The organism is Scytonema sp. HK-05 (assembly GCF_963872035.1).
Classification (GTDB): domain Bacteria; phylum Cyanobacteriota; class Cyanobacteriia; order Cyanobacteriales; family Nostocaceae; genus Kalymmatonema.
In genome coordinates this window covers 1-57,671 of the sequence record NZ_CAWMYC010000096.1, presented here as the reverse complement: position 1 = coordinate 57,671, position 57,671 = coordinate 1, and the positions used below count along the sequence as shown (strand labels likewise).

49 protein-coding genes and 3 pseudogenes (1 of these 52 running past the window's edge) are annotated in these 57,671 nt (G+C 43.0%); 34 read left to right on the top strand and 18 right to left on the bottom strand.

What is annotated here, in order from left to right; genetic code table 11:
* The 8 genes and pseudogenes from AACT52_RS15190 to AACT52_RS15155 form a co-directional block, all read right to left on the bottom strand.
* A protein-coding gene (locus tag AACT52_RS15190) for an efflux RND transporter periplasmic adaptor subunit (protein WP_083630334.1) crosses the window boundary here: on the bottom strand, positions 1 to 574 show its 5' end (the start). It extends 851 nt beyond the left edge of the window; only the first 574 of its 1,425 coding nucleotides appear in the window; it begins with the start codon at positions 572 to 574; the stop codon falls past the left edge of the window.
* A 596-nt stretch (positions 575 to 1,170) separates the two neighbouring features.
* A complete protein-coding gene (locus AACT52_RS15185; protein WP_073631872.1) occupies positions 1,171 to 2,871 on the bottom strand; it encodes an ABC transporter ATP-binding protein/permease in 1,701 nt (566 codons plus the stop codon).
* Positions 2,872 to 3,155: 284 nt separating this feature from the next.
* Entirely contained in the window at positions 3,156 to 3,287 is a 132-nt protein-coding gene (locus tag AACT52_RS15180) for a WD40 repeat domain-containing protein (RefSeq protein WP_233153954.1), read from the bottom strand.
* Positions 3,288 to 3,341, bottom strand: a pseudogene (locus AACT52_RS15175) (hypothetical protein); the annotation flags it as partial. It abuts the gene before it with no gap.
* Positions 3,342 to 3,363: 22 nt separating this feature from the next.
* A complete protein-coding gene (locus AACT52_RS15170) occupies positions 3,364 to 3,504 on the bottom strand; it encodes a hypothetical protein (RefSeq protein ID WP_233153951.1) in 141 nt (46 codons plus the stop codon).
* Between the two features lie 290 nt (positions 3,505 to 3,794).
* Positions 3,795 to 4,373 carry a FaeA/PapI family transcriptional regulator gene (locus tag AACT52_RS15165; RefSeq protein WP_073631870.1) on the bottom strand — a complete coding sequence of 193 codons (579 nt, stop codon included), beginning with the start codon at positions 4,371 to 4,373 and terminating at the stop codon, positions 3,795 to 3,797.
* Between the two features lie 14 nt (positions 4,374 to 4,387).
* The gene (locus AACT52_RS15160) at positions 4,388 to 6,091 is read right to left on the bottom strand and encodes a hypothetical protein (protein WP_073631867.1); all 1,704 of its coding nucleotides are present in this window, start codon (positions 6,089 to 6,091) and stop codon (positions 4,388 to 4,390) included.
* 240 nt (positions 6,092 to 6,331) lie between these two features.
* Positions 6,332 to 6,826 (bottom strand): transposase, encoded by a 495-nt coding sequence (locus AACT52_RS15155; RefSeq protein ID WP_143172797.1) that lies wholly within the window; start codon positions 6,824 to 6,826, stop codon positions 6,332 to 6,334.
* 900 nt (positions 6,827 to 7,726) lie between these two features.
* Here AACT52_RS15155 and AACT52_RS15150 point away from each other — a divergent pair.
* Positions 7,727 to 7,885 carry a hypothetical protein gene (locus AACT52_RS15150; protein WP_158054647.1) on the top strand — a complete coding sequence of 53 codons (159 nt, stop codon included), beginning with the start codon at positions 7,727 to 7,729 and terminating at the stop codon, positions 7,883 to 7,885.
* A gap of 321 nt (positions 7,886 to 8,206) precedes the next feature.
* Here the strand turns inward: AACT52_RS15150 and AACT52_RS15145 are convergent, their stop codons facing one another.
* Entirely contained in the window at positions 8,207 to 8,386 is a 180-nt protein-coding gene (locus AACT52_RS15145; RefSeq protein WP_073631861.1) for a hypothetical protein, read from the bottom strand.
* A gap of 100 nt (positions 8,387 to 8,486) precedes the next feature.
* Here AACT52_RS15145 and AACT52_RS15140 point away from each other — a divergent pair, with 100 nt between their 5' ends.
* Positions 8,487 to 8,828, top strand: coding sequence for a helix-turn-helix domain-containing protein (locus tag AACT52_RS15140; protein WP_073631859.1), 342 nt, complete (start codon positions 8,487 to 8,489; stop codon positions 8,826 to 8,828).
* Here AACT52_RS15140 and AACT52_RS15135 read toward each other — a convergent pair.
* Complete coding sequence (locus AACT52_RS15135) at positions 8,825 to 9,067, bottom strand: hypothetical protein (RefSeq protein WP_073631857.1); 243 nt, start codon at positions 9,065 to 9,067, stop codon at positions 8,825 to 8,827. The genes AACT52_RS15140 and AACT52_RS15135 overlap by 4 nt on opposite strands.
* 1,369 nt (positions 9,068 to 10,436) lie before the next feature.
* Between AACT52_RS15135 and AACT52_RS15130 the strand changes: the two are divergent.
* The 26 genes and pseudogenes from AACT52_RS15130 to AACT52_RS15005 form a co-directional block, all read left to right on the top strand.
* Positions 10,437 to 10,631: pseudogene (locus tag AACT52_RS15130) on the top strand (response regulator transcription factor); the annotation flags it as partial.
* Between the two features lie 68 nt (positions 10,632 to 10,699).
* Entirely contained in the window at positions 10,700 to 11,239 is a 540-nt protein-coding gene (locus AACT52_RS15125; RefSeq protein ID WP_073631853.1) for a general stress protein, read from the top strand.
* A 217-nt stretch (positions 11,240 to 11,456) separates the two neighbouring features.
* Entirely contained in the window at positions 11,457 to 12,419 is a 963-nt protein-coding gene (locus tag AACT52_RS15120) for a heme o synthase (RefSeq protein WP_073631850.1), read from the top strand.
* Between the two features lie 263 nt (positions 12,420 to 12,682).
* Positions 12,683 to 14,140, top strand: coding sequence for an NAD(P)/FAD-dependent oxidoreductase (locus AACT52_RS15115; protein WP_073631848.1), 1,458 nt, complete (start codon positions 12,683 to 12,685; stop codon positions 14,138 to 14,140).
* 21 nt (positions 14,141 to 14,161) lie between these two features.
* Positions 14,162 to 14,656: a DUF2231 domain-containing protein gene (locus AACT52_RS15110; protein WP_073631846.1), complete on the top strand. Its 495-nt coding sequence runs from the start codon at positions 14,162 to 14,164 to the stop codon at positions 14,654 to 14,656.
* On the top strand, positions 14,653 to 15,270 hold the full coding sequence (locus AACT52_RS15105) for a DUF2231 domain-containing protein (protein WP_073631844.1): 618 nt from the start codon (positions 14,653 to 14,655) through the stop codon (positions 15,268 to 15,270). Before AACT52_RS15110 ends, AACT52_RS15105 begins: the two co-directional genes overlap by 4 nt.
* Before the next feature lie 10 nt (positions 15,271 to 15,280).
* Positions 15,281 to 16,180 (top strand): cytochrome c oxidase subunit II, encoded by a 900-nt coding sequence (locus AACT52_RS15100; RefSeq protein ID WP_073631842.1) that lies wholly within the window; start codon positions 15,281 to 15,283, stop codon positions 16,178 to 16,180.
* Between the two features lie 400 nt (positions 16,181 to 16,580).
* Entirely contained in the window at positions 16,581 to 18,233 is a 1,653-nt protein-coding gene (locus AACT52_RS15095; RefSeq protein ID WP_073631840.1) for a cytochrome c oxidase subunit I, read from the top strand.
* Between the two features lie 12 nt (positions 18,234 to 18,245).
* Positions 18,246 to 18,713 carry a hypothetical protein gene (locus AACT52_RS15090; RefSeq protein ID WP_073631838.1) on the top strand — a complete coding sequence of 156 codons (468 nt, stop codon included), beginning with the start codon at positions 18,246 to 18,248 and terminating at the stop codon, positions 18,711 to 18,713.
* Entirely contained in the window at positions 18,710 to 18,907 is a 198-nt protein-coding gene (locus AACT52_RS15085; RefSeq protein ID WP_073631836.1) for a hypothetical protein, read from the top strand. The genes AACT52_RS15090 and AACT52_RS15085 overlap by 4 nt, the downstream gene beginning before the upstream one ends.
* Positions 18,908 to 19,231: 324 nt before the next feature.
* A complete protein-coding gene (locus AACT52_RS15080) occupies positions 19,232 to 21,112 on the top strand; it encodes a protease pro-enzyme activation domain-containing protein (protein WP_073631834.1) in 1,881 nt (626 codons plus the stop codon).
* A gap of 379 nt (positions 21,113 to 21,491) precedes the next feature.
* Entirely contained in the window at positions 21,492 to 22,088 is a 597-nt protein-coding gene (locus tag AACT52_RS15075) for a cytochrome c oxidase subunit 3 (RefSeq protein WP_073631832.1), read from the top strand.
* Positions 22,089 to 22,521: 433 nt separating this feature from the next.
* Positions 22,522 to 23,574, top strand: coding sequence for a quinone oxidoreductase family protein (locus tag AACT52_RS15070; RefSeq protein WP_198940924.1), 1,053 nt, complete (start codon positions 22,522 to 22,524; stop codon positions 23,572 to 23,574).
* A gap of 169 nt (positions 23,575 to 23,743) precedes the next feature.
* Positions 23,744 to 24,007, top strand: a complete 264-nt coding sequence (locus tag AACT52_RS15065) for an SDR family oxidoreductase (protein WP_337251595.1) — start codon at positions 23,744 to 23,746, stop codon at positions 24,005 to 24,007.
* A gap of 45 nt (positions 24,008 to 24,052) precedes the next feature.
* Positions 24,053 to 25,327: an HlyD family secretion protein gene (locus AACT52_RS15060; protein ID WP_073631828.1), complete on the top strand. Its 1,275-nt coding sequence runs from the start codon at positions 24,053 to 24,055 to the stop codon at positions 25,325 to 25,327.
* 341 nt (positions 25,328 to 25,668) lie between these two features.
* The gene (locus AACT52_RS15055; RefSeq protein ID WP_073631827.1) at positions 25,669 to 26,202 is read left to right on the top strand and encodes a VIT1/CCC1 transporter family protein; all 534 of its coding nucleotides are present in this window, start codon (positions 25,669 to 25,671) and stop codon (positions 26,200 to 26,202) included.
* Positions 26,203 to 26,227: 25 nt separating this feature from the next.
* Complete coding sequence (locus tag AACT52_RS15050) at positions 26,228 to 27,814, top strand: DHA2 family efflux MFS transporter permease subunit (protein WP_073631826.1); 1,587 nt, start codon at positions 26,228 to 26,230, stop codon at positions 27,812 to 27,814.
* Positions 27,815 to 28,221: 407 nt separating this feature from the next.
* On the top strand, positions 28,222 to 28,413 hold the full coding sequence (locus AACT52_RS15045) for a hypothetical protein (protein WP_143172795.1): 192 nt from the start codon (positions 28,222 to 28,224) through the stop codon (positions 28,411 to 28,413).
* 834 nt (positions 28,414 to 29,247) lie between these two features.
* A complete protein-coding gene (locus AACT52_RS15040) occupies positions 29,248 to 29,655 on the top strand; it encodes a hypothetical protein (RefSeq protein ID WP_073631821.1) in 408 nt (135 codons plus the stop codon).
* A gap of 132 nt (positions 29,656 to 29,787) precedes the next feature.
* Positions 29,788 to 30,630, top strand: coding sequence for a Pvc16 family protein (locus AACT52_RS15035; RefSeq protein ID WP_073631819.1), 843 nt, complete (start codon positions 29,788 to 29,790; stop codon positions 30,628 to 30,630).
* 60 nt (positions 30,631 to 30,690) lie between these two features.
* Entirely contained in the window at positions 30,691 to 32,358 is a 1,668-nt protein-coding gene (locus AACT52_RS15030; RefSeq protein ID WP_073631818.1) for a phage tail sheath family protein, read from the top strand.
* Positions 32,359 to 32,433: 75 nt separating this feature from the next.
* Positions 32,434 to 32,901, top strand: coding sequence for a phage tail protein (locus AACT52_RS15025; RefSeq protein ID WP_073631816.1), 468 nt, complete (start codon positions 32,434 to 32,436; stop codon positions 32,899 to 32,901).
* A 284-nt stretch (positions 32,902 to 33,185) separates the two neighbouring features.
* Positions 33,186 to 33,710: a phage tail protein gene (locus tag AACT52_RS15020; protein ID WP_073631814.1), complete on the top strand. Its 525-nt coding sequence runs from the start codon at positions 33,186 to 33,188 to the stop codon at positions 33,708 to 33,710.
* 126 nt (positions 33,711 to 33,836) lie between these two features.
* A complete protein-coding gene (locus AACT52_RS15015; RefSeq protein ID WP_073631812.1) occupies positions 33,837 to 34,184 on the top strand; it encodes a hypothetical protein in 348 nt (115 codons plus the stop codon).
* A gap of 28 nt (positions 34,185 to 34,212) precedes the next feature.
* The gene (locus AACT52_RS15010) at positions 34,213 to 34,593 is read left to right on the top strand and encodes a phage tail assembly protein (protein WP_073631810.1); all 381 of its coding nucleotides are present in this window, start codon (positions 34,213 to 34,215) and stop codon (positions 34,591 to 34,593) included.
* A gap of 17 nt (positions 34,594 to 34,610) precedes the next feature.
* Positions 34,611 to 34,742, top strand: coding sequence for a DUF6760 family protein (locus tag AACT52_RS15005; protein ID WP_337251593.1), 132 nt, complete (start codon positions 34,611 to 34,613; stop codon positions 34,740 to 34,742).
* A 57-nt stretch (positions 34,743 to 34,799) separates the two neighbouring features.
* Here AACT52_RS15005 and AACT52_RS15000 read toward each other — a convergent pair whose 3' ends face one another.
* Complete coding sequence (locus tag AACT52_RS15000) at positions 34,800 to 34,997, bottom strand: hypothetical protein (RefSeq protein ID WP_143172794.1); 198 nt, start codon at positions 34,995 to 34,997, stop codon at positions 34,800 to 34,802.
* Positions 34,998 to 35,031: 34 nt separating this feature from the next.
* Between AACT52_RS15000 and AACT52_RS14995 the strand changes: the two genes are divergently transcribed.
* Positions 35,032 to 37,017, top strand: coding sequence for an FHA domain-containing protein (locus tag AACT52_RS14995; protein ID WP_083630328.1), 1,986 nt, complete (start codon positions 35,032 to 35,034; stop codon positions 37,015 to 37,017).
* Between the two features lie 487 nt (positions 37,018 to 37,504).
* Here the strand turns inward: AACT52_RS14995 and AACT52_RS14990 are convergent, their stop codons facing one another.
* Positions 37,505 to 39,130, bottom strand: coding sequence for a serine/threonine protein kinase (locus AACT52_RS14990; RefSeq protein WP_073631806.1), 1,626 nt, complete (start codon positions 39,128 to 39,130; stop codon positions 37,505 to 37,507).
* Positions 39,131 to 39,884: 754 nt separating this feature from the next.
* Between AACT52_RS14990 and AACT52_RS14985 the strand changes: the two genes are divergently transcribed.
* Positions 39,885 to 41,552 (top strand): serine/threonine protein kinase, encoded by a 1,668-nt coding sequence (locus tag AACT52_RS14985; protein ID WP_073631802.1) that lies wholly within the window; start codon positions 39,885 to 39,887, stop codon positions 41,550 to 41,552.
* A 26-nt stretch (positions 41,553 to 41,578) separates the two neighbouring features.
* Here the strand turns inward: AACT52_RS14985 and AACT52_RS14980 are convergent, their stop codons facing one another.
* Positions 41,579 to 42,523: a c-type heme family protein gene (locus AACT52_RS14980; RefSeq protein ID WP_233153948.1), complete on the bottom strand. Its 945-nt coding sequence runs from the start codon at positions 42,521 to 42,523 to the stop codon at positions 41,579 to 41,581.
* A gap of 51 nt (positions 42,524 to 42,574) precedes the next feature.
* Between AACT52_RS14980 and AACT52_RS14975 the strand changes: the two genes are divergently transcribed.
* A complete protein-coding gene (locus AACT52_RS14975; protein WP_272937100.1) occupies positions 42,575 to 42,706 on the top strand; it encodes a hypothetical protein in 132 nt (43 codons plus the stop codon).
* Between the two features lie 629 nt (positions 42,707 to 43,335).
* Here the strand turns inward: AACT52_RS14975 and AACT52_RS14970 are convergent.
* Together AACT52_RS14970 and AACT52_RS14965 are read right to left on the bottom strand one after the other, a co-directional pair.
* A complete protein-coding gene (locus AACT52_RS14970; protein ID WP_073631800.1) occupies positions 43,336 to 45,573 on the bottom strand; it encodes a COG1470 family protein in 2,238 nt (745 codons plus the stop codon).
* An 82-nt stretch (positions 45,574 to 45,655) separates the two neighbouring features.
* Positions 45,656 to 47,947, bottom strand: a complete 2,292-nt coding sequence (locus AACT52_RS14965) for a hypothetical protein (RefSeq protein WP_073631798.1) — start codon at positions 47,945 to 47,947, stop codon at positions 45,656 to 45,658.
* Between the two features lie 293 nt (positions 47,948 to 48,240).
* Between AACT52_RS14965 and AACT52_RS14960 the strand changes: the two genes are divergently transcribed.
* Positions 48,241 to 48,666 carry a CVNH domain-containing protein gene (locus AACT52_RS14960; protein WP_073631796.1) on the top strand — a complete coding sequence of 142 codons (426 nt, stop codon included), beginning with the start codon at positions 48,241 to 48,243 and terminating at the stop codon, positions 48,664 to 48,666.
* 505 nt (positions 48,667 to 49,171) lie between these two features.
* Entirely contained in the window at positions 49,172 to 49,807 is a 636-nt protein-coding gene (locus tag AACT52_RS14955) for a DUF4255 domain-containing protein (RefSeq protein ID WP_073631794.1), read from the top strand.
* Positions 49,808 to 50,612: 805 nt separating this feature from the next.
* Here the strand turns inward: AACT52_RS14955 and AACT52_RS14950 are convergent.
* A pseudogene (locus tag AACT52_RS14950) lies at positions 50,613 to 51,136 on the bottom strand (helix-turn-helix domain-containing protein); the annotation flags it as partial.
* A gap of 205 nt (positions 51,137 to 51,341) precedes the next feature.
* On the opposite strand from AACT52_RS14950, the gene AACT52_RS14945 reads away from it, so the two are divergent.
* Positions 51,342 to 52,073, top strand: a complete 732-nt coding sequence (locus AACT52_RS14945) for a DUF928 domain-containing protein (protein ID WP_233153947.1) — start codon at positions 51,342 to 51,344, stop codon at positions 52,071 to 52,073.
* Positions 52,074 to 52,204: 131 nt separating this feature from the next.
* On the opposite strand, the gene AACT52_RS14940 is transcribed toward AACT52_RS14945, so the two are convergent.
* Positions 52,205 to 55,078 (bottom strand): CHAT domain-containing protein, encoded by a 2,874-nt coding sequence (locus AACT52_RS14940; protein WP_233153946.1) that lies wholly within the window; start codon positions 55,076 to 55,078, stop codon positions 52,205 to 52,207.
* A 32-nt stretch (positions 55,079 to 55,110) separates the two neighbouring features.
* Positions 55,111 to 57,671, bottom strand: a 2,561-nt coding sequence (locus AACT52_RS14935; RefSeq protein WP_073631788.1) for a beta strand repeat-containing protein, incomplete at its 5' end; no start/stop codon positions are given.

Sequence of the window (57,671 nt, the reverse complement as noted above, 5' to 3'; positions counted from 1 at the left end):
TATTATTAATTTTCGCCAGTTCGTATTGTGCTTGAGCTGAAGCTAGTTGTGACTCAGCCGATTGCAGTTGCTGAGCAGCGGTATTTTGCGCTGCTACAGCTGCTGCAACTGCTGCTTGATTACTCTTGTACTCGGCGATCGTTTGATCAGGATTGAGAATAAAAATTGGCTCCCCCTGTTTCACCTGAACCCCTGGTTTAACAAGGATTTGCTGGATTTGTCCCTGAATTTGGGGTTTGAGTTCAACTGTTTTCTCTGCTTCCAAAGTGCCTACATACTCTGTGTTGTCTTGAAGAGAGGCGCTTTGTAAAGTCTGCAATTGCACAGCCATAGGAGACGGAGCAGCAGCATGATGAGTGTCCATTGAGGCACGCCACCGACGATAGCCGAAAATGCCTGCTGCTATGATTCCTACTCCCAGTAAAATTAAGAGAATAGATTGAGGTAAACGATGTTTGCGAATGGAACTGGTTGAATGTGTTTTTTCCAACACAGGAGATTCACTTTCATCTGTGTGAGAGTTTAATTGGTCTAATTGATTTGCATCACTTGGAGAATTTGCATTTTCTACCATATGATTAAGTTCTATCAAATTATTTTGTTACACAAGCAACTAGAAAAACCTGATAGGGACATTTTTGTGTCCCTACCAAGACAATGAGGTCGCATGACATGTGATCGGCTAGCATCACAGTTAGTTTTATTGTTTCCTTTTATTAAAATTTTGAACAGTCAAGATAGTCCAGTTAAGCCAGCAAATATGCATCGTGCCTATTTAACGGCAAACTCCGGAATAAGTTTGCCCAGCCTGTGTTCGCTGTCATTTAGAGCGTGTTTATAAATTCGGCAAAAACCCCGATTTGTCATGCTGTTAGCGTAGCTCCACTGTAACGAGAAGCCGCTAGGCGTCTACGCAGAGCGAGGCACGTAGCGATAGCGTACTGAACGCGAGTGCCTGCACCAAGGGCGCTCAGCATCTCTCGACTACGATGCAAACCCTAGATTCTGAGTTCCAAGGGGACAGGCTGCGCCTGCGCGTAGGTTGACAGCATATAAGCCTATATGCTGTCAACCTATATGCTCTCAAAGCACTTAGCCGTAGCTACATCTTTAACAAGGATGCAGTTGCTAACAAAGCGCTAAAGTTTTTCTCAAAAATCCGCTAGTCCATCAAGCACTAAAGGTGTAGCTTTGAGCTGGCAATAGCTGCCAAGTCGTATCTCCTGTCAGTGCTAAAACATACTGGTGATATTGTACTAAGCTAGCACGATGCCCGACGCTAATGAATGTTGTAGCCGTCTTATTTAGCTGCCTGTATAGACGATCCTCGTTTTGACTATCCAAGGCGCTTGTCGCTTCATCCAAAATGGCGTAGCGGGGTTGGGTCAATAGCAGGCGGGCGAAGGCAAGACGTTGCTGTTCGCCTAAGGATAAAATATTTGCCCAGTCCAGCTCTGCATCAAGACCACCAACTCTCTCTGGCAGGTCGGTAAGATTCACCTGTTGTAACACCAGGTAGAGTTTATCTTCCAAGATTTCACGATTGGTGTTGGGGTACAACAATTGGCTACGCAAGGAACCCAAAACCATATAAGGTCGTTGAGGTAAAAATAGCATCTCCTCAAGTTTTGGCCGGATAATGCAGCCGGTGCCTGCGTTCCACAAGCCCGCGATCGCCCGAAGCAATGAACTCTTGCCACAGCCGCTCTGCCCCACAATTAGCAAGCCTTCTTTTGGTGACAGCGCCACCGACAAATCCCTAACCAGAATCTTTTGATAGTTGGGGGTATTCAACGTAATGTGTTTCAGCGCTAGTTTAGAATCCACTACTGTATCAATTACAGTCGCTCCTTCTTTCAAGGTTTTACTAGCAGTGTCTAGAGTCCAGTCGAACAAAGCTAAACGATTCACTCCAGCAGCAAACGCACTCAGCTGTTCAAACCTACTCACAATTACAGACAGCGCGCTTAATACCTGACTGAAAGCAATACCCGCCTGGATAACCACTCCCAATTGAATTTGACCCGCAAAGTAGGCAGGTGCAAGCACCACAAAAGGCAAAAGTGCGATCGCATAATTATAGCCTGTGGTAAAAAAACTCAAATTCCGCTCCCAAGCAATCACGCGATCAAAGTTCCGATACGCCTCATTGAATCGTTGCTTCACCTCCTCAAATTCCTGTGCTTCTCCCTGATAAAAGGCAATCGATTCGGCATGGTCACGCACATGCACCAGACCATAGCGAAAGTCTGCTTCTTTCCTTAGCTGATTGAAGTTTAGCCCAATCAGTCGTTTGCCAATCAGCACTGTAATTACGGTACCCGCGATCGCGTACACCACCAAGACGATGACGAGGGTCAGAGAAATTGACCCTAGCACTCCAATAAAACCAATCAGAGTTGTCACCGAAGTGAGAACAATTAACAGAAAGTCTAGAGAAACTTTAGTAAAGCTGTTAATATCTTCAGATATTCGCTGATCGGGGTTATCAACATTCGGGTCGGAGTTGATCTGGTAGTAAGCCCGGTTTTGAAAATACTCGTTGAGAAACTGATTAGTCAACCACCGTCGCCAGTATAAACTCAACTTTTTTTGGATGTAGTTAAAGAAGACAACCAAAGGGATCGCCACGACAATGACACCGACAAAAATCCAGACGCTGCGATAGAAGCTCTCAATATTCTTTTGTTCGAGTGCGTTAATCAGGTTTCGATTCATAAAGCTGAGAAGCACGCTCAGACCACTGGCAACTAGCGCCAGCACCAGCAAAATAGCCAGCAGTCCTCTCGCGCTCCATTTTTCATTAGAAAACCAGTAGGGTTTAGCGATCGCCCAAAAACGCTGCCATAGCTGACGGTTAAATCGATTCATTTTTTGTTACCTGCTTATGCTGTGTCATAATCGCTCAGCCGAAAATCTGCCTAGCGTAGTTCGTTTTTGACTTGTTTGAAGCCATAGTTAATACTCTAGGACTTACGCACTGTAGAAATGCACCCGCATATGCATTTACTATCGCCGTCTTTGCAACCACCTTGTAAAAGGCCGTTGGTTTCACTTTAGGCTGCAATTGTCAATAATTTGGAAAGATTTAAACACAACGCTTGAAAATTACCTTGTCTTAAGATTTACTTAAGTCCTAGATTAGTGCTGCTATCCTACAGTCTTACCGTTTGGTCATCACTGGCACTGGCAAGTATATTACCTTGGGGGCTGAAGGTGACTGATGTAACCCGATGACTATGTCCCTGAAAAGTTTTGAGGCATTCATAAGTACTGACATCCCACACCTTCACCGTTTGGTCTTCGCTGCTATTTCCAAGCAGGCTACCATCGAGACTGAAGGCGAGTGACTAGATGCTACCACTATGACCTTGCGATCGCTTCTCCCCAATCCAGGCGTTTGCTGGCAATCTTTGTCTCATCCTTTTCATCTGTGCTTCGAGAGCGAACCGCAGCATCCAGTTCACCTATCTCTTCACAGTCCACTTGTAACGCATTGCCCACGGAAAGACTTCCTCAGTTGCGTCATCAGCTCCCCTGAACAGATACCGAGATGATATTGCTCTAATTCAAATGGAGCAAGCAGGTACTTATGTAACTAATTAAATTGGTATAAAATTAAATTGGTATAATATCAAAACTGTTATCAAAATGACAATGTAGAGACGCGGTGAATGAAAGCGTCTCTACATTCCTAAATCTCACTAAACTCCTTAACCAAGTCGTATTGGTTTATACAGCCATATTGACAAAAGGGACACTATTTTAATCTGTCAGAAATGCCAGTTTATTGGTTAAACTGCTTTAAAATACTGCACATTATCCTTAAGGTATGAGCGTACTTTGCCTGCTTTTTGTAATCGTCTGCCAACGGAAATAATATCTTCGATTCGCTTGCCCAATTTTAATTTCAATTCAAAAGCACTTAGTTCCCGCAAATCGACGAGTTCTAGAAATTGATCCGCAAAGTTTTTGTCAGCCATATTGGGAACTGCGGCATCCAAACTAAGTGCCCACCAACAAGGTTTACCTGCTCCGGCTCCAAATCGAAAAACTTTTCTTCGAGCCTCCAAATAAGTTAGTTTTTTAAGCGCTGTTCCTCTACTGATCCCAATCTGAGATGCAATTTCTGAGGTTGTCTGAGGGTTTCTGAGTAATGATATAATTGTTACTTCTTCTTGTGTAGATAAAGGCAATTCAGTCAATGTGTTAGTTTGGCGTCTTTTATGTGGAAATGGAATTGGATTTAATTCCTTTAAGTTAGTGCATGTTAAACAAACTGGTTTTCCTCGAAGAAAAGTTCTAGGGATAGTTTCCGATTGACAAAATTGACAAACTTGTTTTAAGCAACCAGGGTAGATGTACAACTGCATTTTTATTCTGCTCCTTATGCTGCCATGTTTGTTTTTATTTCCGCTAAAGCAACTTCAACTGCCTTGACAAGTACTTCTGAATCGTTCAATTCCATTGATTGAGCTACAAGTTTAATAAGTCCTTGAACAATGAGTTTTTCGGGAGTCTTATTGTGCTCTTTGGCAACTTTTTCTAGTTTGATACAAACTTCTGTATTAGAGTCTTGAAGGCTATGTTCTACTCCACACAAATTAAGTTTATAATAACGCTCAGTACCAGAAAGATTTTGATGCCAACCGCAAAGACTCTTTTTTTTTGGTTTTGATGGTGGTAATTCAATTCCTTGATCTGCTGCTATTTCTTGAACAGCTTGTTGTACAATTTTGGCTGTTAAGCGTCCATTGCCAGCCAATTTTTGAGCGTTAATATACGCCTTTTGAACCTGTTCTGGCTGAGCTTTTAGTAGAGCTAATTTACGACAATGATCTTCTGGTATGGTTCCTGGTTCTACTCCCAAAGAGTCGCGTTCAATACGCCCAGCTTGCCACTGTTTTTGTAAATTAGAACGGCTTCCTTGAATGAAGTCACTATTTAACAGAGCAGTCATATTTTTAAATCCAAGGTGTTCATACCCTTTCCCTTCATCTAGTAAGACTAAATAGTGACGAATAATGTCGTTACTACGTTTCTGAATTTTAGGCAAAGCTTTCAACTGTCTCAAATGAGAGTTAATAAAAGTGATGATTTTCTCTGCGTCTTTTTTGGAAAGCGGTTTTTCTAGAATCTGGGGACTAAAGGGAATAATTTTTGAGTTCAAATTTGAACTTATTGAAGAGGGTTGTTTGAAATTGTCTGCTAAAGTGTAGGCTTCTGTGTTCTCCAAATGCTCTAACTCAAAAGGCAAGCCAGACAATTCCGGTTCGTTATCCCACTGGACGATAGGAGGAAGAAAATCTTCTCCATCTATTTGAGCTAAATCAACGGTTGTTCTTGGTTGACTACACGAAGTGAGGTAATTGCTTGAAATAGATTTTTCATCTTTATACAAGTTCAAATTTGAACTTGTGTTAAGAACTAAGCTATTATCATCGGAGTTTTCCTGACTTAATTCTAGGGGATTCACTGGTTCAACTATCTGGGAGTCTTCAAAAAAAACCCACGCGCTAGGTGTAGCGCACTCTTGGACTCCTTTGTATATCCCAACTCGTCCTTTATACAAAACACGCTCGCCTTCTATAAGTAACTTAAGAACCTGCCAACGTTTCTCTTTGTCACTTAATGGCTGTAAATTGGTTTCTAACATTGGCTTTTGTACAACTGCTGAATTTTTGACTAAGTTCTCATTGACTATGAGGTGAAATTCACGTCTAGCTTGAAAGTTTGTAAAAGTTTCAGTTTGCTTTTCCCAGGAATCACCACAAGGTGATATAATTTTGATTAATATCCCTCTTCCATTTATTGAAAAGTGTGCTTTATAACCTTTATAATCCTCTTCAAAAGCTTGAAAGCTTTGGATAACTGAAAGTTGGTAAAGGCGCTCCTGTAAAAGCTTGATTCTGCAATCTCTTTCTTGTTTGGAAATTTTCCTTAATTTCTGAATTGCCTTCTCCGATTCTTGTAGTTGAGGGATGTCTTCGATATTTGTTTCGGCAAGAATTTCGGAAATTTTTAAATTTCCTTCTAAAGTTAGTAGCGAAACGATATCAGTAGGGCTTTGTATTAGCGGGAAAGATGTCATAATTTTTGAAAGTTTTTTTTGGTTAGCTTGTCGCTTTATGCGGCATTTTTTTTGACAAGCCGCTAACAAGCAGATCAGACGTAGTTACTTGGTTTGAGCAAAGCATTTTGTGCTTTATGAAGGACATCCTGAAAATTTCAGGTTAGAAGCCCACAAATGAAAGAATGTTTTGCTTGTTTTAAGGAAAACAGTTAAATAAAGAAGTGATTGATTTCTTCTCTCACTAAAGACTAGGGAAATTTAAGCTGTTCGTTTGGGTACAGCTTCAGTCATGTCCCTCCGCTTTTTAACTTTGGTTTCCCAGACATGAAGTTTAGGAGGTACAATCAGTAATGCTCTAGAAGGCTTAGCTAAATTAAGCCCTAGCTGTAACTCTAGCTTTGTTAAAATGTTAGCTGTCTTGTTGACGCCAGTGTTAATAGCTGTACCTGCATTGGTACGGAAAATGCCGCGTTTTACTCGTTTGTCCTTAAATACCAAGCTCTTGGGTTTTTCACCATATTTTGACAGTGGATAAGTGTTTAGGAATGATGGTTGAGATATGTACGTCTTGTCAATTTCTACAAACTGCATCCCGTAGAACTCGCACAGTTGCTTGATATGGTTTTTAAGTCTTGCAGTTAGTAGTTCCATAAACGGTTGATTGATTTTAGTTGCTAAATTCGAGTTTTGCTGACTTCCTCTATTCCATCCAAAAAATTCCGCTTTAATATTATGTTCCAGGCAGTAGTCCATGACTAGCATTGCGGATTTGTTAAGAGTATCTCGCATGTGGTGATTACGCTTCGAGGTTATACGTGCACTTCTAACACTCCACAAACCTTGAAGTCTAGGGTGTTTAATAGTTGCAACCTGTTTGTTGTATGGTTGATTTTGTGATTTCATTTTGCCCTTATCAATAATAAAGCTTGTTCCAACGTTGCTAATACAGATTAGCCAATTAATAATTTGTGCATCAATGCCAAGAGAACTTTTTTAATCTCCGGTCATTAAGTACGGCTTCTAAGAGGATGTCTGAAAAGATTGGATAAGGTATATTTTGTCATTCTGTTCGCGTAGCGTGCGCCAAGGGCGCATACGTAACGAAGTGGAGCGTAAGCGCAAAGCGCAGGCTCCTTCATGTGCGAAGCGTGTCCCCTTGCGACTCAGAATCCCTATTCACCGTGGATTTGTGAGATGCTGAGCGCCCTTGGCGCACGCCCTCGCGTTCACTGCGCTGTCGCTCCGTGCCTCGCTCTGCGAGGAGCTACGCTAACAGCATGACATTTTTGACTTCTCAGACATCCTCTAACTCACCATTGAGGTTTAACAAAGATTGGTGATATTGATACATTGGTTAACCACCTCCTCGCTATTTTAATTTTTTTGTTAGTAAGCTAATATTTCTGACTATCTATGACACTATTAAAACAAAAAAATTGGGCATTATACTATTTGGTAAGAAAGCATGAAATTGCCAAGTTTACCTGTCAAAGTGTCCATTCTTATATAGAAAATAGGTGAGTACATTTCTTCTGAATGTTGCACTTAGATCTAGAAACAGAGGCTAAGTAAAAATCTGCGCCATCAAGTCAGATAATTTTATTGGCTTTTTTCGCTAAATTCAAGGCTTTGAGTTTGATGTTGAGTTATGAAATGGCATCAACTCTTTTTGGTGCAAAAGGTCAGTTTCTTGGCTGGTTTTCTTCGGCTAAGAGCGGAACGATTCACGCTCATACAAAAGTGGCAGACAGGTTGTGTGTCTATGACAATGAATTTTCTCCCCGCTTTCAAGAAACGGGGCTTTCAGGCTAGTTTCTTGTCATGTGTGATCTAAATTGGGTAAGTTCTACCTTTTAGAGTTTGGCAAAGCAAGTGCTTGATTCTAAGGGGGCTTGGAGGCAAGCGCAAAGGGTACACTGGACGAACGAAAGACAATATGTGAAGATGCATAGTGTTGTCTGTTTATCGTTGCTGGATAGTGCTAAAACCTAGCAAAGCCTGTTTGTAGCAACTAGTTACTAAAGCTATTAGTTGGTTAGAAAGAACGAGGGATTACAAGGCTTTTTCTTAGAGAAATCTGTCTTAGGTTGAATGACGATTATGAACCATTTGGTTATCACTCCTTCTATAAGGTTAATTAAAGGTTCTGCTTGCTCGATGCTCTACTTTGTTGAGATATTCAACAATGGCTGCTTCGACAACTCGACCTTTCCACATTGCTTGTTGCTGGGCAAACTGATGTAACCTTTGGGCTACAGTTCTGTCAATGTATACGTTTACATTGATTCTTTCTCTTTCTGTCACTCTAGCCATATACTAATAAAAGAACTTACCACGCTTGATAAGTACATTTATAACTTGAAATCAGAGTAAGTGCAACGTCATTATAGAGATTTATTATTGAAAGATGCTTATGGATGGTGACGCCCGAAATAAGTTAGCAGAAGCTATCAAGAAAACCAGGGGAGATAGAAGCCAGAGAAAGTTTGCTAAGGATTTGGGCGTAAGCTATGTGACTATACAACTCTGGGAACGAGGAGAAGTTATCCCAGATTTGGCAAACTTAGAGGCGATCGCTACTTCTCGTGGACAAACCCTTGAGCAATTGCTCGCTGAAGTCAGAGGACAAGCAACTGAGGTAACCCATAAACCAAAAGTGGCGGAGGATGTACTTCCTACCGCCAGACAGTTATCCAAAAAGGAGCGTGTTCGTTTGATTAAGCTTTTGGTTGATGAGGTAAGTGGAGAATGTTAGTCGTAGCTGCTTTCTACAATTTGTTCAAGGCATTTAACGACTTCTTCAAATTTCTCCTCATCATTTTGAAAAAACCAATCTGTGAAAGCTTCTAGCACCTCTTTTTGTGTGTAGCCTGCTGTAAAAGCAGTATCTACAAAGACGAAAACGCACTCCCTAAGAGTGCGCCTGCGCTCGTTGGTAAATAATTCCTGAAAAGGATTGTAGATTTCGGCACCCTGAAAATTATTACTTTGCATCGTAATCTTAGTCTGCTGTACTGGTAGATTTATAGCCTGTGCATTAATTCTTATTTTGCACAGGCTATTTTTAAGTTACAAAAAGCACAAGTACTGAAACACTCTACCTAAAGATAGATGTGGATTTAAAGTTATTTATTTGTCAAGGTTCAGTTATTTTTGACACTTATCTAAAGTTACGTTCTTGTTATGCTGTAAGTTAGGTTTTCTAAATAAAATATTTTTTATGAAAAAAACCCAAGAATGATTTGCTGTTTTTAATTTCCTTATCAGTTGTTCCTCTACGACTCCTGTTTCTTATTTTGTAGGGGAAAACGCCGCTTTTTAAACTCCCTCTACTATCCTGAGCGGAAGTAGGGAAGTAAAAAGTGCTTTCATGAAATCAAGACGTTATTTAGAAAAGCAAATAATTCAGTATATGCAGTTGTTGGGTGAACGGTATGAGGTATCACACCCTACACTCGGTGCTGACAATTTTGTTTAAGGCGATTCCAGCCAACCAGCTTTCACTGTCAGTAGACTGAAAATTTTTGAAACTTCAGGAGAGAATAAGGGTTTCAGCCGATTGGGGCTGCCGATAAGGCGAAGGCTTGACAGTGAGTCGCAAAGCGGCACGATACGCGTTCGTGTATCGCGACTAGAGACCGATCAAGTAATCTATTGAGGGAAAGTGGTTGGTTGTTGTAAGTGGCTTGACGAAAATAAGTAGGTGGACAAAAGTAAATGCAACTGTGTAAACAAAAATTAAGGGTCGATTTACAAGTTCTCGTCAACAGGTACGAGACTGTGAATTAAAACGAAAGCGTTTGACCTTGAAGAATTTAGCTTTTTTGTCTAGCTCTAACCCTTTAATTTTGGCCAAGGTATTGTACATACCTTTAATTATTTACACCGACCTACTTAGTTAGAAAATCAACTATCACTGTTTCATCACTTTAATAAAGGTTTGAATTTGGATTCAAACTTTAGTTGGAGCCAAATTTCCATTTTAAGATGGACTGATTGATCAATCAGTGTATTGTGCAAAAGTTTCAACTCTTAGTGGACGACAACTTACAGCAGATTACATATATTGAATTCATGCAAAAATTGATAGCAATTTAGTTGTAAGAGCTAAGTTTGCCTCACGGAGGATAGTTTTATGGCATCCATTCCATTACTGATTAAAGATGATTTTGAGTACCTAAGGGTTCCATCTCAGATTGATTTTTTTGGCGATTCCTCTGTTAATCATGCACTCACTGCTGTCGCACAAGAGGTTGTTGAGTTGCTTCAACAAGCTTATGCTTTTCAAACTGACGGCATCAACCACGTCAAGACGAACTCGATTCGCGTAGTCGAGCCAGAGTACACGGATATCATTCCTATTGAACCTTTGACTGCTAGGCAGTTAGAGGTGTTAAAACTGATTGTTGACGGGCATAACAATATTATGATCGCCCGGAAGCTTTATATCGCTGTAGCTACGGTAAAAGCCCATATTCGCAAGATTCTGAAGAAGCTCTATGTGAGCGATCGTACTCAGGCAGCAATTCGGGCACTCCGCTGTGATCTTGTCCACTAAACAGGACGATGATGGGTTTGAAAGCGGTCATGATCTTTACAGTTTGTATTTCTTAAGGAGATAAAGCCATGTCAGACAAGCATGAAGCTGTGAACATTTTTCCATCCCATGTTGAGGCAGAAGCTGCCGTGTTAGAACTTCAAAAAGCTGGCTTCGACATGCAAAAGATTTCGATTATCGGTAAAGACTATCAAACCACTGAGCATATCCGTGGCTTTTTAACTTGGAAAGATATTGCTAAAGCTGGAGCTGGAGAAGGAGGCTACTGGGGTAGCTTTTTTGGTGGACTATTCGGCATTCTCACAGGTGTCGGCTTGCTCTTTATTCCGGGAGTGGGTCCTGTGATTGTTGCTGGGCATGTTGCTGGAGTGCTGGCAGGTTGGCTCGAAGGTATGGTTGTGGGTGGTGTTGGAGCTGCCGTTGCTGGGGGACTGGTAGGTGCCCTTGTAGGATTGGGAATCCCAAAGGAGAAAGCCCTAAAGTACGAGACACAAATCAAAGCAGGCAAGTTTATGGTCATTGTGTCAGGTACAGATGAGGAAATCAATCAAGTGCAACAGATTCTACAAAATGCAGGTCATGAAGTTAATCAAACAGTTGTTGCTTAGTACAGCATTTCATTAATTTGTAGCAGATTAAATTTGGCGATACTCTGCGTCTCTTTGCACGTTCCTCCGCTACCTGGTGCGTTTAAAAAAGTTACGAACTTATGCAATGCCTGTACTTAGTGAGGGCAGCGACCACACAACGATGTCTTGTATAAAGTAGTTGTTGCGTTTTGGATACAACGGAATCGACTGCAAACGTCTCCTTAGAGGAACTCTCATGAAGCTCGACACAGTATTTACTTCAACCCTTACTTTTAATTCCACGACTCCTTACCATCAAAGTACTTGGCAAGTTATTCAAAGTTATGTTCAGCTTACAAAGCCTCGCATCATCTTATTGTTACTGATCACGATGGCTGCCAGTATGGAAATGGCAGCAAAAGGGCACGTCGCTCCCTGGCTTCTATTGATCGCGTTAGTGAGTGGTGCTTGTGCCGCAGGAGCAGCAAATACAATAAACTGTCTTTATGATCGCGATATTGATTTCGCGATGGAACGAACCCGTCATCGTCCGCTTCCGTCGGGTCGGATACAACCTCATCACGCATTACTGTTTGCGATCGCGCTCACACTGATTTCGTTTACGCTGCTGGCTGTCTTTGCTAACTTGTTGAGTGCTAGCTTAGCAATGGTAGGAATTCTCGTTTATGTATTAGTCTACACCCACTGGTTGAAACGGCATCACTCCCAAAACATCGTTATTGGAGGAGCCGCAGGGGCAATTCCGCCTCTGGTTGGGTGGGCAGCAATAACAGGTGATTTGAGTTGGGCAGCGTGGTGCTTGTTTGCGATCGTGTTTCTATGGACACCTCCTCATTTCTGGGCATTGGCAATGATGATTCAAGATGATTATGCCAAAGTTAATGTTCCCATGTTGCCCGTGGTTGCAGGGAATGAAACCACGACTCGACAAATTTTTGCCTATACTTTAATCCTCATTCCAGTAACCTTACTGCTTGCCTATCCGCTCCATGTTATGAATTTGCTGTATCCAATTGTTGCGCTCGTTCTTGGTGGCATTTTTGTTCATAAAGCCTGGTTGTTAATGCAGTTTCCCTCAAATCTGGAGTTAGCACGAGCGCTGTTCAAGTACTCCATTCTTTACATAATGCTGCTATCGATTGGAATCATCATCGATTGTTTACCCATTACTTCTGACATATTTAACACAATTTCTTAACTATCAATTTATTAAATTCAGGTGTGGATAATACAAATCTGAATTTGGGTTCGATAAGATTCTTACATCATTAAGCAGCATACATAAATTTCTGCTTTTTTGATTGAACGCGACAAGAGAGTTACATTGCTAAGCTATTCATGAGACAAGATTGCGGAATGTAACTTCCATCTGTGTCCATCTGTGGTTAATTATTCTTTTTTTTGAATCAATGCAAGAAGTCGATTAAATTACTCGCTGTTGTTTACTTTCCCTTTCGTAAAATGAATTCCTCGACTCACCCTACGATTATTGTCGGAGCTGGTTTTACGGGTCTTTTCACGGCTTTGCATCTGCGTCATCAGCATGATTTTCGTTCAATCACCCTGATTGATCCGCAGGAGCGGTTTGTTTTCAAGCCTATGCTGTATGAGCTACTAACGGGTGAACTGCCAGACGATACAATCTGTCCAACTTATGAAGAATTGCTGCAAGGCAGCGGTATCAACTTTGTCCAGGACAAAGTAGCAGCAATCGACTTACAAGAAAAACGCGTTCATTTAGCCTGTGGCTTAGACTACACCTACAATTACCTTGTATTAGCAGTCGGCAGTATTCAGGGCTATCTGGGAACGGAAGGAGCGCAAGAGAACGCATTCGCATTTCGGACGCGAGAGAATGCGTTAGCTTTAGAACGGCAGTTACGGGATTGCTTGCTGCACGCTAGCCAAACGAAGGACGAACAGCAACGGCGATCGCTCTTGACATTTGCCGTTGTTGGGGCAGGTCCAACAGGTGTAGAAATGGCAGCAACGCTAGCGGATCTGTTGCCTTACTGGTACGCCCAACTCGGCGGTAATATTCATGAGATTCGCATTGTCTTGATTAATCACGGCAAGACCATTCTCTCCGGGGATGTCAACGCCTCCCTAAAGGAGTTAGCGTTACAGGCTTTTAAAACCCGAACTGTACTGGTTGAGCTAGTTTTGGGTGTGGGAGTGAAAGCGGTTCATCCCGATCGTCTGGAGTATCAGCCTGCCAATAGCTCAGAAATAAATACTTTATTAACGCAAACGACCATCTGGACAGCAGGTACGGCAACAAATCCACTGATCCAAAGCCTCAGTACTCAGATAAGCGCAGGTCATTTGGATCAGCATGGTTTACCGCTTGTAACCCCAACCCTGCAACTGCTAGATTTTCCAGAGGTGTTTGCAGCAGGAGATTGTGCAGATGTGCAGCAACAGCGACAACCTGCTCTGGCACAGGTGGCATATCAGCAAGGCGCAAGCATTGCCCACAATCTCATTGCTCTTACCAAAGGTGCATCGCCTAGCCCAGCCCATGTGAATTTGCGGGGAACTCTAATGAAATTGGGTATGAGCAATGGTGTGGCGAATCTGTTTGACAAAGTGCAGATTACTGGCAAACCTGGTGATATCATTCGCAACGTGACGTATTTGGAAATGCTGCCTACCCCGTTACATGACTTTAAGGCAACAACCGAATGGCTTAAGGAAGAAATCTTCCATCGTTACCACCGACCCAACCTGGTTTCGCAAACCGCTGCAAAACAGCCTCCTCTCTCTGCTAGTGAGCAACGAAATCGATCACTAGTGAAAGCGCTGGCGATTCTAGCCCCGATCGCTTTTCTGATTGCTGCCTATTTGGGCTTACGAACTCCACCATCCGAACAGATTAGGCAACCGCAGATGAACTCAACTACGCAACCAACCCCATAGCACTATAACCAGGAGAACGCGATGCCTCTGCCGCCATTGAATGACCAAAATCTCCCTTATCCGGATACGATACATCCGGTCGTTGTTCACTTTGTGATTGCAATGGTATTTTTTGCCTATTTTTGTGACATCGCCGGATATCTTAGCCGCAACCACCGGATGTTTGAAGTGAGTTGGTGGAACCTGGTTGTTGCATCAGTTGCTGTTTTTGTTGCCGTTATTTTTGGTGAATTTGAAGCAGCATTGGCACAACCCTATGCTGCTGCCCAACCCGCATTAAATTGGCACACAGTGAATGGTTGGTCAATTTCAGCCATTCTCGTTGCCATCACGGCTTGGCGCGGCATCGTTCGGGTTCGTGATCCGCTAAAGGTGCCTGTAGTTTACCTGGGTGCAGCCACATTTTTGATGTGTCTCGTCTGTTTGCAAATTTATCTGGGTAATTTAGTGGATTGGGTGTATGGACTCCATACGGTGCCTGTGGTGGAAGCAATAAAACAAGGACTCATAAAATGAATCCACAATTGATTGAACAACTTAAGCAATTGGGAATTGAATTAGGGGCAAACGGATTGCCGTATCGATTTCCACTACATCCCAACTTCGTGCATCTAACGTTGGGTTTGTTCATTATCGCGATCGCGTTTGATTTCGCAGGTACGTTCTTTCCGTTAGAACGACAAATTCTGAAGTTCTTCTCAATGCCAGTTAGTCGGTCTAACTTTTTTGATGTAGCGTGGTACAACGCTGTTGCAGCATCTGTGATTTCGTTTTTTACTGTGGCGGCAGGCTTTTTCGAGATCTTGCTGGCAGAACCCCCCACGGATATGAATAGCGCTTGGGGATTGGGTGCGGGTACAACCATGCTGTTGCATGGCGTAGGTGGAGTGTTATTACTAACCATGATCGTGGGAATGACGATTTGGCGAGGATACCAGCGCTTTCGCTGGCGCAAAACCAATCTTCAGCAAGTGCAGTGGAGTTACCTGCTGGCAGGAATTTTCATTTTGGGATACATGTTCGTTCACGGGACATTGGGGGCGCAATTGGGAGCCGAGTTTGGCGTGCATAATACGGCTGCTTATCTGATTCGGCAACGCGAAAACCCCAATCAAGTCCTCCAACCCTAAACGTTTGATTATGCGAACCTTTAACATTGCACTATTAGCTATTTTTGTTGGCGTGATCATTCTTGCCAGTCATGCAATGGGACAGCAAGCGTATCATTGGCTTCCGATCGCAGCAGCAAAAGAAGCAGAACCAGTTGGTCATTTGTTTAGTTTCCTGGTCAAACTCGGAGCGATCGTCTTCCTGGGTGTATTGGGGATGCTGCTCTATTCTATTCTGTTCTACCGAGCCGCCAGCAGCGATACCAGCGATGCACCTGCCATCCGCGGCAATTTGAAGTTGGAAATTACCTGGACGGTGATTCCAATTCTACTAGTGATATGGATTGCAAGCTACAGCTACAACATTTACCAGCGCATGAACACTCTTGGTGCCTTGCCACTGGTTCATCTGCACCTCCTAGAAGCCCCCGCCTATGCTGAGACGGGCAGTAGCGATATGCAGCCCAGTGAACAGATTGAGGTCATCGCAAAACAGTGGTCTTGGTCGTTCCGCTATCCCAGCCAGAATGTCACTAGTACGGAGTTACATCTTCCAGTCAACCAGCCAGTTCATTTAATGTTGCAGTCTGAGGATGTAGTGCACGGCTTTTTTGTACCCAATTTCCGAATAAAGCAAGACATCATTCCGAACCGGACGATCGAGTTAAAGTTCACCCCCAATCGTGTCGGTCAATATCAACTGCACGACTCTCAATTCAGTGGCACTTATTTTGCTCTGATGGAAGCAAACGTGTATGTCGATTCTCCTGAACGTTACAGCCAATGGCTAGCCCAAGCTGCCACCCGTCCGCCTGTCCCAGCAGTGAATCCAGCAACGTCTGAACATACTCAACCTCCGGGAATACCGCTGCGGAGCAATTGGCGTACTGTTCCGCCTGCTCAGCCTCCCGTTGTGAATTTTGCTCAATAATTCCGCAACATTTTATCATATCATGTTATGTGCGCCAAGTTACCCATAATAAAACTTATATGTAGTAACGATTTGAGTCCTTGTTTTCAAAGGAAGAGGACTTTTGTCCTCACTACAAACTTAGTACTGCATTTCATAAATCCGTATCGCAATAAACGGCTTGTCGTTGCGCTAAGCGCGTTCGCCGCTAGGCGTGCCGCAGGCATAGACAGCGCAACAACGAATTATAACGCTACGAACTTGTGCGATCTTGTACTTAGTAGGTTATTTAATTGGACATGATATCAGTCAGGATTTGACAACCCTCTTGCAGTCTCACAAAATCTCTTGCTCAACCTGCCCCGATTCAATTTTTACAATCCAAAATTCAAAACTCAACACTATACTAAGAAGGTAATTAATGACAAACATTTCTGTTGCAGGTGCTGAAGACCCGCTCAAGCTTGGACAGACTGGTTGGAAGCGCTACTTCAGCTTTAGCACCGACCATAAGGTGATTGGTGTTCAGTATTTAGTCACAGCATTTATCTTCTTCCTGATTGGCGGCTTATTCGCCATGATTGTTCGTGCAGAACTGCTCACCCCGCAATTAGATGTCGTCGATCGCTCGCTTTACAACGGACTGTTCACGATGCACGGCACAATTATGATCTTTCTGTGGATCATTCCGGCAAATGTGGGATTGGCGAACTATTTGGTGCCACTGATGATTGGGGCGCGAGAGACTGCCTTTCCGGTACTGAATGCGATCGCCTTTTGGCTGATCCCGGTTGTGGGGGTCTTGCTGTTGTTCAGCTTTTTCTTACCCAGTGGCACGGCTCAGGCTGGTTGGTGGTCTTATCCTCCTGTTAGCATCCAAAATCCCTCTGGTCACTTGATCAACGGGGAATTCATCTGGTTACTAGCAATCGCAATCTCTGGGGTATCCTCCATCATGGGCGGTGTGAACTTGATCACGACGATTGTTCAAATGCGAGCACCAGGGATGACCTTCCTTCGGATGCCGGTTTATGTTTGGACGACTTTCAGTGCTCAACTGTTGCAATTGTTTTGCCTGCCAGCCCTCACGGGTGCAGCTATTATGTTGCTGTTCGACCTCTCCTTTGGCACAAACTTTTTCACCCCCTTCAAGCAGGGTGATCCGGTGATCTACCAGCACTTGTTCTGGTTTTACTCTCATCCTGCTGTGTACGTTATGGCGTTGCCTGCGTTTGGAGTCTTCTCAGAAGTTCTTCCTGCCTTTGCCCGCAAACCACTGTTTGGTTATAAGACCGTCGCTATTTCCTCGCTGCTTATCGCTTTTGTCAGCACTCTCGTTTGGGTGCATCATATGTTTGCCAGCGCCACACCCGGCTGGATGCGAATGTTGTTTATGGCAACGTCAATGCTCGTGTCAGTACCGACGGGAATCAAAGTGTTTGCCTGGACTGCGACAATTTGGCGAGGCAAACTGCATTTCAAGACCCCAATGCTATTTGCTTTAGGCGGTGTCGCCATGTTTCTGTTTGCAGGCATTACTGGGGTAATGCTGGCTGCAGTACCCTTTGATATTCACGTCAACAATACTTACTTTGTAGTGGGGCACTTTCACTATGTAGTTTTCAATACCGTAACGATGGCGTTATACGCTGGAATCTACTTCTGGTTCCCAAAAATTACCGGACGCATGTATTCCGAGGGGTGGGGCAAGCTCCACTTCTGGCTCACCTTTATTGGAGCGAACCTCAACTTCTTTCCAATGCACCCAGTCGGCTTACAGGGAATGGTGCGCCGCATTTCTTCCTACGACCCGCAGTACACGGGATGGAATGTAGTTGCCAGCTTGGGAGCTTTCTTATTAGGCATGTCTACCTTACCCTTTATTGCCAATATAGTAAGTTCTTGGTTGCAGGGACGCAAATCGCCTAATAATCCTTGGAATGCCACTGGATTAGAGTGGACAACCTCCTCACCGCCGCCGAGCGAAAATTTTGAAGAAATTCCAACCGTGACCTCGGAGCCTTATGGTTACGGAGAACCTCACCGCTTGACTGTCGAGCAATCGTCTATTTAGAGAGAAGCAGTCATGAAGACAGGAACAATAAAACGATTGATTGCTGGAACGTTAACAATTGGCATGATTGGACGGTTGCGATCACAGCCCCTCTTCGCGCTTCCAGTTAGCCAAGCTCAACGAAATCCCTCTCAAGACTATGTACTTCCCTATCGGGGCAGTTGGACAGGAACCTTCCGTACTGTCGGTTCTCAGGGGCAGATACTCGTATTTATTGATCCTTCCGGCAAACTGTACGGAAGTTTGAAGTCCAACGATGGTGAGAACTTTGCTCAAATTAGCGGCTACCATCGCGGAAGTACGTTTCATATGGTTTTCACCCCTCCACCCAGCAGCCTTAACCAGTTTGGAACTGCTAGTCCTTACACCGTTGATGGAACCGCAGAGTGGGAGCAAGGGGTGAGGCGATTTGTCATCTCAGCCCCAACTAGAACGGGTCACTCACAGTTATATACATTTGAGCGACTATCCAATCGATGAAACAATACATCGAAGTGATAGCAATTTCCTCAATGCTTGCTACAGATACTTTTCTGGCTCCCCCCTTGACAAGCTATGCCTTAGTCGCATCTTTCTTAACAATCCACAACGGCTACGCTGTGTGGGTTGTGGGTTCGAGCTTCAAATTACTTAACTTTTTTGACGATTGCCTTCTCTTCTCTTTACCTTATTGAAAAAGCTAATTGGTATAACAATTGGCAAAAGTCTATGCCACTGTTTAATAGCGATTCCGAGAAAGAAAGTAACACATTGGCGATCGCATAACGTGCCGCAGGCATTCCCCCTAAATCTCCTCACTCTCATCTCCGGCTTAAAAAGGGGGACTTTGGCTGAATTCTCCCCCTTTTTTAAGGGGGGCTGGGGGGATCTGACTCTGACGGAGAAGTTTGAAAACACGCCCTAGCCGTCCTCCGGTTTCGCTACTGCAACTGAGAGGAAGGTTGAACTTACTGCGGTAGCAATTATTCACTCATAAGAAAGATACCTTGGAGAATCATATGTCAACCCTTTCCAACTCTGTTCCACTTACTGGCAGCAAACTCACTATACGACCTGATTCACGCCAGATTGCTCCAGTTGACCCAAACGAGCGCATTGAAGTGAGCCTCTATTTGCGACAACCCTCTCCACTGGATTTATCGAATGCGATCGGTGCTCCTCACCAACGGCAACTGCTCAGTCGGGAGGAGTACGAGCAGAAGCACGGAGCTGATCCCGAAGATATCGCTAAAGTCAAGGAGTTTGCACAACAGCATGATTTGACTGTCGTTAAAATCAGTGTTGTCCGCCAACTGGTTAAACTGGCTGGTACAGCGGCAGCGATGAGTGCTGCATTTGGGGTCGAGCTGAACCACTACGAACATCCTGAGGGCAACTACCGAGGTCGCGAAGGTGAAATCCATATCCCAACTGAACTGGCTCCCATTGTTCAGGCTGTAATGGGCCTAGATAATCGTCCCGTCGCTCAGCCCCGCTTTCGCCTGCGTGAGGCTGCCGCGAGCCCACAAGATTTGGAAACTTATACGCCGCCACAGGTTGCTCAGCTATACAACTTCCCAACCAATCTCAATGGAAGCGGTCAGTGCATCGCCATTATTGAACTGGGTGGTGGTTACGATGATAACGCTATGGCACAGTATTTCACTCAGCTGGGTATCCAGCCGCCAACCCTAGTAAACGTGTCAGTTGATGGTGGACAAAATAGTCCTGGTAACGACGCTGACAGCGAGGTTTGTCTCGACATTCAAGTCGCTGGTGCAGTTGCGCCCGGTGCAAAACTTGCTGTCTACTTCGCCCCAAATAATAGTCAGGGATTTATTAATGCCATCACAAAGGCTATCCACGACACCGATAACCAGCCCTCGATCATTTCAATTAGTTGGGGTGGGGCAGAACCGCCTGAACTTACGCAGTACGAGCAGACTCTCAATCAAGCGTGCCAAGCGGCTGCCCTGCTGGGTGTAACTATCTGCGTTGCTTCCGGTGATGACGGCTCTAACGATCGCGTTAATGACGGTAAAGCGCATGTTGACTTCCCAGCATCCAGCCCCTATGTCCTGGCTTGTGGTGGCACCACGCTTCAATCTTCTGAAAACGCGATCGCCAGTGAAGTGGTTTGGCACAATCCAGATGGAGGAGCTACCGGGGGCGGTGTGAGCGATCTTTTCGACCTGCCCTCCTGGCAAGCTGGAGCCAATATACCGCCATCAGCCAATCCGGGGGGTCGGGTAGGACGGGGCGTTCCCGATGTGGCAGGAGATGCCGATCCCCGCAGTGGTTTTAAAATTTCAGTTAACGGACAACCACAAAGGATTGGTGGTACCAGTGGAGTTGCACCTCTGTGGGCAGGGCTAATTGCCTTGATTAACCAGAGACTGGGCAAACCCGTCGGCTATCTCAACCCTATCCTTTATCAGCAACTCGCCCAACAAAACCTGCTCAATAACATCACCAGTGGCAACAATGGAGCCTACCAAGCTCGTCCTGGTTGGGATGCCTGCACGGGATGGGGTTCGCCTAACGGTACGCAGTTGTTACAGGCACTCTTAGCACTGGGGCAATCGTCGGACGACAGTAGGTTTCAGAACAGTTGTACCAACATCTCAATTAATGGAGATGTCTTATCCGCTGCTTGTGCCGATAAAAATGGTAAGAGTAATTCCACGCAACTCACCTTGATGGGAATCAGCAACGAAAATGGACAGCTAGTACAAGCCAACCTGAATAGTCCCAGTACCTTTCAGAACAGTTGCACCAACATCTCGATTAATGGAGATGTCCTGTCTGCTCAGTGTGCCGATATCAAGGGCAATGTTCACCAAACTTCGATTACCTTGAAAAGAATTAGCAACAACAATGGACAGCTTACCTATGAGTAAATGAGTTCTGATGTTCCAAGGCTCAGGACTTTCTCAAGAAGCAGGAATTGACGCCTAACTAATAAAACCCCCTTCTTTGCGAGCTATGCATTAGTCGCATCTTTCTTAACATTTGGGAGAGCGATCGCTCTCCCAGTAGCAAACCCCATTCCTTCACGATTAATTGTCAATAAACTCTAGGTTTTATCAAGAAGGATGAGTAGTATTTTGTCAAGAGGCTTGGCAGTTATGCTTCTTGAAAGCTTGGCAAGCCCTGTTGGGGGGGTCAAAGTATAGCGTTTGAAAAGGAAATTGGTATGAGTCGCGATCGCCCTCGTTTTCCCTAAAAGTGGACAAGAACCTTTAGATGTCTCGATCAACTTCATCTCAGGAGTTAGTGATGCAAAGCCCGCTCAATCCAGGGAATTCATCCCCAGAAAACATTCGCTCAATCTCCGAACGGGATAATCTTGCATTTGGATTTCCCGTATTCCTCCTATCGGAGAGCATCATCTTTATCAGCTTTTTTGTCACTTATGCGCTGCTTCGCTGGCAAAACCCAACTTGGTTTCCACCAGGAGTTTCTGGATTAGACATTCCTAGAGCAGCAATTAACACCGTCATTCTAGTGTCCAGTAGTATCGTGATCTATTTTGCAGAGCAATCGCTCGCTCGTTACAAGCTGGTTAAATTTCGTCGTCTGTGGTTAGTGACTGCTGCATTGGGTGTAATTTTTCTGATTGGACAGGTGATTGAATGGCGCAACATGCCCTTTGGACTGGATGAAGGGCTGGCAGGTGCAACCTTCTATCTGCTGAGTGGTTTTCATGGGCTGCACGTCTTCATTGGCGTAGTTTTGCTGCTGTATATGTATGGACGCTCCCTCGTTCCCGGCAATTACAACGCGGGTCATCAAGGTGTCAGTGCAGTCTCCCTGTTCTGGCACTTTGTTGATGTTATTTGGATTATCTTGTTTCTGTTGCTTTACATCTGGTAGTACCAATTCTCTATGAAGTTGAGCTTAATTCGACCCCCCTGTAGTCCCCCCAAGGCATCGGGGGGACGCTAAAGGCGGGGGTAATTATTAAGCGCTTTGTTACAGAGAATTAGTATAGCTATCTTCAGCAGTATCTTATATTACTCACAATGAGCTTAAATTCAGTAGACCGAAAACTTTTCCAGAAGGCTTATCAACCATTGATTTGAGCGAGTGTACACCATTCGCGCTTAATCCCCTTAGAATCTGCTTTTTGAGCAACAGGCGTTGTGGATTGACTCTGTGCACTCGCAGGAAGATTGCACAGAGTCAACTTCAAAAGCATCGCCTGAAACCCTTATGACAGCAGAATCTAGGAATCAGGACTCAGGAGTCAGAAGTAAACTTTGCTCTATGTCTGGCTTTTAAGTTTAAAAACTGTACCTCAAGAAAAATGCAATCTGCTGTAAGCCTGGCGATCGCATTCTCGGCTTCACAAAATCACCCATCACAAGGAACAACCATGTTAGCTGTTCGCATTGACCATTTTGGATCTCCCTCTGAACTTTTAATTCAAGAATTACCAAAACCTAATCTGGCATCAGACGAGGTTCTGGTCGAGGTTTACGCGGCGGGAATTAATCCCAGTGATGTCAAGAATGTTTCAGGTAATATGCCAGACACCACTCTGCCTCGTACGCCAGGTCGAGACTTTGCTGGAATTGTCGTAGAGGGTTCAGAAAGTCTAATTGGTACTGAAGTTTGGGGTACAGGTGGCGATATTGGCTTTACTCGCGATGGTACCCATGCCCAATACATCGTGTTGCCGAAGCAGGCAGTCACCCCCAAGCCTCAAAATCTCTCTATGGATGAGGCGGGGTCAATTGGAGTAACTTACGTGACGGCTTGGTTGTGTCTTAATGCTGCACAACTTACCGCAGGAGAAACGGTTTTGGTAATTGGAGCAACGGGCGGGGTTGGTAGTGCCGCGATGCAAATTGCCAAATGGAAGAGAGCACATGTGTTGGGAACTGTGCGGCGAGAAAGCGATCGTGAACTAGCGCAGCAATCTGGTGGAGATATCGTCATCAATCTTGCAGACAAGGAGCTTCCGGAAGCGATTCTAGCAGCAACCGACGGCAAAGGCGCTTCGGTCATTATAGATACGGTTGGTGGAGCAATGTTTGAGCTGTGCTTGCAATCACTCGCTGATAAGGGTCGCCTGACTGAGATTAGCTCTCCTGCCAAGGAGCGGCGAGTTTGCTTTGATTTAATCGATTTTTATCGTCAAGAGTCAAGATTATTTGGTGTCAATAGTTTGGCACTAGATGCTCGTGCTTGTGCAGAAATTCTGGGAACGCTTACTCCCGGTTTTGAAGCAGGTGCCCTCCGTCCTCCCGTCGCCGGAATCAACCGTTATTCGCTTCAGGACGCGATAACGGCATATGAGCAAGTTCTTAATCGAAGTGCAATTGGCAGAGTAATGCTTGCACCCAAATCTATATGAGGTAACAGACATAGGCTGAAACCCCTCTTTTCTCGTAAGTTTTCGATCTAGTGTTAAGTAGTTGTTTAATTTAGCAATCTTGAGTGGTCAGAAATTGGAGCGTGTTGCATACTGCAATAAGTTGCTGCTCTTGGATAGCTCCAACATAAATAATGAGCAACGTATTTAGATAATAGAATTTTTCATTTCCTACTGCGCAAGTAAGGGTGGAGTGAAGATGATGCGAAATCTAGCCCTAGAACTGGAACCTTTGGGAATCAGCATTAACAACATTGTTCCTGGAGCGATCGCAACTTCCATCAATACCAAATTTTTCCATGAACCTGTGAAGTTGAATCTAGTTAAACAAAACATTCCTCTCGGACGGTTAGGAACGCCAGAAGACATTGCACCGATAGTAGCGTTTTTTGCATACTCTACTGCTGACTTCTAAAGAACACTCACCTCAATTCTTCCTGATAAACTGGAGCTCAATGTGATGGATGATGTAGGGAATAATTCAAACAAAATAGATTCAGTACCGTTCCAGAAGTTTAGTAAGAAATCAATTTTAGTGATTACGGGGATAGCGATCGCAGCCCTAGCAGGAACGATTGGTTATCGCTGGTGGATTTATAATAAAACCCATGAATCAACTGATGATGCCTATATAACGAGTTATATCCATCCGATTAGCAGCCGTATTGCTGGAACGGTCATTCAGGTCAATGTAGATGATAATCAGGAAGTCAAGCAGGGACAAATACTGGTTGAGCTAGATCCCAAAGATTATCAAGTTGTTGTGCAACAAGCGCAAGCAGCATTGGAAAATGCCAGACGGCAAGCCAGTGCTGCTCAAGCGACTATTAACCTGGCATCTCAAACGGCTCAAGCCAATACAACAGAAGCAAAGGGGGCAGTAGGGGACGCGATCGCCAGCATTGCCAGTTCCCAGTCTGCTGTCAAGCAGGCGCAAGCAGGAATCGCGACTGCACAGGAACAATTCACCAAAGCCCAGGCACAGGAAGCCAATACCAAAATCACTTACGAACGGTATGAACAGCTTTATCAAACGGGGGCAATTCCTAAACAGCAGCGAGATGATGCTTTGACGGCTTATCAAGTTGCCCAGGCACAAACGAAGGCGGCACAGCAAGGTATTTTGGATGCAAAAGCGAAGTATCAATCCGCACTCGATGGTATTGATCAAGCCAGAGCAAACTTAGTGGATTCGCAGGGCAAAGTGCAGCAGGCACAAGCGAGTGGACAGCAGACCGAAGTCAACCGCCGTCAGTATAAAGCTGCCCAGGCGCAAATTGCCAGTGCGGATGCCAATCTCAAACAGGCACAGCTCAATTTGTCCTATACCGTCATCAAAGCGCCTGTTGCAGGCAAAATTGGTAATAAAACAGTTCAAGTGGGTCAACGGATTCAACCCGATCAACCGCTGCTTTCTGTCGTGAGTGATGATAATTGGATCGTTGGCAACTTCAATGAAACACAGGTGGGTAAGATGCAACCCGGAGAAGCGGTTGATATTCGTGTGGATGCATTTCCAGGCAAGACTTTCAAAGGCGCAATCAACAGCGTATCGCCTGCATCGGGTTCAGATTTCTCCTTGCTGCCTCCCGACAATGCCACTGGCAACTTTACCAAAGTGGTGCAGCGGATTCCAGTCAAAATTACCTTTGATCGCAATAGCATTAAAGGCTATGAAAACCGCATCACACCAGGAATGTCGGTTGAAGTGACGGTCAGTACGGGAAGTCATTAAACATGAGCGAAAAACTCTGGTAACCATTCCTCGCACCTTTAGGCGAGAGGCTTTATCCCCCTCCCAACACTACTTGTAATATAGGAACGTACTCATGTTGTTTGCGGAATTTCAGGCGCGGTTACGTTTAACCAGAAGGTGTACTCACCTCCACGCCCCAAGACTCATTTTTCGTTGACACTCGTTGTCTAAGTCGGTTACTAGCGGAGCCTTAGATAAGAGTCAATACTCTGCTATTGCTTATTTCAGCGTAGTTAAATTATACCAAAATTGGCTTCGTTTTGATTTCAAGATTCTGTAAAGCCCTCCTACAAGGATGGGGTTTCAAACCCAAATTTTTGATGAAGAACCAAAACTTATTCCGGAGACGCAAATTATCAAGCTACAGCCTTAAAGAACTGCTTGACAATCGCCGCTCTTTTGTGCTTCAGGTAGTTCAACCAAGTTTGGAAGGATTGATGGATGGCTCTGTTTCTACCCTCGCACCTATCTTTGCAGCCGTGTTTGCGACCCAAAAGCCCCATGTAGGTTTTGTCGTTGGACTTTCGGCGGCGGTTGGTGCGGGAATCAGTATGGCATTCGCGGAAGCCCTTTCAGATACAGGAGTAGAAACTGGACGAGGACATCCGATTTTTCGAGGTGCGATTGTGGGTTTGATGACATTTTTAGGGGGCATTTTGCACACCTTACCATTCTTGATTTCCAACGTGAATACTGCACTCTACCTGGCTTATGGAGTTGTTGTATTTGAGTTAATTGTAATTTCTTACATTCGCTACCGGTTCTTCCAATTGAATTTTATTAAATCTGCCTTTCAAGTCATTGTTGGAGGCGTTCTAGTTTTTCTTTCCGGTGTTCTTATTGGAAATGGATAGCTGAGTATTTACAAAACACACCATCATGACACGATCTAAAATGATCAAACCACAGGTGAAACAATCCAGTGATTCTATTCCCGTATTAACCTGGGTAGCGGTGTTGGGAATGAACCTGGGCGCATTGATGTCATCCCTGGATGTGACTGCTACGAATGCATCGTTGCAAGACATGACTGGCGCGTTAGGAGCCACGCTGGATCAAGGTTCCTGGATTTCTACCGCTTATTTAATTGGTGAAATTATTGTCATTCCGTTAACAGGTTGGTTGGGCAAAGTCTTTTCCACGCGCTGGTACATGACGGCTAGCACGGTCTTATTTCTAATTTTTTCTATCGCCTGTGCCAATGCTACAACATTAGTTGAAATGATTGCCTTTCGAGGCTTGCAGGGATTCTTTGCGGGTGCATTCGTCCCTGTGGCAATGGCATATGTCCTGCGTCACCTACCACCCTCAAAACACACGATTGGGTTAGCAATCTTTGGTCTTACTGTCACCCTTGGACCTGCTATTGGACCGGCATTGGGCGGTTGGTTAACCTACAATTATAGCTGGCAATACATCTTCTACATCAATCTGATTCCGGGTAGTTTGATGCTGGCAACCTGCATTTTCTTAATTGAGCATGAACCGATGCACTTGAACGAATTAAAGCAGGGAGATTGGGCAGGCATATTAACAATGGGGATCGGGCTGGGCTGTCTGCAAACCGTGTTGGAGGAAGGGAACCGCGATCTCTGGTTGAATTCACCATTCATTGTGCGATTGGCGGCGATCGCAGTCGTCTCCCTGACCCTATTTGTGATAATCGAACTGACCAAAAAGCGTCCCTTTATCAATTTGCGTCTCATGCAGCGTCGAAACCTTGGGCTTGCCAGTATCGTCAATCTTGTCGCTGGGTGCGGTATCTTTGGTGCCATGTATGTGATGCCTGTATATCTCGATTCTGTGCAACACTACACTCCCTACCAGGTTGGGCTAACTCTAATGTGGGTTGGATTTGGTTCAGTGCTGGTGATGCCCTTCCTGCCTATAATTCAGTCTAAAGTAGATTCACGGGTAATTGTCGCCGTAGGATGTGCCGTCTTTGCAGTCAGCAATTTCATCAACTCTCACATGAGTGCTCAGTCAGGTACACCTCAGTTAATGCTGCCAGAGCTTATTCAAGGAATCGGGCAAACTTTAATCACGATTCCCCTATCTGCTCTAGCAACTGCTGGAATTCAAGGGGAGCAATTGGGTGATGCTAGTGCGTTGTTCAACCAGGTACGCTACCTGGGGGGTTCCTTCGCCGATGCAATCTTTGCGACTGTGATCCAACATCGTTCCGAATTCCATTATGATCGCCTGCGAGGTGATGTCAGCCTTTACAACGAAACAACTCAGCAGCGACTTCAAGAGATGATGCAGTATTTCATGAGTAAAGGAGCCGATTCAGCTACCGCCACCCAACAGGCGATTGCGGCGATCGCTCAAGTTGTGCAGCAACAGGCAACAATCATGGCAATTGATGACTGTTACTACCTGCTAGGGTTACTAATTCTTATCAGCGGTACTGCCCTACTGTTGATGAAAAAAGCTAAAACAACCGGGAACATCGTCGCCCATTAGAAATCAGTACCTTTAAGTTAAGGGAAAAAACCGAAGGGGAAATCAGATTAAAGGCTTCTTTAACCTTTCCAAAGCTGGTTTGGTCTAAACTGGGGGGCAAAGCTTAAGTTATAACTTTACTGGCACATGTTGCCTGTTCTCGAATTTGTCCAAGCCTAATAATGGATACAGTTCATTATTTTCCTCTTGAAAACGATAGTCGAGAACCTAAATATGCAATCAACAATCCAAACAACAACTAATTTACCTTCCTGTCGCTGGTTTCCAGTGCTGCAACGCAATGGCTCTGTATCTCAGATCGATTTTATCCAAAATTAACAACTCGGCTTTCTTTATCTGGCAAAAACCCTAGTACCGCAGGGGGGAAGTCAAAAGTCAAAAGTCAAAAGACTTATACCGTAACTCTTTTGCTGGTTTGTAATGGTGAAGCAGCGCGGAAGGAGGGTTTCCAACGACAGTTACCTACGGCGGGAGACCCGCCTTCAGTACTGTCTCGTCCGCAGGCGACTGCTGTTCGCCGTCAGGCGTGGCGTGCCTCCTCCAGAGGAGCTGCGCTAACGGCGATATGGCCGTACCCACTGGGCATACCCGAAGGGTAGCTTTATTTCCGCCGTCATGTACTAGCTTTTTGGCAAATACTTTTTCCATGTCACTGATTCTCAATAAAATTCAAAAACTAAAGCTACCGTCTTACCAGCGCAAACGCATCTAAATTAGTATTGACAAAAATCTTTGTTAGTGCATTAACGAAATCATTAAAGTTTATCGTTTGATTGATTTTTTACGACTGTCAGCGCCCGCCTAAAATTTTGTCAATAAGCAGTCATTAACAAGAAAGAATTCAGGAGCCAGGAGCCAGAATTCAGAATTGAATTCTGTGCGGCTGGAGGATGAATAAACGGGTTTAAGTTCCCCACTGATTGATTCTGACTCCTGAATTCTGACGAATGATTCTTTTTCAATGCGATTCTTTTCCCAATTATTGAGATTGAAACGCTCTTATTGACAAGATGCGTTTGCCCTGACCGTCTTACAAGGGTTTCAGTGTCAGCCTTTGGGTTTCGTAAAAATGGATAAAGTCGAGATCAGAATGAAGACGTGCGTTACTTACAGTGATATTTGAATGCTAACGGATATTCTGTAGAGACTGATGGAACATTTGGTTCACAAACTGAAACGGCAGCATTGATTTTCAGGCACAGAATAACCTTGAAAAAGATGGAATTCTTAGTTCTCAAAATTGGGATAAATTAGGAGTTTGTACTAATACATTTTAAGCAGGTTTTAAGTGTAGATAAGAACAAATTCCCATAAATTCATAGGGTAATCGAGGTTTGTAGTTGCAAAGAGCAAGGCTTAGCGCAACTACGGACTAAAACGCTACGTATTTGTGCAATCCTGTACTAAAATATTGACGCCGAAGGAGAATCATTATGAATCGACGACCAATAGGAGTGACTATTCTCGCTTCCTTACAACTGATTAACAGTCTTTCACTGTTACTTCAAGGAGTGGTAGTTTTATTCTTCAAAAAGTCTAATTTACATCAACTACTTCACACACCAGTACTTCCAAACAATATAGCAGATTATATTGGTGGCTTTTTGCTGTTTTGTTCTTTGATAAGTTTTCTTCTAGCTTATGGGTTATTTGGTCTCAAATTTTGGGCTTGGTTAATCAGTTTAATCTTTCAGATTTTAGCCTTAGTGGCGTTTTTCTTTGTGTTTTCTCAAGTGCGAACAACTGCTGGATTAACTGTGATAAGCGCCGTCATCCATGTGGTAATTATTTATTACTTATTTCAACCAAATGTCAGACGTTCGTTTGCTCCAGCCAGTTAATTTGGCAATGTCAAAAATTGAAAATGGCTACACTGCCGTTAAATAAAGAAGAAACTTTTCTCGACAAAAGTCTAATTCACGTTTTTGGTTTTTGCTTTTAATCTAAAAATATACAGATTATCTGCTTCCGCTATGCTTATCGCTCTTCTCCAAACTTTGGCTGAAATTCTGGCTGGAGGAACCTCCCTCACCAGTATGGAGCAAATTGACTTTAATGTTCCTGGTAGTAGACGGGATGAGAGTGCAGGTCCTTTTTTAAATCTTTACCTGTACGATATTCGAGAGAGTGCACAAGTACAATCAACAGGAAGGCAGATAGACCGCAGAATTTCAGAAGGAGGTTTATCAGCAGCTAATGTAAGTTCTTTGCCTGCTTGGTTTGATGTATCGCTGGTACTAACAGCTTGGAATCGCACGGCTTTGGGCGAGTATCATCTTTTAAATGAAGCATTGAGCTTGCTACTGCGCCACCGATCCCTACGGGAGGAGTTTTTGGCTCCTGAACTACGGGGTTTTGGCAATTTATTTATACATGTTGCTGTAACCCCACTTGTGGACGTAGGTTCTTTGTGGAGCGCTCTAAGTGTCCCTTTGCGTCCAGCCTTATACCTGACAATCACGGTACCCTTTGAGCCCGAAAAAACTTCAATACCTTTGGTTTGGCAACGAATTATTGGTCTTAACACGGAGCTGGAAAAAAATGGTAGCAGTCGTGTGATGACTAAACGGGTATCGATCGCAGGTGTTGTCAAAAGTGCAGCTACAGATTTGCCACTTGTCGAAGCACAAGCGACTTTGATGGGAACAGAAAAGTCAGCGACAAGTAATCAAGAAGGGTTGTTCTTTTTTGAGAATTTGCGATTGGGCAATTATATTATCAGGTTGGATTGTTCTGGGTATGTATCTCAAAACTGCAACATTTTGGTAGAAGGCAGCACTTTCACTTTTAAAGAAGTGTTCCTTACCCCTGTTTAAGAGAACATACAACTTGGATATTTAGCAATTTAAGACTTATTTTGATACGGAGGTATTTTCATGGCAAGACTTGATTACTTTGCTCCTGGTGTATATATCGAAGAAGTTGACCGAGGTGCCCGCCCAATTGAAGGTGTTAGCACTGCGGTTGCTGGATTTGTTGGTTTTACAGAGGATGTGCGCAATGGGGCAGAAGTATTTAAGCCCATGCTCGTAACCAATTGGACGCAATATCTGAATTATTTTGCCCGTCCAAACTCTGATGGTTTTACCGACTTCAATGCTTATTTACCTTTCGCAGTTTATGGCTTTTTTCTTAATGGTGGTGGTCGTTGCTGGATCGCGAGCATTGGTACACAATTACCTAATGCAACTAAATTAACAGCCCCAGAACCTGCTGTTGTGCAAATCAATGGTCGAGGGAATCGTCCATCCCTGATTCTAACCTTGCGTCCGGAGCAAGCAGCCGGAGGATTAGTTAACATCTTAATTACTGATAGTTCGCCTCGTCCCCTGCCTGAAGGTGTTGAAGGAGAAGCACCTCCAAATACAGGTGAGTATTTTACACTTCAGGTTCGTCGCGGTGAGGAAATCCTGGAGCAGTATGAGAACTTGACTATGAATTCGGAGGTTCCTCCTCAATTTGGAACCTACGCAGTCACAGCATTACGCAACTCCATGTATATCACTGTGACTGAAGCGGCTTCGACTGGACGACCATTAGCTCGACGCCCAGGTAATGGTCAGTACGAACTAGCTCCTCCCATTGTTCCATCTTCTCCTGATCGATTTGCGCGAGATGTAGAGGGGGTACGAGATGACCGCACGGGGGTACGCGGGCTTTTTGAAATTGATGAAATCACTATGATCTCCTGCCCCGATCTCATGCGGGTTTATGAAGCAGGGCTGATGAACTTGGAGCAAGTCCACGGCATTATGGAACTCATGATAAGTATGTGTGAGGGTTCCGCAAGTGGAGATATTCCTAACCCACCCAATCGCATGGTTGTACTTGACGCACCACCAGATCGTGTCAAACCTCAAGAGGTCGTGGATTGGCTACACAATTTTAACCGTCGTTCCATGTTTGGTGCACTTTACTATCCTTGGGTCAAAGTACCTAACCCGCGCAACGGTGGTAGACCAATTCTTGTACCTCCTTCTGGTCACGTAATGGGCGTGTGGGGTCGTGTTGATGAAGCTCGAGGAGTTTATAAAGCACCTGCAAATGAAATTCCCAGAGGTGTCATTGGTCTGGGCTATGACACTAATTTCCGCGAGCAAGAGCTTTTGAACCCTATTGGTATCAATTGTATTCGCAACTTCCCGAATCGAGGAATCCGCATTTGGGGAGCACGAACTTTAGTTGAGCCTGACAAGACCGAGTGGCGTTATATCAGCGTCCGGAGGCTGATAAGTTATATTGAAAAATCACTTGAACTTGGTACACAGTGGGTGGTTTTTGAACCCAATGATTTTGACCTATGGGCTCGCGTTACTCGCAATGTCAGCAACTTTTTAGAGCGTATATGGCGTGAAGGCGCTTTGTTTGGAGCTACACCACAACAAGCCTTTTATGTTAAATGTGACGAGGAACTAAATCCCCCAGAAACTAGACTTTTAGGTCGTTTATATATTGAAGTAGGTATTTGCCCTGTAAGACCTGCTGAGTTTGTTGTTTTCCGGATCAGCCAATGGAATGGTTATGAGGCGGAAGCTGAAAGCTAAAACGTTAAAAGTTGCATATTTTTGACATTGTTCATGAACTGTTTGTAGTTTATTTTCTTTAAAAGGAGTTGAAATATGGCTGCTGGTCAAGCTGAACCTTTACGTGCGAATACTTGGTATCTAACTATAGATCCCCATGTTCCTAATAGTAAAATGATCCATACAATTACTAATCTATCGAGAACAGTAGAAGCTGCCGGAGAGCAAATTACTGGTAGAAACAACAAGGGTGTAAACCGTAATTCTCTACCTGGTTTACAAAATAACCCAGAGCCCGTTGAAGTTAAGGTTATCGCAGATGGCGATAAGAGCCTTAAGGATTGGTTTACAAAGTGCAACCCTCAGAATGGAGCAGCTTCGCAAGTATCCCAAAACAAGGGCCAGGGTTTTGTATTCTTAACAGATACTCAAGGGCAGACGAAAATGCAATTTACTATTGCTAATTGCTATCCCATACACCATGGTTTAGAAGGCGAGCTATCTGCTGGTGCAAACAGTCTGGTAGTTGAGCACATACGATTGATGCATGAAGGAATTAGTTGAATACCTGACGTATGAAGGATTGTAATGATAACTATGGTGTTAAGCCATGAAAGTTCGGGCTTACCTAAATAAATAAATGCATTGCAAACTCAATCCTGAATTAACTTTTTTCTAAGCAATTCATAACTCAGCTAAGGTTAGCTTGGTATTTTGCCAAGCTAGACCTGGCTATCCTTGTAAAACACTAACGATAAAATTGTAATTCTACCAGGAAATTATGATTTATGGAGTTAGTTTCTGAAGGCATTTAACCCTTGATGTCATAATTTATTAGAGCATCGACAATGGCTATAGGCGTATTACCTGAAAATCTCTTAACTAATCGTTTCTACGTCGAACTATCGCTAGATGGTTCTCAAGAAAATATCGATGCAATTTTTCTAGAGTGTGCAGGGTTTACATATTCACAAGATTTGATTGAAATTTGTGAAGTGACTCCTCGAAAGTGGGGTAAAGCACAGCAAGGTCTTCCAGTAAGAACTAAAATTCCTGGTAATGTTAAAATGGGTAATATAACTCTGCGTAGATGTCTAACCAACTCCATGACACTTTGGAACTGGTTTGCAGATATTCAACAGGGCAATTGGGCTAAGAAACGCAGAGATTTTTCTTTGACTATTCAAGACTCAACCAACACAGCACAAACAAAGCTTCAATTCTCTAGGGCTTGGGTAACTAGTTATAAAATTAGCGACTTCCACGCTAGTAAGACTGACATGGCGATTGAGGAACTAGAAATTGCTTTCGAGGACTTTAAACGCGTGGCAGGTTCTCAAGTAAATAAACCACCTGGTAGGGGCAAAGGCTAGCCGTGCCCCTACAAAAATCTGTAGTTCAATTAGCTGAAAATAGCTGTAAAATCCTTTAGATCTGAGATCCAGTGAGATTCATTAACTGTATTGAGCCTCAAACGCAAAAAGGAATCAATAAGCTTTATGTTTCAAAAAGAATTTGAATTTACACTACCCAAAGGGTATATAGACCCTGATGGAAACCTCCATCGTAAGGGAGTTATGCGACTAGCAACAGCTATAGATGAAATTGCGCCTTTGCGCGATCCTCGTGTCAAGTCTAATCCAGCATATGCCACAATTATCATCCTGTCTCGTGTGATTACTTGTCTTGGAGCTTTATCTGAAGTTAGCCCTATGGTTGTGGAAAATTTTTACGCTCAAGATATGAATTACCTTCAAGATTTTTACCGTAGTATCAATGGTTTTGAGAGTGAAATTTCATCTCCAGAACATAGAGCCAACTCCACAGAACAACTTATTCAGGCATAAACCTCTTTACTCTCTACTTTCTATTCCTATGCCTCATAAAAATACCCTACAAAATGAATTTACCTTTCTCCTTCCTCGAGGTTTGATGGATAATCAAAACCGAGTTCACCGCCAAGGGGTGATGCGCTTGGCGACAGCAAAAGATGAAATCTTAGCCCAACAGCATCGTAGTGTTCGAGACAACCCTGCCTATAGTTTCTTAGTGATGCTTTCACAGGTTATCACTCGCTTGGGTAGTCTAAATTCTGTCACTCCTGATTTATTGGAGAAGCTAGTTATCCGTGATATTGCCTATTTGCGGGAATTTTATAATCGTGTCAACCAACAAGGAAATGCACATATCCCTGCCTTGTGTCCCCATTGCAATAATGAGTTTGCAGTAGAGTTAGAACTCGTGGGGGAGTCCTAAGCTACCCCTCAAATAAGTTGTATGAGGAGGTAGCTTTTCTCGCTTACCATTTTCACTGGTCTCAAGATGAAATTTTGAATCTAGAGCATACAACTCGTCAACGCTGGGTAACAGAAATTAATAAGATTAATCAGCAAATAAAAGCTTAGTACAATATTGTACTTAAAAATCTCAGGACTTACGCGAAAATTGCCCCTAAGCTTAATTTATCGAACCGCCAAGACGAGCCAGCGCTGCAGGAGGGTTTCCCTCCGCAGGCGACTGGCGTCGCCAAGAACGCCAAGAATTCGTAAGGTGTGCGTAAGTCCTAAATCTTTGTAAAAACTACGATCGCGCGCGATCGCTGAAACATCCCTAATTGCTGATAGCTGATAGTTGATGGCTGAATGCTTACCAATAATCACTCCTAAAAAGTCAACCTATTAAAAATTAGATTTTATGATGAAAGTAAGAGTTTTGAACGCAGAAACATTAGGTAAAATCAACGAGGTTAACCTTGACCTAGTTCCTAATGAAAACAACGAGTACATTATTGGACGTTCTCCTAAATCTGGTCTAGTTCTCGATAGTCTCGATGTGAGTCGTCAACATGGCAAGTTCTTCTTACATGATGGGAATTACTCTTACTCTGATTTGGGTAGTATTAATGGCTCCTTAGTGAACGATAAACTTGCTGAACCAAACGAAGTTTATATGCTGAAGTCTGGTGATGTTGTCCGCATTGGCGAATTCCTTTTGGTGATGGAAGAAATCAATCAAAATAGTGAAGAGCCTGAAGCATTAGCAGCCACAGTATTGAATATGGATTGGCAAGCAGCTATGGCAGCTATAAAGGATCGCGCAGTGAAGCCAGAAAACGAAGTCTCTAGGATCATGGCTGAAGATCCGAATGGAGTGAATGAAGTTGCTAAACCTTTTGTCACTGAGGTTCCTCAATTATTGGTTCAACAATCTGGAGAATCGACTTATATTCAGCCTCCAGAAAAAGCCGAATCCTCAGAACCTAATGTTGAAACATCAGCCGTAGATAAAGACCAGGCAGTAATTCCAGCAGTTGACACTCAATTGCTCTTACATGAAGGTGACATCTCTCAATCAGCATCTCATGTCTCAGAAGACGAAACTCCTGTTTCTGGTGCTACTACCGAAACACCAGAAATTCTAGACCAAGAAGACTGGGAAGAAGACGAACAACAGCAAGAGGAATCTACTCCAGTTGTTAACGTTCAATCGCCCTTGGATGAAGATGAAACGGATGAAGATGAAGATGACATCCCTCAATCAGCATCTGATGTCTTACAACAGCAAACTCCTGTTTCTGGTGCTACTACCGAAACACCAGAAATTCTAGACCAAGAAGACTGGGAAGAAGACGAACAACAGCAAGAGGAATCTACTCCAGTTGTTAACGTTCAATCGCCCTTGAATGAAGATGAAACGGATGAAGATGAAGATGACATCCCTCAACCAGCATCTCATGTCTCACAACAGCAAACTCCTGTTTCTACTGCTACTACCAAAACACCAGAAATTCTAGACCAAGAAGACTGGGAAGAAGACGAACAACAGCAAGAGGAATCCACCCCAGTTGTTAACTTTCAATCGCCCTTGAATGAAGATGAAACGCATGAAGATGAAACGGATGAAGATGAAACGGATGAAGATGAAACGAATGAAAATGATATTTCTCAACCAGCATCTCATATCTCTAAAGTTGAAGACGAAGTAGACGAAAACCCAAACCCAGCAGTTAATACTCAATTGTCTCTAGATGAAAATAAAGTTTTTGAAGAGACTAATATCGAGACTCAAGCGGTAGAAAATCTTGATGCGATCGCTAACACGCTTGAAGAAACAGAAAAAACTTCTCAAGAGGAAGAAGTGGAAAATTCTCAAATCACTATCAATACAGATATCAAAGAAGCAAGTGAAGAAGTAGCAATGTTTGAAGATACCTCTCAAGAGCCTCAGGAAACAGAAGTTTCTGACACCTCAAATCAAACTCCTGAGCTTCCAAGCCAAGCTTTAGAGATTCTTAGTAAAAAGTACATTGCTCTTATGGCTCATGATACTAAAAAATCGGATTTAGTAGACTTTGTTACTCAACATAAAGATTTTTTATCTAAGTGCCTCACAATTGCAACACCCAGCGTCAGTGAAACCTTATTTCTAAAAACTGGTTTCGCTACTTCTCAAAAGACTGCTTCAGTACCCGCCGGAGGACATCAAGCAGTAGCTTCTTTGATTGGATCGGGGGATATCTTAGCAGTCATTTTGTTGAAAGATGTTTTGCCAGTTCAAAGTCAGGCAAATGAAGACGCGCTCTTACGATTATGTAACGCCAATCAAGTCTTAGTTGCAACAAATTTACCAACAGCAGAAGCAATTTTACTGTATGTAAAAAATAAGATAACCTCTTTTTAACAGTTATCAGTTATCAGTTTCATCCGCGCATGTTTAAGTCCCCCACCAATTGGACCGTTCGTCCTCAGACGTGCCGTAGGCATAAGCGTTGGTGGTGATGCGGTCTTGGGGTTTCCGCAAGTAGAGCAAGTGGCGTTCGTCGTAAGTCCTGCGGACAGGCTACGCCAACGCGTAGCGTGCGCTCTGCGCTCAGACGTGCCGTGCCTCCTCCGGAGGACCTGCGCTAACGGCGATAGCCGTGGCGTTAGCCATAGGCATACCCGTAGGGAGGCGCAGAGGACACAGAGAGAGAAGTAAATCACTATAGGTAATCTTAGACTGGGAAGGGAGTAAAACGAAAAACGACAACTCTGCAGGGTTCAAAAACCCGGTTTCTCGAAGAAACCGGGTTTTTCAGAAATTATTCAGGCAAAGCAAAATTTCTTTGGCTACTAGTAATTCATGTTATTTCTTTCTAGTATCTTGTAATAAGAAGTTCAGCACTTATCTAAGCACTAAACTTCTTACTACTTCCTACTTCGCCATAACTATTTTGTTGACGATGCTGGAATTTTCTATAAGCATAGATTCCACTAAATATAACTAAAGCAACAGCAATTGATATCCCAAAAATAAGTATGGTTTGAGTTAGAATACTGCGAGAGCGAAATGTTTGCCTAGATGGTGTACTCTGAGCAATAGTAGCTTCAGGAGGCACTCTCATAGATGGTGTACTCTGAACAATAGTAGCTTCAGGAGGCACTCTCATAGATGGTGTACTCTGAACAATAGTAGCTTCAGGAGGCACTCTCATAGATGGTGTACTCTGAACAATAGTAGCTTCAGGAGGCACTCTCATAGATGGTGTACTCTGAACAATAGTGCCGTTGGCGTCGGGAACTTCTTCCACAGAGGGGTGACTTTGAGCAACAGTAGCGTCGGGGACTTCTTCCACAGAGGGGTGGCTTTGAACAATAGTGGCGTCGGGAACTTCTTCCACAGAGGGGTGACTTTGAGCAATAGTGGCGTCGGGAACTTCTTCCACAGATGATGACGAAAATGAGATCGGAGGACTCTTTGGAGTTATAATTCCTGGCTGTGTGGGAACTACTGGTTGCAAAATATCATTGTCCTGTGAAGTTCTACTAGCTAAATTCTTATTAGGAGGAATTAACAGCCTAAAAGGAGACTCAGGTTTTACAACGATCGCTGCTTCTAAAGCCTGCTTCAACTCGTCTACTGTTGCAAAGCGATCGCTTGGTAACTTTTCCAAACACTTCATCACTACTGCTTCTAATTGCGGTGATAATTCTGATAAACTTGAGTGCGATCGCAAGGGCACAGGTGTTTTAGTGGTATGAGCTAAAGCCCATGACATCTCACTAACTGTGTTTGTCTTTAATGTAAGACCAAAGGGATCAGTAGCACTGAGCATTTCATAAATAATGACACCCAAGCTGTAAATATCTGCTCGTCCATCTAAATCCGTTGACAGTTGTAACTGTTCGGGCGCAGCATAGCGATGAGTACCTCGAAAAGTCTGTGTTAATTGCGTAAGTTCAGCTGAATCTTGACGAATTTTGGCAATACCGAAGTCCAGAATCTTGACCAATTCTCCAAAAGTTGTAGGCACCAATAAGATATTATTTGGTTTTAGGTTACGATGAACAACCTTGATATGTACACTAGTCGTTGCCCCCTTTTTCCATAAAGTCACTCCTTGATGAGCAGGGCGCAAGCCATCACAGACTTGAGTGATGATGCTAACAGTCTTTTCCACACTTATCTGGTGCTCTTGCTTGAGCAGTTGTTTTAAACTCTGCCCCTGTAAATACTCCATAACATAAAACGGATAGCCTTCTGGAGTCACTCCATAATCAGTAATCTGTATTATATGTTCGCTTTTGAGCGCTACACACACAGCCACTTCGCGTTCAAAGCGCTTTTTCATTTCCTCAGAAGTAACTAGAGTGTCTTTGAGCAATTTAAGTGCTACTTGCTGACCAAGCAGGGTATCCATAGCGAGGAAAACATTTCCCATACCACCCGCCTCTAGGTGTTTCTCAAGGCGGTAACGCTGGCGATCATCAATTACTTGACCTATTAAGGGATCTGGTTGAGAAGGAGATTTCATCTGGCAAATTGTTCTGAATTGGATAAGTTGAATAATATTGAGTTAACTGAGATCTTGCACTCAACAAGAGCCAGAGGCTCTAATATCTCGTTACCAGATTCAACCTGGTAACGAGGGGAGGGTTTAGAGGCTTCGCCTCCTCGCTGTTGGAACAGCTGCAAAATCTCAGTTAAATAATTAAATAAAATTTTATTAATTATTGAATAGAGACATAATAAAGTTTCAGTCACTGACAAGGGTTGAGCATAATAACTAGCAGATCGTCTCCAGAAAAAAATTAATCTTTCGTCTAATTTGTCTTTATTGGGCTGCAATATCAATTATCTAAAATATCTTTAAGAACACTTTAGCGCCAGCGTCTGCATCCTGTTATAAATGAAATAAATGCCTCCATAATTCCCTACTTCCTAGCATCCTAAATGTTTAAATTGTCCACAGACTAGAAGCCTGGGGCTACACAAACCAAGTCCGCCTAGACGGACTAATTTCTAGCCTGCGGAGGCAGGCTTTGTTTGTGTAGCCGCGATTTCTAATCGCCCAGTCTTTTTGCAAAATTGGGATGCTCCCCCTCGTGTTTCTACAAAAACGGTAAGATTTAGCTATAAGGGGAATTGTTGAACAATAGCGTTGTTAAGTTGAAAAGCCTGTTTATATGTTCAGTATAATTATTAATATAACCTTTCAAGCTTCAACTTAAAACCCCTAAAAGAACCGTTAAACAATACTAACTTCAAACTATTTTAAGGTTGACCATATGAAACCCTCTTCTCAGTCAGATCCCTGGATAGGTCAATTAATTGGCGACCACCAGCGTTATCGCCTTGACAAACGTCTAGGGGCAGGTGGTATGGGAGATGTTTTCCTCGCTATGGATACCCTACTTGGTCAGCAAGTAGCACTTAAACTGCTCAAAGACACTTTAGTGACCTCAACAGAGTTAAGAAAGCGCTTTGAACGGGAAGTAGCTGTGTCTGCAGCGCTCAAAAGTGACCATATTGTTCAAGTGACCGATTATGGGGTAACGAAGGAAGGCTATCCCTTCTATGTCATGGAGTACCTACGCGGACTAAGTTTAGGGCAACTATTGCGACGTGAAGGTCGGCTCTCTATAGAGCGGACAGTCAATGTTATTGCTCAAGTATGTGATGGTTTGCACCTTGCTCATCAAGGAGTGACTTTATGGCGAAATCATGCGACTGTCAGCGAGCATATCCAGGTGGTTCATCGTGACTTAAAACCTGACAATATCTTTTTAGTCCCCACAACCTTGGGAGAACTAGTCAAGATTTTAGATTTTGGCATTGCCAAAATTCGTCAAGATTCTGCCGAACAGACCAAACTCACGAGTATGTTTTTAGGCACCTATCACTATGCTGCACCCGAACAGTTGGAGGTCGTAGCAAATCTTGATGGACGTGCAGATATCTACAGTTTGGGTATTATTATTTATGAAATGCTCAGTGGTACCGACCCATTTGGTCTTGGATTCAAAACACGCACAGTTACAGAAATTTCCTGGGCGATCGCTCATACTACTAAACCCGCCATACCACTGCGATCGCTACCTGGTTTATCACAATTGTCACCAGAACTTGAAGCACTAGTAATGAAGTGTTTACAAAAATCACCCGATGATCGCTTTGCGACGGTAGATGAATTAAAGCAGGCTTTGCAAGCATCTGTCGTTGTAGAAGGCAAAACGACTCCTCGGGTGTCACCTCCAGTCGATAGTTCTGAGGACAAAACTGTTGCACGTTCTCCCCAAAGTCCACAGGAAAAGACTGTTGCACGTCCTTCCCCAAATTATAAAGGTCAAACTATTGCACAATCACGAACTCCTTCTCAAATAAATAATTTTGATGAAACAGTTCGTAAGCCACTTGTTCCTGGTGAAACTATTGCCCAAAATTTATCTCCTTCCGAAACAAAATATGAAGAAAACACTATTTATCGACCACTAAGCCCTTATGAACAAGAACTTTCAGACGCAATCCTATCGTTAGAAATGGATTCTCTGGTTGAGATTCTCTCAGATATTATAGGACCTATCGCCCCTACTTTAATACAAGATATTTCAGCACGAAAATCTGGGATTAAAGAATTAGTAGAAAATTTAATGCTTTATCTTTCTCCACAACAACGAAAAGAGTTTGAAAAAAAGGCAATATTATTTAGCCAAAAACCTATTGATAAAACTAAGCCACGTTCTTCTAACTGGCAAATTGGAACAATCGATAGGCGCTTTTTACGTGAATGTGAAGAAGAATTATCTCAATTAATTGGTCCTATAGCTCCTTCACTCATTCAAGGAATTATGGCATCTTATCCGCAAATTTCTCCTGTTGAACTTGTCAATGTTTTAATAAAAGAAATTCCTAACCCTAGAAAAGCTGAAGAGTTTAGGCTTCGCTTGTTGAGTTAAGATTCAAGTTCAAAAAATAAAATCATTTATTGATTATTTTTTTGAGCAATCAGCCTCATAGCTATCTCCAAGCTAGATTTCATTCTATTAAATGAGGCTGCTAAAATACCAATTTCATCATTAGATTTTTGTTCAAAATCAGAACTAGCTTTACCAGTACTAACTGCTTGAGCTAGCTTTGATATTTGCATAATTGGTTTAATAACAGCCCTTCTTAGTAAAAGGTTAATAACAATAATGATGATGGCAAAGATACTAATTTCTATTGCCATTGTTATCCACCAAGAATGATTTGCGCGTTGAAGAACTTTTCCAGCAGGAATATAAATCATTTGAGCAAAAAGAGTTTTGTCGAGTTGCCAACCAAAACCATTTTTGTCTCCGTAAATTGCTAACTGACTTTTTGGAGCTTTATCTGGAGTTGAATGACATTGAAGACAAGTTGGGTTATCAAAATTTAGGCGTCGAGCAATATAAAATGCTTTTCCTGAAGGAAGATCTCTAAAACCAGATTGTTCAGTATTTGCTGGGTTATTGCTAAATTGGTTAATTATTTGCGTTTCAAAGTCATCAGCCTTATCTCGCACATTAGTTGGATCGAGCGCCGCTTCTTTATAAACGAAATCTTGATATCGGTCGTTTTTCCGAATATTATCGAAAACCTGTCTTGCAGAAAAAGCTGCTACTGTTTGTGGAATAAATTGCGTACTTGTTTCCAGTTGATTTTGTAAAAGAGGAATTATGTCATCAGTAGTATAGTTTCTTACAGAGTCCATTGATTGGAGAAAAATATTTGCTTGAGTAGCCACTTCATCTTGTGCTTTTTGCGCAAGCACATTTGAGAAAATGATTCCACCTCCTATAATACTGCCTAGAAAAACAAGTAGCAGAAGGATGTTGAACTTGTTAGCTAGTTTTAGATTTTGTGACAGTGTTTTTAGCTTGTTAGATAGTTGCTGATTCTTACGCATATGAGCTATTTAATGAAAGGAAATATTTTTAGCAGCTAGTTGATTTTAAAGATGGATTGGATAGGCATTCAGCCCTTAGAACTTGAGCAATTGCTCTATTGGGGTATTCCGCTAGCTTACGAGATAGCATTGCAAGAGTATGAACCTGATAGCTGGCTCAATACGGTTCGGTTAACGTTTTAATATTTTGAAGATCCCCCCAACCCACGCCAGGTGCTTCAAGTCGGGAAACCCTTTCGCCAGTCGCCTGCGGAGGGAAACCCTCCTGCAGCGCTGGCTCACCAACGCACTGGCTCCCCTTAAAAAGGGGGGCTTTTAACCCTCTTTTACCCCCTTTTTCAGAGTGCCGCAGGCGGGGGGATCTTAACCGAACCGTATTGATAGCTGAATGCTTACTGAGTTGGCAAAATTAAATGAACACAATCAACTATAGGAATCCGGTTTGATTTTTGAAAAGATACGTAGGGTGCGTTAGCAAAGAGAGTACGGCACCATGCCCAGGAATTTGGTGCGTTAGGATGAAATCCGTAACGCACCCTACAATACTTAACTTTGTTCAAAAATCAAATAGTAATTCTATATCTCAATACATATTATTGAGATTAACAGTATAAAAACAATTAGCTAAAAGTCGAATTAAAAAAACACCCTCTTAAAACAGTGAACAGCTACCTACGCAGTAACGCCTGCTATGGTGGGGGATTTAAAAGAGCCACCAACGCTTATGCCTACGGTACGTCTCTTGACGAACGGTCCAATTGGTGTGGTGTTTCCGCCGGAGGATGAAACTGATAACTGATAACTGGTAACTGTTAAAAACCATTAGGTCTTGGTGATGGCATAAAAGGAACAGAAGGTACAAAATTTGGTGAAGATAGAGAATTTGGTACAGGTGGAGTGGGAGTACTGACTTTAACAGAAAATCCTTTTGAATCACTATGACCAAATTTATCAGTGGCTGTCAGTTGAATTGTAGTTGGTAAGGCTTCATTAGCCACTAGGTTTAATGAACCTGAAGGATCAACAGTACCAAAGGGCGTAAGCTGAACGCTAATACCTTCGCCCTCGACTTTCCACTTCAAAACAACGGGTTCGTTGGGTTGAAGAACAATATTAGGTTCTTGGCTACCGTTAAGTGTGAAAGAGATAATCTCAAGTGGTTTAGCTACGATGTTAATAGTAGAGTCTATTGGAAAGGAATTAGGTGGCTTACCTGGCTGAGAAAAAGCCTGGAGTGTAAACGTATATTTTCCTGGATCGGGAGTACTTAAAGAAATATTCTTACAGGTTAGTAGTTGAGTTGTTAGCTGACATGACTTTTTGAGTTGAGCGGAAGTATACGTTGCAAGCACATTTTCGGTTCCACTGTCTGTTTTGCCAGTAACTTTCAGTTGTGTGAGTTGAGCTGGATTCTGGATTGTCCAGCTTAAAAGCATTGTATCGCCTGAAGTGTACTGGTTTTGATTTAATTGAAAACTGGCAACTTGAGCTGCTGGTTTTTCATTGATTTTGACTGTGATACTTTGAGTATAAGAAGCTTTATTCTGTCGTTTAGTATAGAGTTTGAGCGTAAAAGTATAATTCCCTGGCTGTGTCACGCCAGTATTGTAGTTTGAACAGGTTAAGAATTTAACTTGTGCTTGACAGACTTTATTGAGTTTATCGGGAATCCCCTTACTAAAGTCAAAAATCTGAGGTGGGCTGGAAATTTGGCTTTGATTATTTGTCTGCCCTTGATTATCAATCTCTAGCTTAGAAATTTGTTGAAAGTTACGAATTTGCCAATCTAAACGTATTTCATCACCTTCAATATAATTGATACTATCTGGAGAAAAAGCAACTAACTGTGGGGGAGCAGGTGGTTTCAAAAACACTAACCAAATTAAAAAAACAATTCCTACTACACATCCTAAAAGTGTCAAAATAAATGGGACAATTTGCCACCAAGGTCGAGATTTCCATAATAAAGTTCCTTCAGGTAATTTTTCAGGTAAAGGGTATTCATATTTGTCTTGCAGGGCTACTTCAAAGTTAAGAGAAAGCCCTGAGCCAAATAGTGGTCGTCTCCACCAAGGTCCAGGTTTCACTATCAAATTGGCTTTAGTGCTTTTATTGGGTAATACTCGTACCCGACGAGGGTCGCATTCATATTTATATAGTTGTTCTTCATCTCGACTTTTAATACTAAGTTTCAAATCCCGTGGCATATTACTTCGGTTAGTGAATTTTATTTCATATAGCCCAAAAGTATTGCTCACTTTTTCTCGAAGGATATGTAGTTCCACATCGAGTAAATATATGGGAGGAATTTGGATATATACCAAATCTAGTAGCACTAAATCTGGAGAGTTAGCTGAATATAGGCGAACAGTTGGCGAGTAGCTACCTGCAAATGCATCGGCAGGAGGTTTTAATTCTAACAGGATTCGTCCTCTAGTATTTGGGTTCAGTTCTAATCCACTCGTCCCAGTTAATACGCCCGGTCCCTCTACACCTGTATTGGGATAACGAATTGTAAACCAATCATCTTCTAAATCTGGGCACACTAGGCGGAAGCGATCAACTCGATTGGAACGGTTGTCAACCATCACTTCAATCTGCAAAGATTCTTTGGGTTTGAAAATTGCTGGGTTGCTAGGGTTAGTCGCAGGTTTTAAAGAAAAAGTGGGGTCATTAACTCGAACCACAGTATGCTCTTTGAGCATAACCTTGAGTTGGCGAGGGTATTGTATGGGTGTGTCTTCGGGAAAATGTTCGGGGGCATCTATAACTAGGGTATAGTCATAGGTTCCTGCCAAAGCATCTACAGGGATATTGAACTGAAATGTTAACTCGCTACTCTGTTGAGGACCAAGTGCTAAGCTTTCTCGAGATGAATTAGACCACTGATGTAAAGTTTCAGATGCCTCATCAAAAAATACATCAATAACGGCACCTTGCTTACTTTGATTGGTAACAACAACGTAAAGTTCAACAGTATCTCCAGGCATTGCCGGTTGAACACCTGGAGGATCTATAATCACCGATAGTGGATTCGATTTGTTTTGCATATTGAAGAGGGAGTAAGGGGAAGCAGGAGGAGTAGGGAAGAGGAAAGACGGAAGAGGGAAGAATAAACTTTGTTTATTGCGCTTATTGTGGCAAACGGTGGAGTTGTACTTGAAAATCATCGTCACCATCTACGACCATAGTTCCTTGAACATCCTTTGTTAGGTCAAGTGTGTTGATTTTAGTGGAGTCTCGGTAAATAGCCTGACCGTTTGCCCCTGCTGCGCGATCTAATGTTTTGTCAGATGTTAAAGGCCAAACAATTATTTTTCCGTCATCCCCAGCAGTGACTAATTTGCTCCCATCTAAATAGAAGTCGAGACCACGTACTGAAGTTTGTGATGCACGCCAGCGATCGCGCAATTTACATTGTTGCTGAATAAATTTGTTCTCTGTAGTTGAGGTATCGGTAATTTGTGAAGTAGAACTAGCACTGTTTTGTTGTGGAGTCAAAGTTGGAGTACTGGTATCTTGTTGAGCGGGAGTAGAATTATTAACAATAGCGCATTGATCCAGGTCCCATATCGAAATAAAACCATCAGAATCAGAGGTTGCAAGTATGTGAGATCCAGGAGCAAAAGCGGCATTCCAAACAAAGTCACCATCACCACCAGTTAACTCTGGTGCTGATAATTGCCTCAAGGTAGTTTCTGGGGAGGTTGGATTCATGAGAATAACACGCTTGAAGTCGCCAACCGTAACCAGAATAGTCTCATCTTCACTCAGGGCTAGAGCTTGTATCGGATACTTTATGTCTTTCCCTAAATCAATAACTTGTGGGTTCGACACAAAGTTAGTACCCGGTCCTGGCCTTTTCCATAGTCTTACCTTACCGCTACCATGAGCGCTAAACAAGTTAAGTGAGTTTTCAGTAAAAACGAGAGAAAATACGCGATCGCTAGTCATATCATTTGGATCGCGCAGTGTATTTTCCTTTTGCCGTGTCCGTACATTCCAGAATTGAATCTCTCCATTTTCTAAACCAGCGGCAATGCGATCGTTATCTTTGGGCATAAAACGGAGAGTTCGTACAGCCTGACCAATGACTGCCAAAAGACCCTTAGCTTTAGGTGGTTTCCCATCACAAGCAGCAGCAATAGGGCTTGCAGCCATTCCTTTAGGGTTTAAATGATTGCCATCAACTGACCAAATACGGATGGTACAATCATCTGAGCCACTGACAACCGAGAAAGAATCACCACTAAAGCTCACAGAATTTACAATGCCTGTATGTCCGATAGGTTGAGGTCTCAGCAGAAGTGCAAGCAGTGCTGCGAGTAGCGCTAGTAAGGATAGTAATAACCATAAAGGTATAATAGGTAAAACCTTTATATCAAGACTCTGGGTTGTCGGATCGGTACTACCCAAACGTTGATCTGATAGTAGGGCTTTAGCTTCCAGTCGTAAAGTTTTTGGCAATCCTACCCAATGACGTTTTATGCCGACATTGAGCAGGACTTTAGTAACTTCTCCTAAAGTCAGCTCTGCGTTTTCAGGAACTGACTTATAAGTGCATTTTCGCCAATCTCTGCCTTGAAGTTGCACCTCGACTTGCTGACGCAGATTGCTGTTATTGCTAAAGAGCAATTGAAATGATGTTGAGTTAGACTTGCGATCAGGTAACCGCCACCACTGCCCATGACTGGGAACGACCTGTTTTTGTGGCTCCACAGTAAATCCAACAAAGCCTACTGGTAAGACTTCAAGCACACCATCAGCTTGGGTTGAAGCACCATCGCGACTTATTGCTTTAACAGTAAAGGGGTAGTCTTCGCTAGGCGCTTGATTTGCTGATGGAGGTTGACAAGGAAAACTTGCCTCGATTTGAGCACCTGGTTCTAGAAGTAATCTTCGTTCTGCACCATTGCCTAGCCAAGAAGGAAAAATACCATCAAGACGAAGTAAAGCCTCTACTGAATGCGGGCTCATATTCCGCACCCTTGCCACTATTTCAACTGAATTACGGGGATACACTTGGAACCGCCGCACTGGCAGTTCTAAAATTAATAGGGTTGATGCTGCCCCTGGCTGAATTGTTAGCCGCACCAACAGTTTACGCTCTTCGGGTAATTGAGGTGAAAAAATTCTAACTGTAAGATTTATAGTGCCCGTAAATGCGGGTAATGGCGTATCAAAAATTTCAACAGTGAATTGAGTACTACCCCCAGGAGGCTTAGCGGCTGCAACTTCTGGTGAGAGACGATACCACTGAGAACCTGAACTACGAGTTGCTCCAGCCGCTACAACTTCCATTTGAAAAGCAGCAAATCGATCACTGCCATTAATGACAGTAACCTCGAATGTAGATGGCGCATCGCCCGGTTTAAATGTCACACTTTGAGTTGAAAGACTAGCATTAATAATACGGTTATCCATACACCATTGGGCTATTAGCAGCAGTTTAGCTTTGAGTTGCTGCCCCTACACAATCATGTCATCGAGAATTGCCCTGATTGCATAGACATTAGTCTAATTTTGGCGATCGCCTTAAAATCTTTTCAAGTTCTTGACATTTTCTGTTTACATTTAAATCAAACGATAATATTCAAAAATAGAGTAGTAAACAGTAGATAATAATCTTCTCTTTATACTCTATTTTTATGTCATTTTTCCTCTCAGCAATCTTGAATTAATTTTTGGTCTAAACAAGTTTAATTAAGGAGAATACCATGTCTTATCTTTCCAAATTTGGTAAATTACCACGTATTATTGGTGTTGCAGCTTGCGGTGCTATTTTAGCTGCTGCTTCCATCAACACTGGTAAAGCACAAGCTTACGATAGTACTAGTTATGCAAACAGTTGTTCTCGTATCCGTATTCAAGGAGACACGCTATCAGCTTATTGCCGTAGAGTAGATGGTTCATACAATAGAACAGCAATTAGAGTCCGGGGAATTGAGAATAACAATGGGAATTTGAGCTATCGCTCAAACCCTAATGCTTATAGCACTTATCAAAATTCTTGCAGTCGGATTTATATTGCTGGAAATACACTATCAGCTTATTGTCGTAGAGTAGATGGCTCATACAATAATACAGCTATTGAAATTTCTGGAATCACCAATGTTAATGGAGTTTTGAGCTACGGTTATTAAGCCAACAGTAGATAGGAAGCATCCCAATTTTGCAAAAATACTGGGCGATTAGAAATCGCGGAGTTTAAGCGCACACAAAGATAGTCCGCGTAGGCGGACTAATTTCTAGCCAGGGGAGGTAAACTTTGTTTGTGTACCCCCAGACTTCTAGTGTGTGGGCAATTTAAACATTTGGGATGCTCCCCAGTAAATAAATAAGAGCAATTTAAGGGCACAATAATATTGTGTCCTTAAATTTTTAGGGATTTCCAACAAATTAATTATCCAATAAGAGTGGGATGGGATTGGCACCCGTCCTAGAAACTGGGCGGGCAAGGATGCCGACCCCACAAGAAAAGTTGGATATTTTTTAATTTGGAAGTCCCTTAGAAGTAAGATTTTTTATGCTTCATTATAATTAAAGACGCGAAATTATTCCTTCAGAACGCGAATGCGTCTTTACAAGGTTTGTGGTACAAGGCAAATTAAACAAAAGTCGAAACAATACTTCTAAAACTATCGTAGAATGACTAATCCACTCGCCATAGCAGCAGTAACAGCAGTATTCAAGGATCTACTCGAAAACCGTCTCGTTAGTGACTTAATTACAACAAGTGTTGGCGATGTGAGTGTAACGGCTTTACCGCCTGATCGCATCTCTATCGGAACCGATGAGCGTGCACAGATTAACTTGTTTCTTTACCAAGTCACACAGAATCGCAATGCTGACTGGACTTCTCGGGAATTGCGCCAGCATCGCTCCCAACTTACAGGAGAAGCACTCTCCAAAAAGCTGCCACTAGCGCTTGACCTTCATTATTTACTTACAGTCTATGGAGCAAAAGATTTTCAAACAGAAATTTTGTTAGGGTACGTGATGCAATTATTGCATGATACATCGATACTCACGCAAGACAGCATCTACACAGCTTTAAAAAATGCCTCAACAGTCAATATTTCCAGTGTTCTATCTCAAGCTCTAGCAAGAGTATCTATCTCTGATCTAGCACAGCAAATAGGGCAAATCAAAATTAGCCCAGAATTTTTCAACATGGAAGAAACTTCAAAAATATGGTCTATTTTACAAACCCAATATCGTCCATCTATTGGCTATCAAGTATCAATGGTTGTTATTGATAGCCAAAGTCAAAATAATATCTGAGCTTGTGAATGTATGTTTTTTATCTTCATTCAAAAACTACTTAACTACGACCTCATTTTTTGCTTAATGTATTCAATGATATACTCCCTCTTAGTTTCGTCCTGTAAATCTTCTGCATAAAATCCTTTTGCATCAATGTGAGGTCGTGACCCCCCCTTCAAGATTCCTATTTCGGGTTCTTGTAAGAACTGTAAAGAAGGCTCATGTCCCTTTTTTGCCAGTTCATAAAGTTCAGTTGCGTTTGCCTCTCGATTTTTTCCTTTCGTGCCTTTGTACCATTTATTTAACTCGCGCTTGAAGACCCCCGCTATAACTGTACCCAGTTTAGCGGCGGGATGAAAGGCAGTTAAGAATAGGGGCTCAATACCCCTATTCTTAACATTTAAAGATGTGTTATTGCTCAGTAAATGCAGTACAAGAATTTGGCGAGAGCGCAAAGCGCACGCTGCGCGAACGCATTCGCGGATATTGGGGAGTTGAAAATAAAGTCCCGGACTGTTCGAGATGTAACCCAAGGAGAAGAAGCTTCTCGAATCCGTACTAAACCTTTACCTCAGATTTTTGCTATCGCTCGTAATTTTACTCTTAATTTATATCGAAACCAAATGTTTGAAAATATGGCACAAGCAAGGGCGTTTATGTTCATTTGGGTTAGACACACTCAAGCAACTTTTTAGAATGAAATAGCCCTGCTTACGCAACTGTCACAGGTAATCGTCACCCATAACCAGACTAATGACATGGCGATCGCAAAGAATCATTATAGAAGGATATGACCAAAAAGGGGTGTGGGGGTGTAGGGGTATAAGTGACATTCATCAACCATGAATACAATTAGCTCTCCCGCCTCAATTTCACTACGTCGCGCTGACAGTAAGGCACAAATTTCTTTTTTTTTGATGCTACCAATTCTGGGTCATGTTTTGGATTCTGTGTTTGCGTTTTTTTCCAATTTATCTTCGCTTCATCGAATAACTCGTAGTAGCTTTGTTTTGACTGAAATATATCTCCATACTTGTTAGCAATTTCATACTCTAACTCGCTTAAATTCCAAGTTGCTTTTGTTTTTAACCATTCGATTACCTCTTGTCTGTGTTCTGGTTCTAAAAAATCCTGGCTCCTTTTGTAAGCCAGCTTTAAACCCTCAACTCCGCCTTGAAAAAATGCTTGTTTCCATTTATTGATAAATCCCGATGACACGTTCACTAGCGACTGAATCGCAGCGTGCTTATAACCCTCAAGCAACATTTTGACCGCAAGCGCACGTTTGATTTCACGGAAATCTGAACTATTTTCTATAAATTCGGTTAGCGATTGCCCAAGGGGCACTGCGCTCTGCGCAATCGCATCTACATTACAGCCGGCTATACTTGGTAACAATCTTTAAGTCAGTATTTTCTCACAGCTGATTTAGGATTGCTATATTTATGATAACTATAATTTTTTCTAGTTAAATATCTATTTTTTTATTGTTAAAATTAAGTAGGAATATGAACAACACACGTAGGGGGATATGAACGCTCAAATCTTGTGGTTGCTCATCAAACGTATCAATTACAAACTCTACCTAGGCTTTATCCTAAGCTTATTACTGTTTATTTGTCCAACAGCTAAAGCTGGTTACGTACCCCCCAAAACTCAAAAGCCTCCTAGCGATCAATCAAGATCCGGAGGGACTAGAGGATGTTCAGAAGAAAAGATACCCCTAACCATTCTTGCCCCTACGACACATGTTGGATATACAGCTTCTTTTCGCCCCACATTTGTCTGGTTTTTATACAACTCTTATGAAACAGACTTCAGAATTTTTGAGTTCGATACAAACAATCGCCTTAAACAACTAGGGAATCCCATTAAGTTGCAAGCTTCAAAAGGAATTAACAAATATTCTCTTCCAAAATCTCAGCCAGAATTAACTGTAGGTAAAAGATATCTTTGGCAGGTAGCTATCTTTTGTCCAGAGGGTGCCTTCTTAGTTCAAAGAGCAGAATTTCTGGTTGTAAAACCGTCATCAGATTTTATAAACAAACTATCAAAGACAGGCAATGGTTCTCAAAGAGTAAATCTTTTCGCCAATGAAAGTTTGTGGTACGATGCATTAGAAGAGGCTCTAAAATTGGCTCCAAATAGTAAGCTAGGAGAAGTTGGTGCATCTCTGGTGCAATCTCTTATGCAGTCGGAAAAACAAGAGGGAACTCTTCAGGAGCAACAAGAAATTCAGCAAAAATTTGAAAATGTAAAGGCGATCATAAACTCTCAAACATAAAATAGTGAACAGTGAACAGTCAACAGTGAACAGGCGTATGGTGGGGGATTGAAACCCGGCACCAACGCTTTCCACGCTCTTGGTGTCGTGTTTCCCCAATGATGAAACTGATAACTGATAACTGGTAACTGTTAAAGCCAATTACCAATTAAGATGAACGGTGCCCAGTAATAGGGGTGTTCAAATTGGTCATTCATGTCTGATTGTCTGGCTTTAATGAGTTGAATTTGAGCCTGCCGCAAAGCTTCTGCTTTACTCATACCCGGGTTGCGTAAGTTGCGGTAAAATTCAGAGACTAACATTAATGTGGAATCATCTCTGATAGACCAAAGAGAAGCTAGGGCACTTTTGACGCCAGCCTGCAAAGCTACACCAGCTAAACCAAGAGTTGCACGGTCATCTCCTACAGCAGTTTGACAAGCAGTTAGTGTTAGCAATTCTACCAAATCAGAACCATCATTGACTTGGCGGAGTATACGTTCTAGCTCATTGATGGTAAGTTTATTGTTGTCTCCTGTGACTAGAAAAGTATCTTCTGCAAGTGTACCAAACTGAGCGTGAGTTGCGATGTGAATAATCGGATAGTTAACTCTATCTAGTTCTTTTTCTAGTCTTCTCTGGTTGAAATCTGTATTTTTTAACTGTTTGCTACGCGGAAATTGTTCTTTAACCACCTGAATTTCTGAATCTACTTGTAGTAAAGCTGGATAGTCTTTTTCATCGACTTTAGCTTTTGTGGTTAAGCCCAAGATTAAAGCTCGATTTCTTTGAATATTCTGTTGATTAGACGCTGTTAGACGTAAACTAGGTGTGGTAACAGTAGCATACTTCTCAATCAAATATTTCTCCCCATCATGAAGCGCAGTTATGGGAATACTTCGTAGGAAACTGTCTTGGATGAAAACAAGAGTTTTAATTTGATTTGGATTGAAATCAGCCTCGAAAGGACGAATAATCCAGTTATAGAGTTTCTGTGCTGAGGATTTATTATAATCGACGATCGCTGACAATTGGTCTTGCAGCCCTTCGCGAAATTCGTTAACTTGTCCTTCCAGAGTTTTGCGCTTCTCATTTATCCAGTGCAACCGCTTGGTGCCATTTGGGAGACTGAGTATAATCGCAGTTTTATCATCGAAAATAATCGAGCTAAAAACAGCAGTATCTTTTCCTAGTAGCTCATCAATATTTTTCGAGTTACTAATGGCGACTACTATACAATCATTTCCAAAATAATTTTGTAATTCTGCCAATCTGAGAGAATCTATAGTTGACACCGCAGTTGTAAGTTGCTGAAAGCGAGTTTTATTTTCAATCGATGATAAAGAAGCTTGCTCTAGCTCTAACTGAGCGAATTCTCTGTAAAAAGGCTCAACGACATCCCGAAAATCAAATTGTAAGTTTCTATCAGCATTTAAAATATCACTACGGATATCTTCTAGAGTAGAATATGCTTTTTGATAACCTGTTGCTGCTTCCGACTTTTTCCCCTGCGCTTTCAAAATTCGTCCCACTTGCCACTCCCACAAATAAAGGCTATCTTTTGCCAATAATCCTTGTTCAGCTTGCCAAAGTGACTCTTGAGTGAGTTTTAAAGCTTGTTCATATTCTTGACGACATTCATAAAAATGACCTAGTGAGCCATTTGCAAAAGATGCTGAGCGAGAATTTTTGAGACTTTCAGCGGTTTTAATAGCATTGTTGAGTAGTAGAACAACTTCTGCATCTGGTAGTAGTCCTTTTACGGGACATTGAGTTAAGCGTGAGGTTGCAGAAGTCATATAAGTTGTCGCAGCATCATCAGCTCCAATAGCTGGGAGATTCGCCAAATCTATTGCTATATAAACTTTTTGGGTAGAATCCGGTAACTTTTCTAGTAGGGCTAAAGCTTCTTTCACCGCTGTGTCAAGTTGGCTAGAGTCAACTTTGGTGCGATAATAAAGCTGAATTAAATTGCTTAGTGCTGACGCTTGAGCAAGCTGGTCACTTTGGCGAGCTTTGTTAAGACTAGACTGAAATGTCTCTGAAGCTTTTTGGTAAAAACTTTTAGCGTTTTGCTTGAACTGCTCAGCCCGGGGGACACCGCTACTTTGAGCAGATTTAGCACGCAGTTCCCACAACTGCGCCTGGCTAGCATAGGTATTGCCTAAACTATTGAGCACTAAAAAGTTATAATCGTTGGGAGCAATCTTTTGAGCACTCTCAAGATATTTAATAGCTTGCTCGTAATCACCCATCAAACGATAAGCTTCCCCAAGACTTCCTAAGGCTGCTGCTTCCCCCCGTTGATCTTTTTGATAACGAGAAATTTGCAATGCACTTTGTTGCAGACAAACAGGTTCTTTGGCTGGTTGTTGTTGCTTAGGTTCTTGTGCCAATACACCACATAATAGAGCGATCGCCTTTTTGGGTTGTCCTAAGCTGCTGTAGACTTGAGCAAGTTCAGTGAGCATTCGTCCCATTTGCTGGCTATCTTGTATTTGACGATAGTAAGCAATGACTGCATCCCAATGAGTGATGGACTTGTCCATTTGACCGATTTGTTGATACGCCCTTGCTAAATTCTCTAAAACTATCGTTGCATTTGCAGAGTTGTGAGTCGTTTTGTAAATATTTAAAGCGGATTGCCAATATTTAATCGCATCTGAAAAATTTGCGCTTTGGTAACTTTGAACACCTTGTTGTACTAATTTACTAGCATCAGGAGTTTGTGCGTGTACCACTTCCCCTATTTTCGATTGAGAAGTGATGAATGGCACATTATTATTTACCCATAAGCAAAAGGTGAGGCTGCAAAGAAATAGAATTCCTAGTAACCGATATCGAGTAGATTTACGGTATTGATTGTCCTTACTTTTCACGGGTTCTGGAAAACCTCTCTCCAAACCTCTCTCCTGCAAGGAGAGAGGCTTTGAATTCTCCCTCTTCCCTTTTAGGGAAGGGGGCTGGGGGGTTAGGTTTTGCGTTGGTTTTTCCACATGATGTGAAAAGTCAGATTGATTGTCCATAGAGCACCTCCTATAACGAAAAGCAAACGTTATCAAGGACACTCACGGCTTAAAACAAGCTGTCCTGAAGGAAGTTGATACACATTTTGAGCTTCCACAATCGGCGAAGCTTTTTGCCAAGCACGACGAGTAGAGTTTCCTGATGCGGAAGCATTTGATATTGTACGCACACTGCCAGTCGCATACTGGGACATCACAGCGTCTCCGGGACGAAACGGCAAGCCACCAGAACCTGTGATCATGAAACTCCCCTGTTGCTTTTGATTACGGCGTGCAATACAGCTACTGGCAATCAAGCTGCTAGTGTCGATCAGGTTTTGAGGTAACTCAATAAAGCTATTTTGAACCAAGCTAGTTTCAGGTAAGGTGATGATGCCGGAGGACAAATCACCAGTGGCATTGAGATCAACGCGGTTGTTACCATCTAGGGTGAGGCGATCTGCACCAGAAAGAATAGGTTGATAGTTTTGACCGAAGAAAGCGGGGGTGTTAAGGGTGATGTTACCGCCTCTTCCATCTCGGGCAAATGCAAGGATATCGCTGTCATTGAGGGCGATGATGGAGTTAGCATTGAGGTTGATGTTACCACCGCCACCTACGCCACTGAAGACGTTGGTCGTAATGTCGCTATCACCAAACAGGCGGATGTCCTTTGCTGTAATGGTGATGGCACCTCCGGAAGAGCGGTCTGCAGTAGTGATGATATCACCGTTAGTAGCCCTTAAGAGTCTGTCAACATTAATAGTGATGTTGCCTGCATTTCCCTGACTGCGCCCCTGGGCAGTAACTTGTGCCCCATCCTGAATCAGCAACTCAGTGGTATTAATCGTCAAATCACCTGCATCCCCTGTTGAGTTCCGTGCGCCAGCAATCAAGCCACTGGGAGTCCCATCAACAGCGCTTGTACCAATGATTTGCACATCTTGGGCATCAACTCTCAAAGAACCCCCCTTGCCCGCACCAAAAGTGGCAGTAAGTACCTGTGCCCCATCTCGCACTAGCAAGGTATTAGTTCTGACCGTAAGATCACCCGCATCCCCTGTTGGCTCTTCTCGATCTGGTTGTGCAGAAGCAGCCAACTTACTGACACTCCCATCATCAGCGCTTTCACCAATGACTTGCACATCTTGGGCATCAATGCTCACAGAACCCCCCTTGCCCGCACCAAATGTTGTAGCATCTACCTGTGCCCCATCTCGCACTAGCAAGGTATTAGTTCTGACCGTAAGATCACCCGCATCCCCTGTTGAGTTTGGCAGTGCGGAAGTAATTAAGGCACTGGCAGTCCCATCAACAGCGCTTGTACCAATGATTTGTACATCTTGGGCATCAACGCTCACAGAACCCCCCTTGCCCGCACCATATGTAGAACCAAATACCGCTGCCCCATCTTGCACTAGCAAGGTATTCGTTTTAATCGTTAAATTACCTGCATCCCCTGTTGAGTTTGGATTTGCGGAAGCAAACAAGCCACTGCTAAACTGACCATCGGCGCTTGTACCAATCAGTTGCACATCTTGGGCATCAACCCTCAAAGAACCTCCCTTGCCCGCACCAAATGTTGTAGTTTGTACCTGTGCCCCATCTCGTACTAGCAAGGTATTAGTTCTGAGCGTAAGATCACCCCCATCCCCTGTTGAGTTTCCATCTGCGGTAGCAGCCAAGGCACTGAGAAACTGACCATCCGACCTTTCACCAATGATTTGCACATCTTGGGCATCAACACTCAAAGAACCCCCCTTGCCCGCACCAAATGTAAAACTACCTACCTGTGCCCCACCCTCAAGCCGCAAGGTGTTAGCACTGATATTGACATCGCCTCCCTGTCCTTTTGCTCCTTCTAGCACCTGATTAGCAATCGCACTCTCATTGTTAAGGTTTATTGCGACCGTGGCATTAACCGCAATATTTCCCGCCTTACTATTATTAGAACCCAGTCCATTCTCTATGCCTGCATACAGGCGACTCACTCCCGTCATCTCTAAATTCCGGGCATTAACTGCGATACTACCACTATCACTAGCAAATACATTGACTTGCGCGCCATTGCTAAGGGAAACATCGCTTCTTTCTACACTATTCGGGAAACTCAAACTCAGATTATTACCATCCCCATTCAACCCAACTGTTCCCCCATTAGCTAACCCACCTAACTCGATTCGTCCACCAAAAGCATTCAACCCTCCACCATTCATGCTAATGTTGCCGCCTACTAGCAGCAAACTCCGACCATCCTGAACACGTAGACCAAATGCATCCGCTCCAGCCTGAGTAGATCCTGCCGGTGCAGTTGAGTTATTTTGAATTGGGGCAGCCGCAATTTGATTGAACAGTAAAGCCGAAGGATTGATTGTTAGCAAGGGTGAGGGGACTCCGGGATTCGAGGCACTGAAAAATCCCAGATTGCCAAACCCTATAGCATTGGCTGTAGTCGCCACAAACGAACCATCAATATCCAATTGCGCATTCTGACCAAATAAAATTCCATTGGGATTGAGCAAAAACAAGTTGGCATTACCTAATACACCAAGCCTCCCCAGAATCTCGGAGCGACTAGTCCCTGTGACGCGAGTGAGAATGTTCTTAATTCCCT

What these genes read in the sequence shown, in the direction of transcription:
- AACT52_RS15185 (WP_073631872.1), bottom strand. Translation starts at nt 2,871, where the DNA reads ATGAATCGATTTAACCGTCAGCTATGGCAGCGTTTTTGGGCGATCGCT.
- AACT52_RS15165 (WP_073631870.1), bottom strand. Translation starts at nt 4,373, where the DNA reads ATGCAGTTGTACATCTACCCTGGTTGCTTAAAACAAGTTTGTCAATTT.
- AACT52_RS15160 (WP_073631867.1), bottom strand. Translation starts at nt 6,091, where the DNA reads ATGACATCTTTCCCGCTAATACAAAGCCCTACTGATATCGTTTCGCTA.
- AACT52_RS15155 (WP_143172797.1), bottom strand. Translation starts at nt 6,826, where the DNA reads ATGGACTACTGCCTGGAACATAATATTAAAGCGGAATTTTTTGGATGG.
- AACT52_RS15150 (WP_158054647.1), top strand. Translation starts at nt 7,727, where the DNA reads ATGGCATCAACTCTTTTTGGTGCAAAAGGTCAGTTTCTTGGCTGGTTT.
- AACT52_RS15145 (WP_073631861.1), bottom strand. Translation starts at nt 8,386, where the DNA reads ATGGCTAGAGTGACAGAAAGAGAAAGAATCAATGTAAACGTATACATT.
- AACT52_RS15140 (WP_073631859.1), top strand. Translation starts at nt 8,487, where the DNA reads ATGGATGGTGACGCCCGAAATAAGTTAGCAGAAGCTATCAAGAAAACC.
- AACT52_RS15135 (WP_073631857.1), bottom strand. Translation starts at nt 9,067, where the DNA reads ATGCAAAGTAATAATTTTCAGGGTGCCGAAATCTACAATCCTTTTCAG.
- AACT52_RS15125 (WP_073631853.1), top strand. Translation starts at nt 10,700, where the DNA reads ATGTCAGACAAGCATGAAGCTGTGAACATTTTTCCATCCCATGTTGAG.
- AACT52_RS15120 (WP_073631850.1), top strand. Translation starts at nt 11,457, where the DNA reads ATGAAGCTCGACACAGTATTTACTTCAACCCTTACTTTTAATTCCACG.
- AACT52_RS15115 (WP_073631848.1), top strand. Translation starts at nt 12,683, where the DNA reads ATGAATTCCTCGACTCACCCTACGATTATTGTCGGAGCTGGTTTTACG.
- AACT52_RS15110 (WP_073631846.1), top strand. Translation starts at nt 14,162, where the DNA reads ATGCCTCTGCCGCCATTGAATGACCAAAATCTCCCTTATCCGGATACG.
- AACT52_RS15105 (WP_073631844.1), top strand. Translation starts at nt 14,653, where the DNA reads ATGAATCCACAATTGATTGAACAACTTAAGCAATTGGGAATTGAATTA.
- AACT52_RS15100 (WP_073631842.1), top strand. Translation starts at nt 15,281, where the DNA reads ATGCGAACCTTTAACATTGCACTATTAGCTATTTTTGTTGGCGTGATC.
- AACT52_RS15095 (WP_073631840.1), top strand. Translation starts at nt 16,581, where the DNA reads ATGACAAACATTTCTGTTGCAGGTGCTGAAGACCCGCTCAAGCTTGGA.
- AACT52_RS15090 (WP_073631838.1), top strand. Translation starts at nt 18,246, where the DNA reads ATGAAGACAGGAACAATAAAACGATTGATTGCTGGAACGTTAACAATT.
- AACT52_RS15085 (WP_073631836.1), top strand. Translation starts at nt 18,710, where the DNA reads ATGAAACAATACATCGAAGTGATAGCAATTTCCTCAATGCTTGCTACA.
- AACT52_RS15080 (WP_073631834.1), top strand. Translation starts at nt 19,232, where the DNA reads ATGTCAACCCTTTCCAACTCTGTTCCACTTACTGGCAGCAAACTCACT.
- AACT52_RS15075 (WP_073631832.1), top strand. Translation starts at nt 21,492, where the DNA reads ATGCAAAGCCCGCTCAATCCAGGGAATTCATCCCCAGAAAACATTCGC.
- AACT52_RS15070 (WP_198940924.1), top strand. Translation starts at nt 22,522, where the DNA reads ATGCAATCTGCTGTAAGCCTGGCGATCGCATTCTCGGCTTCACAAAAT.
- AACT52_RS15060 (WP_073631828.1), top strand. Translation starts at nt 24,053, where the DNA reads ATGGATGATGTAGGGAATAATTCAAACAAAATAGATTCAGTACCGTTC.
- AACT52_RS15055 (WP_073631827.1), top strand. Translation starts at nt 25,669, where the DNA reads ATGAAGAACCAAAACTTATTCCGGAGACGCAAATTATCAAGCTACAGC.
- AACT52_RS15050 (WP_073631826.1), top strand. Translation starts at nt 26,228, where the DNA reads ATGACACGATCTAAAATGATCAAACCACAGGTGAAACAATCCAGTGAT.
- AACT52_RS15040 (WP_073631821.1), top strand. Translation starts at nt 29,248, where the DNA reads ATGAATCGACGACCAATAGGAGTGACTATTCTCGCTTCCTTACAACTG.
- AACT52_RS15035 (WP_073631819.1), top strand. Translation starts at nt 29,788, where the DNA reads ATGCTTATCGCTCTTCTCCAAACTTTGGCTGAAATTCTGGCTGGAGGA.
- AACT52_RS15030 (WP_073631818.1), top strand. Translation starts at nt 30,691, where the DNA reads ATGGCAAGACTTGATTACTTTGCTCCTGGTGTATATATCGAAGAAGTT.
- AACT52_RS15025 (WP_073631816.1), top strand. Translation starts at nt 32,434, where the DNA reads ATGGCTGCTGGTCAAGCTGAACCTTTACGTGCGAATACTTGGTATCTA.
- AACT52_RS15020 (WP_073631814.1), top strand. Translation starts at nt 33,186, where the DNA reads ATGGCTATAGGCGTATTACCTGAAAATCTCTTAACTAATCGTTTCTAC.
- AACT52_RS15015 (WP_073631812.1), top strand. Translation starts at nt 33,837, where the DNA reads ATGTTTCAAAAAGAATTTGAATTTACACTACCCAAAGGGTATATAGAC.
- AACT52_RS15010 (WP_073631810.1), top strand. Translation starts at nt 34,213, where the DNA reads ATGCCTCATAAAAATACCCTACAAAATGAATTTACCTTTCTCCTTCCT.
- AACT52_RS14995 (WP_083630328.1), top strand. Translation starts at nt 35,032, where the DNA reads ATGATGAAAGTAAGAGTTTTGAACGCAGAAACATTAGGTAAAATCAAC.
- AACT52_RS14990 (WP_073631806.1), bottom strand. Translation starts at nt 39,130, where the DNA reads ATGAAATCTCCTTCTCAACCAGATCCCTTAATAGGTCAAGTAATTGAT.
- AACT52_RS14985 (WP_073631802.1), top strand. Translation starts at nt 39,885, where the DNA reads ATGAAACCCTCTTCTCAGTCAGATCCCTGGATAGGTCAATTAATTGGC.
- AACT52_RS14980 (WP_233153948.1), bottom strand. Translation starts at nt 42,523, where the DNA reads ATGCGTAAGAATCAGCAACTATCTAACAAGCTAAAAACACTGTCACAA.
- AACT52_RS14975 (WP_272937100.1), top strand. Translation starts at nt 42,575, where the DNA reads ATGGATTGGATAGGCATTCAGCCCTTAGAACTTGAGCAATTGCTCTAT.
- AACT52_RS14970 (WP_073631800.1), bottom strand. Translation starts at nt 45,573, where the DNA reads ATGCAAAACAAATCGAATCCACTATCGGTGATTATAGATCCTCCAGGT.
- AACT52_RS14965 (WP_073631798.1), bottom strand. Translation starts at nt 47,947, where the DNA reads ATGGATAACCGTATTATTAATGCTAGTCTTTCAACTCAAAGTGTGACA.
- AACT52_RS14960 (WP_073631796.1), top strand. Translation starts at nt 48,241, where the DNA reads ATGTCTTATCTTTCCAAATTTGGTAAATTACCACGTATTATTGGTGTT.
- AACT52_RS14955 (WP_073631794.1), top strand. Translation starts at nt 49,172, where the DNA reads ATGACTAATCCACTCGCCATAGCAGCAGTAACAGCAGTATTCAAGGAT.
- AACT52_RS14940 (WP_233153946.1), bottom strand. Translation starts at nt 55,078, where the DNA reads ATGGACAATCAATCTGACTTTTCACATCATGTGGAAAAACCAACGCAA.